Genomic DNA, 48,325 nt, shown 5'->3' on the forward strand with positions numbered 1-48,325 from the left:
GGGCGGACACCGGCGCGGGCCCAGGCCCGGACGACGGAGAGGACCATCGCGTCCATGTTCTTCATGTCGACGGCGCCGCGTCCCCACACGACACCGTCGCGCACCTCGCCGGAGAAGGGGTGGACCGACCAGTCGGCGGCCTCGGCGGGCACCACGTCGAGGTGTCCGTGCACGAGCAGGGCGTCGGCCGACGGGTCGGTACCCTCGATCCGGGCGACCACGTTCGTCCGGCCCGGTGTGCGCTCCAGGAGAGCGGGCTCCAGCCCCGCGTCGGCCAGCCGTTCGGCGACGTACTCGGCGGCCGGGCGCTCCCGGCAGGTGCCGTCCCCGCGGTTGGTGGTGTCGATCCGGATCAGCTCGGAGGTGAACCTCACCGATTCGTCGAGCGCCTGCTCGTCGACCGGTCCGTCCGGGGTGCCCGTCTCAGCCATACTGTTCCTCCACGGCGGCCGACACGATCGTCGTCACCGCCTTGAACGTGCGAATTCCTTCGTACATCGTCCCGCTGGTATAGGCGACGCGCCGCTCGCCGCTCGGCGCCACGCCGGGGACCACGGTCGCGGCCGCCGCCAGGTGCTCGGCGTCGAACTCCAGCTCCACCGTGCGGGGACCGCCGGTCACGGGTGCGTGGCGCACCGCGAGCGAGGTCGCACCCGCAGCCGCCGCCCGGATGTCGGCGGCGGTACGGGCCGGTGTGCGGCACACCGCCGCATACCGCGAGACATAGTCTTTCACGGCGACCTTGCGGGCCTCCGGGGCGTAGGTGTCCGCGTCCTCGCAGGTCAGGTCGTCGCCGGTGACGAGGATGACCGGGACACCGTACTCGGCGGCCACGTGCGCGTTGAGCAGTCCCTCGCTCGCGCGAACGCCGTCCAGCCAGACCCCGGTGATGGAGTTGGCGAGGTAGGTGTGGGCGAGCACGCCCTCCGTGCCGGCGCCCGTGTGGTAGCCGACGAAGGCGACCGCGTCGACGTCCCCGTGCTGGATGCCCTCGACCATCGAGAGGGACTTGTGTCTGCCGGTGATCATCTGGACGCGCTCGTCGAGCCGTTCCAGGAGCAGGTTGCGCATGGTCCAGTGGGCCTCGTTGACGAGCACCTCGTCGGCCCCGCCGTCGAAGAAGCCGAGGGCCGCCGCGTTCACGTCGGAGGTGAACATCGACCGGCACCGCTCCCACTGCGGTGTGCCGGGCAGCACGTCGGCCGGCCACGTCACTCCGGTGGCGCCCTCCATGTCGGCGCTGACGAGGATCTTCACGGTGCGCGGTCCTGTCGCTGGTCGGTCGGTCCTCCGCCCGTCTCCGGGAAGAGGATCTTCGTGCCGCATCACGGTACGCGCCGCAGCAGCACCGGACCAGAGCCTTCGTGATCTGTCACTGGTCCAGTCCGGTGACGGTCGTCCGGACGGCGGGCGCCGGACCGTGACAGCCGTCCGCCTCCGCTCGGTGCACGGCGGCGGACGGCTCCTGGATCAGGGGCGGGAGGTGCTCTTGAGGAGCTGCTCGATACGGGCGAGCTCGTCGTCGCCGAACTCCGGGTTGCGGAGGGCCTCGACGCTGTTCTCCAGCTGGGCGACGCTGCTGGCGCCGACGACGGCGGAGGTGACCCGGCCGCCGCGCAGCACCCAGGCCAGTGCCATCTGGGCCAGGGACTGGCCGCGCTCGCGCGCCACCTCGTTCAGCTCGCCGAGCCGGGCGACCAGGTCCGGGGTGACGGCCTCGGCCGAGAGGAAGGGGCTGGTGCCCGCCGCGCGCGAACCCTCGGGGATTCCGCGCAGGTAGCGGTCGGACAGGATGCCCTGCTCCAGGGGCGAGTAGGCGATGGAGCCGGTCCCCAGCTCGTCCAGGGCGTCCAGCAGTCCGTCCTCGACCCAGCGGTCCAGCATGGAGTAGCGCGGCTGGTGGATCAGGAGAGGGGTGCCGAGCTCGCCAAGGATGCGGGCGGCCTCGCAGGTCTGCTCGGCCGAGTAGTTGGAGATGCCGGCGTACAGCGCCTTGCCCTGGCGGACCGCGGTGTCGAGGGCGCCCATCGTCTCCTCGAGCGGCGTGTCGGGGTCGAAGCGGTGCGAGTAGTAGATGTCGACGTAGTCGAGGCCGAGCCGGGTGAGGCTCTGGTCGAGCGAGGCGCGCAGGTTCTTGCGGGATCCCCACTCCCCGTACGGCCCCTCCCACATGTGGTAGCCCGCCTTGGTCGAGACGACGATCTCGTCCCGCAGGCCCGCGAAGTCCGTCTTCAGGGCGCGGCCCATGGCGATCTCGGCCGAGCCGGGCGGGGGGCCGTAGTTGTTCGCCAGGTCGAAGTGGGTGATGCCCAGGTCGAAGGCCCTGCGCAGGATCGCGCCCTGGCCCTCGGGCGTCCGGTCGCCTCCGAAGTTGTGCCAGAGCCCGAGCGAGAGCGCCGGCAGCAGCAGGCCGCTGCGCCCGGTGCGCCGGTAGGGCATGGAGGAATAGCGGTCGGCGGACGGAAGGTACATGCGGGCACTCCACGGGACATGACGTCGGCGCGCCAGGTCTGGTGCGCGTGCTCCAGCCTTGCGCAGAATGATCCAGCGGTCCAACAGGAGATTCCGCTGGGATTCATCGATTACATTGCTCAATCATGGAACTGCGTCAGCTGGAGCACTTCGTCGCCGTCGCCGAGGAACAGCACTTCACCCGCGCGGCCGAGCGACTGGCCGTCTCCCAGTCCGGGCTGTCCGCGTCCGTCCGGGCTCTGGAACAGGAGCTGAGGGCGCCCCTGTTCAGCCGCACGACACGCTCGGTCCGGCTGACCGAGGCCGGGCAGGCACTCCTCGTCGAGGCTGAGCGCACGCTGGCGGGCGCACGGGCCGCGCGGGACGCCGTCGACGCCGTACGGGGGCTGCTGCGCGGCACGCTCACCCTCGGGGTTGAGCAGTGCGTGGCCGGGGTGAGTCCCGCACGGCTGCTGGCAGCGTTCCGCCGGGAGCATCCGCACATGGAGATCCGGCTCAGGCAGGAGGGCACGTCCAGCCTGCTGGAAGGGGTCGCGGGCGGCAGGCTGGACCTGGCGTTCGCCGCCACGGTCAGCCCGCCGGAGTGGCGGGGCGACCTCGTACCGCTGGCGCGGGAGCCGATGATCGTCCTGTGTGCTCCTGGGCACCGGCTGGCCGCGAAGGGGACACAGGCGGTCGCCTGGAGCGCCCTGGACGGCGAGTCGTTCATCGACTTCCACCCGGACTGGGGGCCGAGACGGGCGGCGGACGAGGCCTTCGCCACGGCGGGGGTGCGCCGCACGGTGGCACTGGAGGTAAGCGATGTGCACAGCCTGTTGGAGCTGGTGCACCAGGGGCTGGGAATCGCCGTCGTGCCACACCACTTCTCCCGGAAACCCGAGGCGCGGGGCCTGGTCACCGTGGAGGTCGACGGCGCGCAGCCTGCGGTGTACCGGAGCGTGGTCGTGCTGCCGCCCGCCGGGACGATGAGCCCGGGAGCCCGGGCGCTGATGGCGCTGGTCCGCGAGGCACCGGTGCGCTGACGGGAATCCGCCCCGCGCCCTTGGTCCCCGCCCGGCCGGCCGCGTGGTCCGCAGCGGCGGGTGTGCGCGCCTTCCGCACACCCGCCCCCGCGGGAGCCGGAGTTCAGTCCTCGTGCCCCAGCTGCAGATCGCGTTCCGTACGTCCGCCCCCCGGGAGTTGCAGCACGGTGGCCACCGGCGGGTATCCGGCGGCGATCACGGTGTACTCGCCCGTGGACAGGTCCACGAAGCGGAACGCCCCGTCCGCACCTGTGGTGAGCGTGCCGGCCACGTTGCCCGCCGCGTCCAGCAGTGTGACCCTCGCGTCCTCGACGGCCCGGCCGCCGGGGGCCCGCACGATCCCGCGCAACACGGCGCCACCCGCCAGTTCGATGTCCTGCCGGGTCTCCCTGGCCGCCTGGACGCTCACCGGGAGCGCCGCGGGCCGGAACGCCGGGGCGCTGGCGGCCAGGGTGTACTCACCCGCCACCAGCTCGCTGATGACGTAGGCGCCCTCCCGCCCGGTGCGGGTGGTCGCGACGACTTCGCCGCGTACGTCGGTGAGGGTGACCGCCGCGTCGCGGACCGGTGCGCCGTCCGGTGTGAGCACGGCTCCGGCGAGCCGTCCGGCGCCCCCGAGCACCAGGTCGAGGTCCACCGGCCGCTCGCCCACCGTGACGCTGACGGCCTGCGGCTGGTGCCCGCCCGCCGCGGCGATGAGCACGTACGAGCCGGCGCCCGGGGCGCCCAGCGCGTACCGTCCGTCGTCGCCGCTCGCGCCCCGGCCGACCTGCTGCCCCTGAACGTCGATGAGGGTGAGCGCCGCGCGCCCCACCTTGGTGCCGTCGGAGTGCTGGACGTTCCCGCGGACCGGGATGCCCGGCAGCTGGCCCGGGGGCGGCGGGCCGGGGTCCGAGCGGGCCGCCGGGATCTCGGAGTGCGTCGCCGAGAGGTCCGCGGCTTGGGGGGTGTGGTGGGACACCAGCGGTTTCTCCTTGAGGAAGAAGGCGAGGAACAGGCCGAGCAGGAGCACCGGCACGAGGTACAGGAAGATGCGGGGCATCGCGTCGGCGTAGGCCCGGATGTACGCGTCGCGCAGCGCGGGTTCCATGGCGTGGACCAGTTGCGGGGTGATGGACTCCGCGTCGGGGAGGCCGGACCCGGAGGGGAGCCGCACGGCCAGTGCGTCGGCGAGCCTCCCCACGAAGAGGGTCCCGAAGACGGCCGCCCCGACGCTGCCGCCGATCTGGCGGAAGTAGTTGTTGGCGCTGGTGGCGCTGCCGAGGTCCGCGGGGCGTACCGAGTTCTGCACGGCGAGCACGAGCACAGGCATGACCAGGCCGATGCCGACGCCGAGCACCGCCTGCCAGATCCCGTACACGAACGCGGACGTACCGGTCTCCAGCCGGGAGAGCAGCCACATGCCCACGGCCGAGACCGCGCTGCCGAGCAGGGGGAAGATCCGGTAGCGGCCGGTCCTGGAGATGAGCTGGCCGGAGACGATCGAGGCGCCCACGATGCCGCCCATCATGGGAAGCATCAGGAGACCGGACTCGGTGGCGCTGGCGCCCTCGACCATCTGCAGGTACGTCGGCAGGTAGCTGGCCGCACCGAAGAGTGCCACCCCGACGACCGCGCCCACCAGCGCCGTGACGTTGAAGACCGAGTCACGGAACAGCCGCAGCGGGATGACGGGTTCGGCCGCGCGGTGCTCGACGGCCACGAACAGCAGGGCCGATCCGACGGCCCCGGCGGCGAGCCCGAGGACGGTGCGCGAGCCCCAGGCGTACTCGGTTCCTCCCCAGCTGGTGAGGAGCACCAGACAGGTCGAGCCGGCGGCGAGCAGCAGCGCACCGAGGACGTCGAGCCGGGGGCGTACGGACGGCTTGGGGAGCTTCAGCACGAGGGCGATGACGGCGAGGGTGACCAGACCGAAAGGCACGTTGATGTAGAAGCACCAGCGCCAGGAGGTGTGGTCGGTGAAGAAGCCCCCGAGCAGAGGCCCCGCGACGGACGCGAGGCCGAAGACCGCCCCGATGAGCCCCATGTAGCGCCCGCGTTCGCGGGGCGGGACGATGTCGGCGATGATCGCCTGGACACCGATCATGAGCCCGCCGCCGCCGATGCCCTGGACCGCCCGGAAGGCGATGAGTTCGTCCATGGTGCGGGACCAGCCGGCAAGCGCGGAGCCGATGACGAAGACGACGATCGCGAACTGGAAGACCCCCTTGCGCCCGAAGAGGTCCCCGAGCTTCCCGTAGATCGGCAGACCGATCGTGGAGGCCAGCAGATAGGCGGTGACCGCCCAGGACATCTTGTCCAGCCCGTGCAGCTCGCCGACGATCTTCGGCAGTGCCGTGGCGACGATCATCTGGTCGAGCGCCGCGAGCAGCAGGGTGAGCATCAGCCCGAGGAAGACCATGCGGATCCGGCGGGGACTGATCCCACCGGCCGTCAGGGTGACGTCGGTGGCGGACGGCGGGGGAGGCAGGGCGTCGGTCCCGGCACCCTGCCCTGCGAACTCCGCCGCGATGCCGGCCGGTCCGCACTCGGTGCCTCCCGGCTCGTCCTTGACCAGCGTGATACCACCCACCACGTGACGCTCCCCTCGTCGCAGCTGCGCCGCCCATTTGTCGCATCAGGCGGCAAGGCGGGGCAAACGCGACCGGGCGCACTCACGGCGCACGCAGAGGGCTTATGCGCCGGTGGGAGGCACTACGGCGCACAACCGGCCTCCCCGGAAAACCACTCGTTCCGGTGAGGCCGGCGCGGCGCCAACAGCAGGAGGAGCAGGCCTACTTCTCGACCTCGGCGGCCAGGTTCTGCAGCACCTCGTCGTAGATCCGGCCGAGCCCCTTGGGCGCGAACGTCCGCTCGAAGAACCCGCCGATGCCACCGGCACCGTTCCACACGGTCGACACGACGGCCTTGGAACTGCCCTCACCGGCCGGGGTCACCGTCCAGGTGGTAACCATCGAGGAGTTGCGGTCCTTCTCCACCAACTGCCCGTCGGTGGGCTCGGTGACCTCGAGCAGGCAGTCGCGGACCCGCTTGCTCGTGGCCTGGAGCTTCCAGCGCACGAGCGTGCCCTCGCCGTCGCCGCCTTCACGCACCTCGTACTCGCTGAAGTGCCCGGTCAGCACCTTGCCCCGGACCTCCTTGTAGTCGGCGAGCGCATCGAACACCGTCTCTGCGTCCGCCGCGATGATCCGCTCTGTCGTGGCCTCGACCTGCGCCATGCCTGCTCCTCCAGCACTCGGGTGTTCGGGGTGCTGATGAGCCAATCACCTCGGGTACGAGCCCTCAAAATCGGGCCCCGGGCGGAACCGGGTGTGCATGGGTAGGGAAACCGGCGAAGTCCGGCCCGCGCAGGCCGGGTTCGCGAAGCCCGGGGCGTTATCGCCCGGTCTCGGGCGGGCGGCTGGAAGCGGGTGCGGCGCGGTGTGCGGCCACCACTCAGGGGCATCGTGCCGCGAGGACGCAGAACTCGTTCCCCTCCGGGTCGGCGAGCACGACCCAGCTCTCGTCACCCTGTCCCACGTCGGAGCGCCGGGCGCCCAGGCCGAGCAGGCGGTGCACCTCGTCACCCTGCTCCCTGTCGGCCGGGCTGACGTCGAGATGGAGCCGGTTCTTTACGGTCTTGCCCTCGGGCACGCGCGCGAAGGTGAGCGTCGGCGGCACCGGGCCGAGGCGCTCTTCGCCTCCGGGCGCCGCCGGCGGCCCGATGGTGACGAGTCCGTCACCCGTGTCGCGCACCTCGTAGGCAAGGACCGCGCACCAGAACCGGGCGAGGGCGCCGGGATCGGCGCAGTCGATGCCGAGCTCGGTGAACTTGCTGGTCATATCGGGACCTCCGGGTCGGGTGACGTGTTGGCCGGAGCGCACGCCGATCAGGGCGCCCGACGGAGGGCCGTGCCGCGCGGCGAGCCCGGTGTGCGACTGCCCACGTCCGGCCACACACGATCAAGGGAACACAGATTCTATTCTCGGCGCAGCACTACCGAGGAGGCGGCCATGCGCTGGGAAAATCTGGCAGAGAAAACCACGGGAACAGGGCAATGCCGCGCTCCTCGCCGCCGAGTTCGGGATCGGACCAGCCGACCGGGGAGGCGCCCGCCGGCCCGGCACCCCGGACGCGCCGGAGGCCCTCACGGACGGTCCCACCCGGCTGACCCTGCTCCGACCTCACCCGTCTCCCTGCCCGAACGGGTCAACTCATGGCGTCACGTGTCCTTCCTCGGCCGGATCCGGGAAGCATGCGGCCGGGGCTGTGCCACCCACAGCCGCATCGCACTGTGCCGGGAGGCCGTATGACGAAACGTGCAGGAATTCTGGTCGCGGTGGGTGCCACGGTCGCCGGCCTGGTGACCGCGGCCCCGTCGACCGCGTCGACGCCGTCCACCGGGGCGGGCGGGGCCGTCCCGCGCGCGGCCGCGCCCCTCAAGTGGAAGGGCTGCGGGACGAAGGCGTATCCGGCCCTGCAGTGCGCGACCGTCCACTCCCTGCTGGACCATGACAACCCGTCGGGCAGGCGGATCACGCTCGCCCTCTCGCGCATCCCGCACACCGCGAAGACCTCGCAAGGTCCGCTCCTGGTCAACCCGGGCGGTCCCGGCGGCAGCGGTCTCTCCATGGCGGGCTTCGTCGCGGCCTCGCTGCCCAAGGCCGTCGCCGCGCAGTACGACGTGATCGGGTTCGACCCGCGCGGGGTCGGGAAGAGCACCCCCGCCCTGGACTGCCTGCCGAAGTACTTCGCCCCGGTGCGCCCCGACAGCGTGCCGGACTCCGACGAGGCCGAGCAGACCGCACGCAACAGGGCCGCTTCCTTCGCCACCGCCTGCGGCGAGAAACACGGCGACCTGCTGCCGTACATGGACACCGTCAGCGCCGCCAAGGACCTCGACGTCATCCGCGGCGCTCTCGGCGCGAAGCGGATCAACTACTTCGGCTACTCGTACGGCACCTACCTCGGCGCGGTCTACGCCAAGCTCTTCCCGGAGCGCGTGCGCCGCCTGGTGCTGGACTCGGTCGTCGACCCGGACGGCGTCTGGTACGAGGACAACCTGGGCCAGGACCACGCGTTCGACGCCCGCCACAAGGCCTTCGCCGCCTGGGTCGCGAAGAACGACGCCGTCTACGGCCTCGGCAGCGACCCGGCCCAGGTCGAGAGCGCGTGGTACTGGATGCGCGACGCGGTCAAGGAGCACCCCGCGGCGGGCAAGGTCGGTCCGGGTGAGCTCGAGGACACCTTCATGCCCGGTGGCTACTACGACGGTTACTGGCCTCGTCTGGCCGAGGCGTTCGCCGCGTACGTGAACGACGGCGACCAGGACGCACTCGCCACCGCGTACGAGGACTTCGGCGCGGTGGACCGGAGCGGCGACAACGGCTACTCCGTCTACACGGCCGTGCAGTGCCGCGACGCGGGCTGGCCCCGGGCCTGGAGCGCGTGGCGCGACGACACCTGGGACGCCCACCGCAAGTCGCCGTTCATGTCGTGGAACAACACCTGGTACAACGCCCCGTGCGCCACCTGGCCGGTGGAACCGCTGGAGCCCCTGCGGGTCACCAACGACAGGATCCCGCCGGCCCTCCTCTTCCAGGCGACGGACGACGCGGCCACCCCGTACGAGGGCGGTGTCACGATGAGCCGCCGGCTCAAGGGCTCCCGCCTCGTCGTGGAACAGGGCGGCGGCAACCACGGCATCACGCTCAGCGGCAACGACTGCCTGGACAAGTACCTGACGGACTATCTGACCGACGGGACCCTCCCGAAGGGCGGCGGCAGCGGCGCGGACGCGGTCTGCGACGCCCTGCCGGAGCCGAAGGCGGTCGCGTCCACGAAGGCCCCGGCCGGCACGAAGGGCAGCACCTTGCACGGCCTGCTCGGCTTCCGCGGCTGAGAAACCACGATGCCCCGTGCCGGGGGTGTACGCCAGGATGGGCCGTGTGATCACACGGCCCGTCCACGCGCACGGCGTGCACATACGCGACGTGACTAACGACCTCTGCCGATCGCCACGTGCCACAGAGAGCCGGGGATCTCCAGCGTTGAGCGGCCAATCTCGACGGGAGAGCACAGCAACGCCCACGCCTTTCCCATGTGCGTACCCGAACCCGCAGGCTGAAGTACGTTGAGTTCCATCGGCGACCGAGAGGACTGTAGGGCATGCGGATCGTCATGTACCGCGAAGGCATCCACCGCACCGCATATCACGTCAACGGCGAGTGCCCGGCCTTGACGGGGAAGCGGGACACCGTCGACAAGTGGGCGGCTGCGCCAGAGGATGAGGCGCGGGAGAAGCTGGGGCTTGAACCCTGCTCGCGCTGCGGTGCCTGACCGCTCGGCGTACGCGGAGGCTCACGGCGATGTCGATGGGCACAGCCGACCTCTCCTGCACCACCGCCGCGGCACGTCGTGCTTTCCACAACTCCGCCCGCCAATGCGATCGGGCCGACAGACTGGAACGGGACGATAGCGGTCGCGGTACGAGGGGCATCTGGTGCTTCCGTCCCCGTTGTAAATCAGTCGTCCAGGGGCCTGGGGCCCGACACGATACGGTCATGACTAGCGATCTCTTGCTTGACCGGGCCCGGGAGCTGTGGACACAGCTGGCGGTGACGCCAGTGGAGTTCTCCTCCTCGGACGGGGCGAACGTTGTGGTATCGCCCAGCTCGCGACTGTGCCCGCCGTTGTGGACAGGGGTCGTCGTCCTCGGCGGAGCCGGCATTGTCACCGTGCCGAGCGTGCAGGTCGCCAAGCTGATGATGGCCGCTTCAAGCACGCTGTCCGACGAGGAACTCGTCGACGAGGACCGCTTGCGTGATGTGTTGCCCGTCCTCGACGTACTTGGTCCTGCGTCCCTCTTCTATCTCGACCGCTCCGACTTCCTGCCCACGGAAGGAGGCGCCGCTGTCGGCGCTGTCGTGGAGGCGGTGTGCGGCGACGACGAGATGTCCGCACTCCTGGCCCGTGCAGGTGAAGAGGACGCAGGGGAAGCCGGCTTGGATGACATCACCTCGCCCGCATTCGTCCTTCGCGGGGGTGACGGCGTGGTTGCCGCGGCCGGCTATCAGGTCTGGCCGAAGTCGGTGGCTCACCTGAGTGTGCTCGTAGCGCCGGGGCATCGAGGCCGAGGGCTGGCGCTGGCCGTGGCGTCTGCGGCGGTAGCGCATGCGCTTGATGCCAGGCTGCTTCCGCAGTGGAGAGCGCGGCCGCATCCGTCAAAGCGTGTGGCACGTGCGCTGGGCTTCCAGGAGCTAGGTTCCCAGCTCAGCGTTCGCCTCGGCGATGCGGTCTCACCGGCCAAGGACGGTGAGACCGCCCCCTGAACCCGGCGAGGTGATTCAGTGCACCGTAGAGTCGGCGATCTGGGCTTCGAGGTCGGCCATGCGACGGCCTGCGCACAAGGTCATTGACGAAGAACTGCACTGTCGCGTCCGTCGCGAAACCCGTCACCTATGTTGCCGCGCTCAACGTCCCGCGCCATAGATACAGCGCGTGCCGGACCGTCTCCCGGCTCCGGGTTGCGTTCCCGTACGGCCGCGACCCGACATCGCACATGGATGCCATGGACCCGTCGGAACCCTGCCGCGGGACAACCGCCCTGGGCCCCCAACAGCCTGCCCGCTCCCTCAGCCCGCCGGAAGCCGGTTGAGGGCTGCTGCCGCCGCCGTGCCGAGGCGCGGGTGCGGCAGCGCCGCCTCCAGTACCGGGCGGGCCCTTCCGTCCTCCAGGACCCCCAGGCCCTCGACGCAGGCGAGGGCGACGCGCCAGTGCGGCTCGTCGGGGGTGAGCAGCCGGCGCAGGGTGCTGACCAGGGCGGGCACCGACTCGGGCGCCCGCAGGGCGGTCAGCAGCCGGATCGGGTGCAGGGCATAGGCGGTCCGCATGTTGTTGGTCGCGAGTGCGGCCGCCGCCCTGGGTGTCCGGGGGTCGCCGAGGAGCCGCAGCGCGTGCGCGGCGGATACGCAGCGCTCGGGATCGCGGTGGTTGAGGAGGAGGACCAGCGCCTCGAAGGCCCGGCGGTCGCCGCCGCAGCCGAGCCGGAACGCCGCGATCTCGCGGGCCCACAGCGGGCGTTCACGCTCCACGAGGACCCGGGCCAGCTCCTCGTGGTCCTCGGTGGCGAGCAGCAGGCGCAAGGCCTCCGACTCCCCCGCCTCGCCCGCGATCCGGTCCGTCAGCGAGCGGAACTCCTCATCCATGACACTGAGTTTAGCTGTGCACACGCAACGTGTCCGTCGAACTGTGTGCCAGTGCGCAGCCGGTCAGGACTGGCGCGCTCGTTACTCGCAAGTTAGGCTCAGGTGAGCGGGACACACCCGCCGGCTCCGGTGGCCTGGTGACGCAGCCACCCGGAGTGCTTGTCGGTTCGGCAGTTCGTGAGACGTGGCTCCGGGACAGAGCCCGTCACCTTTCCCCCCGGTGCGCGCGAGCGCCCGGGACCGTGCACCACGACACGCGATTTCCGCACACCGAGCGCCGGTCGATCCCGACCACTCGCGCCGCCGTGCTCCTCACAGTCGTCACTCACCCTGGAGTCCCATGATGGACATCCCCCTCAGCACCATTGCCGTCGTCGGCCTCGGCACCATGGGAACCGGCATCGCCGAGGTCCTGGCCCGGGCGGGCCGCGAAGTCATCGGTATCGACATCAGCGAAGCCGCCGCGCGTCAGGCCGTCGCCTCCCTGGAGGCCTCCACCGCGCGCGCCGTGAGCCGCGGGCGGATCACGGAACAGGAGCGGCGCGACATCCTGTCCCGCTTCCGCACCTTCTCCGATCTGCAGGCGGCCGCGAACGCGGAGCTGGTGATCGAGGTCGTGCCGGAGACGTACGAGATCAAGCAGCAGGTCTTCCGGGATCTGGACGCGGTGGTCTCCCCCGCCGCGATTCTGGCGACGGGCACGAACGCGCTGTCGGTGACCCGGCTGGCGGCCGAGTCGCAGCACCCCGAGCGCGTCCTCGGTCTGCACTTCTTCAACCCCGCGCCCGCGATGAAGCTCGTCGAGGTGGTCTCCTCCGTGCTGACCGCCCCGCCCGCCGTGGAGAGCGTCACCCGGCTCGCGCGTGAACTGGGCAAGGAACCGGTCGCGGTCGGGGACCGCCCGGGATTCGTCGCGGACGGCCTGCTCTTCGGCTATCTGAACCAGGCCGCCGCGATGTACGAGGCGAACTACGCCTCCCGTGAGGACATCGACGCGGCCATGAAGTTGGGCTGCGGTCTGCCCATGGGCCCGCTGGCGCTGCTCGACCTCATCGGCATCGACACGGCCCGTACGGTCCTGGAGGCCATGTACGCGGCCTCTCACGACCGGCTGCACGCCCCGGCACCGGTGCTGGGCCAGCTGAGCGAGGCGGGACTGACCGGGCGCAAGGCGGGACGCGGCTTCTACACGTACGACGTACCCGGTGGCCAGACCGTGGTGCCGGACGCCTTGACTCCGGCGGGCAGCGCGGGCGCCGTCGCCGGGCGCGAGGTCGCCTCCGTGGGTGTGGCCGGTTCGGGCACGATGGCCTCGGGCATCGCGGAGGTCTTCGCCAAGGCGGGATACTCCGTGGTCATCGCCGCGCGGAGCCAGGAGAAGGCCGACACGGCCAAGGCGCGGATCGCCAAGTCCCTGGGGCGTTCGGTGGCCAAGGGGCGGCTGAGCAAAGGGGTCAGGGACGAGACGCTCGCCCGGATCACCGCGTCGGGCTCGCTGGACTCCTTCGCCGACGTCGACCTCGCGGTCGAGGCGGTCGCCGAGGACCTGGAGATCAAGCGTCAGCTCTTCCAGACCCTGGACAAGGTCTGCAAGCCGGGCGCGGTGCTGGCGACGACCACGTCGTCCCTGCCGGTCGTGGCGGTCGCGAGGGTGACCTCGCGGCCCGAGGACGTCATCGGGATGCACTTCTTCAACCCGGCGCCCGCGATGAAGCTCGTCGAAGTGGTCCGCACGGTGCTGACCGCGGACGACGTGCACGCCACGGTCCGCGAGGTCTGCCTGAAGGTGCGCAAGCACCCGGTGGACTGCGGCGACCGGGCCGGTTTCATCGTGAACGCGCTGCTGTTCCCCTATCTCAACAACGCGATCAAGATGGTCGAGGAGCACTACGCGACGCTCGACGACATCGACGCGGCGATGAAGCTGGGCGGCGGTTACCCCATGGGGCCGTTCGAACTGCTCGATGTGGTCGGTCTGGACGTCTCGCTCGCGATCGAGAAGGTTCTGCACAGCGAGTTCCGCGACCCGGGGCTCGCCCCGGCGCCGCTGCTGGAGCACCTGGTGGCCGCGGGCTGCCTCGGACGCAAGACGGGGCGCGGCTTCCGCGAATATGCCCGGCGCTGAGCCGGTGACCAGGTGGGGCGGGTTGCTCGGGCCCTCGGGCGACCCGCCCCCGCGGGCGCACTCCCCCGCGGCGATGGGTTACGTTCACACCATGTCCCAACCCGCCAAGTCCCCCCGTTCCTCCGCCGCGACGGACGCCCGGGAGAGCGCCGCCGGCACCCGGGCCGCGGCCCAGCGGCTGAAGATGCGCCGCGAACTGGCTGCCGCGGCCATGGAACTCTTCTCCACGAAGGGGTACGAGGCGACGACGGTCGACGAGATCGCGGGGGCCGCCGGGGTGGCCCGGCGTACGTTCTTCCGCCACTTCCGCTCCAAGGAAGAGGCCATCTTCCCGGACCACGACGACACCCTCGTCAGGGCCGAGGCCGTCCTGAACGCCGCACCGGCGCACGAGCACCCGCTCGACACGGTGTGCCGGGGCATCAAAGAGGTCATGAAGATGTACGCGGCGAAGCCGGCCGTCTCCGTGGCCCGCTACAAGCTGACCCGTGAGGTGCCGACCCTCCGGGAGGCCGAGATCGCCTCGGTGGCCCGCTACGAGCGACTGTTCACCCGTTATCTGCTGGGCCATTTCGATGAGCGCGACCACCACGTCGGCAACGACGACCCCCTGCTCGCCGAGGTGGCCGCCTCCGCAGTGGTGACCGCGCACAACCATGTGCTGCGGCGCTGGCTGCGGGCCGGCGGCCAGGGCGACGTGGAGGCCCAGCTCGACCACGCGTTCGCGATCGTGCGCGACACCTTCGGTAGCGGGATCGGAGCGGGTCGCACGGTGGGCGCCGACACCGGGAAGACCTCCGCGGCAACCCCCGCGGCCTCGGTCTCGACGGAGGGTGAGGTCCTGGTGGCCGTGGCCCGGGTCGACGCACCGCTCGACGAGGTCATGCGCACCATCCAGAAGGCACTGAAGGCGCGCTGAGCGGCCCTCGCCCCGCCTCCCGGGGGCGCCCCGCAGGAGCGCCCTCACCCCACGGTCTCCGCGGCCGTCGGCACGTGCCAGGGCGGCGGCGCACTCCCCTCGCTCCATGCGGCGAGCCCGTCGAAGTCCACGCAGAGGATGCCGCACTGCTCGGCGTACTCCAGGGCGGGTTCGGTGAAGTCGCCGGTGGTGACGACCACGGCCGCCTCGGCCCCGTGCACCGCGTAGCAGGTACCCCCGAAGCGCTGGAGATCCTGCGAACCGACCTTGTTGTCGGCCGTGTACCTCTTGCACTGGACGACCAGGCGACGGCCGTCCGGAGTGGTGGCGATCACGTCCGCCCCGAGGTCACCGGCGCCTCCGACCACCTCGGCGTCCAGGCAGCCGTCGCGTCGGCAGAGTCCGGCGACGGCCTCCTCGAACTCGTAGGGATCCATGGCCGCGTAGTCGACCGGCAGGGCGCGTGGCAGCGGCTCGGTGACCGCGACGGGCTCGGCCGCGGCCTCCTCCTCCAGAGCGGCGTCCACGACCTCGTACGCGGCCTCCAGGGCCGCCGCCGCCGCATCGGCGGCCGTTCTCCGGCTCCGGCGTCTGCGCAGGAGGGCGACGGTCCACACGATCAGCAGAGCGGCCGGGAGGACCGCGACGACCGGGTGCCGCTCGGCGGCACGCAGGGCGGTGCGGACCGCCAGCCCCAGCCCGCACAGCAGGACGGCCAGGAGCGCGAACCCGAACGCCGTCCGCCGGACGTCGAATTCGCGTCCGCGACCCTTGTGGACGTGCCCCCGCACCCGTATCGCCATGTGTACCCACCCCTGCCCTCCGCGCCGACCAAGATCACTTACCACTGCCCCGTGTCCGCGCTTTGACGCAGCCGAGCGGAAAACCTGGTGGTCCGGGCTGGTGGAGACGTGCTCGGATGCCCCCATGGAATCCGATGAGATGCTGGCCCTGTTCGACCGCGAGATGCGCGAGCACGCCCGTCCCGAAGGTCCCGGCACACGGGTCGAGCGGGTGGGTGACGTCGTGCGGCAGACCGGCGGCGCCGACGACTGGAACGGCGTCGTGTGGATGGCCCCGGACCTCTCTCCCGGCCGGGCGTCGGCGGAGATCGCGGCACAGGTGGAGCACTACACCGCCCTGGGGCTCCCCGAGTTCGAGTGGAAGCTGTACGCGCACGACGGGCCGCCCGGCCTCGGCGGGCTCCTGTCGGCCGCCGGCTTCACCGCGGAGCCGCCGGAGGCCCTGCTGGTCGCACCGGTGGCGGAGCTGACCGCGCCCGTGACGCTCCCCGCGGGCCTGCGACTGCGGACGGTGACCGACGCGGCCGGGGTGGAGCTGATGGTCCGGGCCCATGAGCTGGCCTTCGGCACCGACGGTTCTCGGCTGCGCCACCAGACCCTGACCCGGCTCGCAGAGGCTCCGGACACTCTCGTCGCGGCGGTGGTGACGGCCGGCGACGAGCCGGTGAGTTCCGCCCGGATGGAGATGTACCCGGGCACGGGCTTCGCCGGACTCTGGGGAGGGGGTACGGCGGCCCCCTGGCGGGGCCGCGGTGTCTACCGCGCACTGGTCGCCCACCGGGCCCGGATCGCCGCGGAGCGCGGGTACCGGTTCCTGCAGGTCGACGCGACCGACCAGTCCGCGCCGATCCTCCGGCGGCTCGGGTTCACCGCCCTGGGCACGACGACGCCGTACGTGTACCGCACCACGCCGTAGGGCCGTCACCCACGGGATCAACCAGGCATACCGGCCATGATGTTGCTCATGCGTGCCTACGAGATGACAACTGAGAGAAATTGTTGGCACTGGGTGCCTTGCCACCTGTCACGGAGTGCCATACGTTGAGGGAGTCCGGGCGGCCGGCGTGCAGAGATCTCATCTACGCCGGCTGTCCCCGCGGACCACGTGTCCGCGCGCCCGGACGCCTGCGTCACAGGCAAGCCCTTCTGCTCCACCGAGCAGGCCCAGCACCACCCGCCGAACCGACGGCACACCTCCACACCGCACAGCTCCCCTGTCCATAGGGGTCCCTCCGGCGTTCCCTCGGCGCCGGAGACCCGATCTGCCGGAGGCATCACCGTGAAGGAAATCCTGGACGCGATCCAATCGCAGGACAGCACGGCCGCGGACTTCGCGGCCCTGTCCATCCCCGAGTCGTACCGCGCGGTCACCGTGCACAAGGACGAGGCGGAGATGTTCGCCGGGGTCGCCAGCCGCGACAAGGACCCCCGGAAGTCCCTCCACGTGGAGGACGTGCCGGTGCCCGAGCTCGGCCCGGGCGAGGCGCTGGTCGCGGTCATGGCCAGCTCGGTGAACTACAACTCCGTCTGGACCTCGATCTTCGAGCCGGTCTCGACCTTCGGCTTCCTGGAGCGCTATGGCAAGCTCAGCGACCTCAGCAAGCGCCACGACCTGCCCTACCACGTCATCGGATCCGACCTGGCGGGTGTCGTCCTGCGCACCGGCCCCGGCGTCAACGCCTGGAACCCAGGCGACGAGGTCGTCGCACACTGCCTCTCGGTGGAGCTGGAGTCCTCCGACGGCCACAACGACACGATGCTCGACCCCGAGCAGCGCATCTGGGGCTTCGAGACCAACTTCGGCGGCCTCGCCGAGATCGCGCTCGTCAAGTCCAACCAGCTGATGCCGAAGCCGAAGCACCTCAGCTGGGAGGAGGCCGCGTCCCCGGGCCTGGTCAACTCCACCGCGTACCGCCAGCTCGTCTCGCGCAACGGCGCCGGCATGAAGCAGGGCGACAACGTGCTGATCTGGGGCGCCAGCGGCGGACTCGGCTCCTACGCCACGCAGTTCGCACTGGCCGGCGGGGCCAACCCGATCTGCGTCGTCTCCAGCGACAAGAAGGCGGAAATCTGCCGGAAGATGGGCGCGACCGCGATCATCGACCGCAACACCGAGGGCTTCAAGTTCTGGAAGGACGAGCACAACCAGGACCCCCGTGAGTGGAAGCGCTTCGGCAAGCGCATCCGCGAGCTGACCGGCGGCGAGGACGTGGACATCGTCTTCGAGCACCCGGGCCGCGAGACCTTCGGCGCGAGCGTCTACGTCACCCGCAAGGGCGGCACGATCGTCACCTGCGCATCGACCTCGGGCTACAACCACGAGTACGACAACCGCTACCTGTGGATGTCGCTGAAGCGGATCATCGGCTCGCACTTCGCCAACTACCGCGAGGCGTGGGAGGCCAACCGCCTGATCGCCAAGGGCAAGATCCACCCGACGCTCTCCAAGGTCTACTCCCTTCAGGACACCGGCCAGGCAGCCCACGACGTGCACCGCAACGTCCACCAGGGCAAGGTCGGCGTGCTCGCACTGGCCCCGGCCGAGGGCCTGGGCGTGCGCGACACGGAACTCCGCGAGCAGCACATCGACGCCATCAACCTGTTCCGTGACGCGTCAGCGGAGCGAGCCATTCCATCCAGCCGCAACGTCTGAGGTCCACCATGACCGAACGTCAGAAGGACCGCCCGTGGCTCATGCGGACCTACGCAGGTCACTCGACCGCCGAAGCGTCCAACGAGCTCTACCGGCGCAACCTCGCCAAGGGCCAGACGGGTCTCTCGGTCGCCTTCGATCTGCCCACGCAGACCGGCTACGACCCGGACCACTTGCTCGCCCGCGGCGAGGTGGGCCGGGTCGGCGTGCCCGTCTCGCACCTCGGTGACATGAGGCGGCTGTTCCAGGACATCCCCCTGGAGCAGATGAACACCTCGATGACGATCAACGCCACCGCCATGTGGCTGCTGGCGCTCTACCAGGTGGTCGCCGAGGAGCAGGGCGCCGATCCGGACAGGCTCCAGGGCACGACCCAGAACGACATCGTCAAGGAGTACCTGTCCAGGGGGACGCACGTCTTCCCCCCGGGGCCGTCCCTGCGGCTGACGACGGACATGATCACGTACACGGTCAACCGCATCCCGAAGTGGAACCCGATCAACATCTGCAGCTACCACCTGCAGGAGGCGGGGGCCACTCCGATCCAGGAGATCGCGTACGCCATGTCGACGGCCATCGCGGTCCTCGACGCGGTACGCGACTCCGGCCAGGTGCCCGAGGAGAGGTTCGGCGACGTCGTCGCCCGTATCTCGTTCTTCGTGAACGCGGGCGTCCGCTTCATCGAGGAGATGTGCAAGATGCGCGCCTTCGGCCGCATCTGGGACCGGGTGACGCGCGAGCGCTACGGCATCGCGAACCCCAAGCAGCGCCGCTTCCGCTACGGGGTGCAGGTCAACTCCCTTGGGCTGACCGAGGCGCAGCCGGAGAACAACGTCCAGCGCATCGTGCTGGAGATGCTGGCCGTCACCCTGTCCAAGGACGCCCGCGCCCGCGCTGTGCAGCTCCCTGCCTGGAACGAGGCCCTGGGGCTGCCGCGCCCGTGGGACCAGCAGTGGTCGCTCCGCATCCAGCAGGTGCTCGCGCACGAGAGCGATCTGCTGGAGTACGAGGACATCTTCGCCGGTTCCCACGTCATCGAGGCCAAGGTGGACGAGCTGGTCACCGAATCGCTGGCCGAGATCGACCGGATCGAGCAGATGGGCGGCGCGATGGCCGCCGTCGAGTCCGGGTACCTCAAGTCGGAGCTCGTCTCCTCGCACGCCGCCCGGCGTGCGCGGATCGAGGCCGGCGACGAGAAGATCGTCGGTGTCAACATCTACGAGACGACCGAGCCCAACCCCCTGACCGCCGATCTGGACGCCGCGATCATGACGGTGGACCCCGAGAACGAGGCCAGGGTCGTGGCCGCGCTGCACCGGTGGCGCGACAACCGCGACGAGGCACGCGCCACCGAGGCGCTGACGGCCCTGAAGAAGGCCGCGGCCGGCACCGAGAACATGATGGAGGCGACCGTCGAGTGCGCCCGGGCGGGCGTCACCACAGGCGAATGGGCCTGGGCCCTGCGCGACGTGTTCGGCGAGTTCCGGGCGCCCACGGGCGTCTCGTCCGCGCCTGTTGCGGTCACCGCGGAGCCCGGTACCCCGCTCGCCCTGGTGCGCGAGAAGGTGACCCGCACCGCCGACGACCTCGGCGTCGGCCGGCTGCGGCTGCTGGTGGGCAAGCCGGGCCTCGACGGGCACTCCAACGGCGCCGAACAGATCGCCGTACGCGCAAGGGACTCGGGCTTCGAGGTGGTCTACCAGGGCATCAGGCTGACGCCGGAACAGATCACGGACGCCGCACTGGCCGAGGACGTTCACTGCGTGGGGCTGTCCATCCTGTCCGGCTCCCACGCCGAACTCGTGCCCGACGTACTGAACCGGCTGCGCGAGGCGGGCGCCACGGACATCCCGGTGATCGCCGGCGGCATCATCCCGCAGGCCGACGCACGCGCTCTCATCGAGGCCGGCGTCGCAGCCGTCTTCACCCCGAAGGACTTCGGCATCACCGAGATCATCGGCCGTATCGTCGACGAGATCCGGAAAGCGAACAAGCTCGACCCTCTGGAGGTCCCCGCATGACCACGCCCAGCCCGTCGCCCGCCACCACCCCGGTCTCGGGCCACTCGGCCCCCGTGAACCGGCTCCGTCCGCGCCGCTCGTGCCTGGCGGTGCCCGGCTCCAACCCGCGGTTCCTGGAGAAGGCCCAGGGTCTGCCGGCCGACCAGGTGTTCCTGGACCTGGAGGACGCCTGCGCACCGCTCGCCAAGGAGGGCGCCCGGCACCACATCGTCGACGCGCTCAACAACGGCGACTGGACCGGCAAGACGCGGGTCGTCCGTGTGAACGACTGGACGACCCACTGGACGTACCGCGACGTCATCACGGTCGTCGAGGGCGCGGGCCCGAACCTCGACTGCATCATGCTGCCGAAGGTCCAGGACGCGCAGCAGGTCATCGCGCTGGACCTGCTGCTGACGCAGATCGAGAAGACGATGGGCTTCGAGGCCGGGAAGATCGGCATCGAGGCGCAGATCGAGAACGCCAAGGGCCTGGTGAACATCGACGACATCGCCGCCGCATCGCCGCGTCTGGAGACCCTGATCTTCGGCCCCGCCGACTTCATGGCCTCGATCAACATGAAGACGCTGGTGGTCGGTCAGCAGCCGCCCGGCTACCCGGCGGACGCGTACCACTACATCCTGATGCGCATCCTCATGGCGGCCCGCACGCACGACCTCCAGGCGATCGACGGTCCGTTCCTCCAGATCCGCGACGTGGACGCCTACCGCGAGGTCGCCGGCCGGGCCGCGGCGCTGGGCTTCGACGGCAAGTGGGTGCTGCACCCCGGCCAGGTGGACGCCGCGAACGAGGTGTTCTCGCCCGCGCAGGAGGACTACGACCACGCCGAGCTCATCCTGGACGCCTACGACTGGTGCACGTCCGAGGAGGGCGGCAGGAAGGGTTCCGCGATGCTCGGCGACGAGATGATCGACGAGGCCAGCCGCAAGATGGCGCTGGTCATCGCGGGCAAGGGCCGCGCGGCCGGCATGCAGCGCACATCCAAGTTCGAAGCCCCGGAGGCCTGATATGCAGTTCGGCCGCACCTTCGAGGAGTTCGAAGTCGGTGCTCTCTACAAGCACTGGCCCGGGAAAACGGTCACGGAATACGACGACCACCTCTTCTGCCTGCTGACCATGAATCACCATCCCCTGCACATGGACAGCAATTACGCCGAGAAGACGACCGATTTCGGCAAGAACGTCGTCGTGGGCAACTACATCTATTCGCTGCTGCTCGGTATGTCGGTGCCGGACGTCTCCGGCAAGGCGATCGCCAATCTCGAGGTGGAGTCGCTGAAGCACATCGCACCGACCTTCCACGGCGACACGATCTACGGCGAGACGACCGTGCTCGACAAGACTCCGTCGAGGTCCAGGAGCGACCGCGGCATCGTCCATGTCGAGACGAAGGGGTACAAGCAGGACGGCACGCTGGTCTGCGTGTTCCGCCGCAAGGTGATGGTCCCCACCGAGACGTACATCAAGGAGCGGGGCGGCGAGCAGCCCGGCCGCCCGGAGCCGATCCAGCCGCCGCAGAAGAACGTGGAGAAGTAGCCATGAGCCGACTCGCGCAGACCGCCGGCCTGACGGATGTCCAGCAGGAAATCCTCTCCACGGTCCGTGATTTCGTCGACAAGGAGATCATTCCTGTCGCGACCCAGCTGGAGCACCGCGACGAGTACCCGACGGAAATCGTCGAAGGGCTCAAGGAACTCGGTCTGTTCGGGCTGATGATTCCCGAGGAGTACGGCGGTCTGGGCGAGTCGCTCCTCACCTACGCGCTGTGCGTCGAGGAGATCGCCCGCGGCTGGATGAGCGTGTCGGGCATCATCAACACGCACTTCATCGTGGCGTACATGCTCAAGCAGCACGGCACGCGGGAGCAGAAGGACACGTTCCTCCCGCGCATGGCGCTGGGTGAGGTGCGGGGCGCGTTCTCGATGTCCGAGCCGGCGCTGGGTTCCGACGTCTCGGCGATCTCGTCGAAGGGCGTCCGCGACGGCGACGAGTACGTCCTCGACGGCCAGAAGATGTGGCTGACGAACGGCGGAACGTCCACGCTGGTCGCCGTCCTCTGCAGGAGTGACGAAGGACACTCCCCCGAGGAGGCAGCCGCTGCGCCGCACCGGTCGATGACGACCTTCCTGGTGGAGAAGGAGGCGGGCTTCGGCGAGGTCCGCCCCGGACTCACGATCCCGGGGAAGATCGACAAGATGGGTTACAAGGGCGTCGACACGACCGAGCTCATCATGGACGGACTGCGCATTCCGGCCAATCGCGTACTCGGCGGCACCACCGGCCGAGGTTTTTACCAAATGATGGACGGTGTCGAGGTAGGACGGGTGAATGTCGCCGCACGTGGCTGCGGTGTCGCACAACGTGCGTTCGAATTGGGCGTTTCGTACGCCCAACAGCGCCAGACCTTCGGAAAACCGATCGCCCAGCACCAGGCGATCCAGTTCAAACTGGCCGAAATGGCCACCAAGGTCGAAGCGGCCCATGCAATGATGGTCAACGCAGCACGCAAAAAGGACTCCGGGGAGCGGAACGACCTGGAGGCAGGAATGGCGAAGTATCTCGCCGCCGAGTACTGCAAGGAGGTCGTCGAGGACGCCTTCCGTATCCACGGCGGCTACGGCTTCTCCAAGGAGTACGAGATCGAGCGCCTCTACCGCGAGGCCCCGATGCTGCTGATCGGTGAAGGTACCGCTGAGATCCAGAAAATGATCATCGGTCGCCGGCTGCTCGAGGAGTACCGGCTCCAGGGCTGAATGTCCCTTTCGAGGCGATTTGGTGGCGAAGAACATCACACCCGGTCAACCTCGTCCGGAGCCTTTCAGCTGTCCGACTCGGCTGCTGGCTTGCCCAGTTGCCGCTCGCACCCGATAGCATCGCCGGAAAGCCGCCGTCCCCCCGTTGCCAGCGCGGCATCATCCGCTACGAAGGTCATCCATGCCCGACAGTCAGAACTCTGCATCCCGCGGCGGGGTCCGCCTCGCCCGCGGAGCATCGCCGTGGCTTCTCCCGACCGTCGCAACCGCGGCGCTCAGCCTCGTCCGGGCCCGCCGGTCCGGGCGCTGGGCCGCCGTGGCCGTGCCCACCACCGCGCTCGCGGCGGGCATGCTGTGGTTCTTCCGCGACCCCGAGCGCGAGATCACCCAGGGCCGCGTCATCTCGCCGGCCGACGGCGTGGTGCAGAGCATCATGCCGTGGAAGGACGGGCGCACCCGCGTCGCGATCTTCATGAGCCCGCTGAATGTTCACGTCAACCGGGCCCCTCTGGCCGGCACCGTGACCTCGGTCGAACACATCCCCGGCGGGTTCGTTCCGGCGTTCAACAAGGAGAGCGAGAACAACGAACGCGTTGTCTGGCACTTCGACACCGAGCTCGGCGACATCGAGATGGTGCAGATCGCGGGAGCGGTCGCCCGTCGCATCGTTCCCTACGTCCCGCAGGGTACGAAGGTGGAGCAGGGCGAACGCATCGGTCTGATCCGCTTCGGCTCGCGCGTCGACATCTACCTTCCGGAAGGTGTCGAGGTCGCGGTCGAGGTCGGCCAGGCCACGACCGCGGGGGTGACTCGAATTGACCGTAGTTGATCCTGAGACGCAGGCCGGCTGGGTGCCGGAGGCCGAGGAGGACGATGCCGAGGACATGCCGCTCTCGATGCGGCTGTCGATAGCGGACACCCTCACACTCGGTAACGCCACGTGCGGCTTCATGGCGGTGTACTTCACCACCACGGGGATCCTCATTCCGCACCTCACCGGCAGTGACGAGTCGGGCATGGCCCGGCACTCCGCCGCCACCGCCGTGATCCTCATGCTCATGGCGGCGGTGTTCGACCTCTTCGACGGGCTCGTGGCGCGCAAGCTGCGGTCCTCGCCGATGGGTGCGGAGCTGGACAACCTCTCCGACCTGATCAGCTTCGGCCTCGCACCGGCGTACTTCGTGCTGGTGTACGGCATGGTCGCCGACGACGCACACCAGCGGGTGTCGGCGCTCGCGGCGATCGTGGTGCTGCTGGCCGTGGTGCTCAGGCTCGCCAGATTCTCCTGTGTGACCTTGAAGGACGGCATGTTCCAGGGCATGCCGAGCCCATTCGGAGCGCTCACTGTCGTCTCGATCGTGCTCCTGGAGCTGCCTTTCGTGCCGACGCTGCTCGCGATCGTCGGAGTGGCGTGGCTGATGGTCAGCCGGGTCGAGTACCCGAAGCCGCGGGGTGTGCTCGCGGTGGCCATGCTGAGCTGGATCGTGTCCGCGATGGGGCTCCTCGCCGCCTGGGCGTTCGACGCGCCGGGTGGCCAGCTGCTCCTGCAGACCGGCTGTGCGCTCCAGGTCGTCCTGGGGGCGGTGATCCCGCTCTTCGCCACCGCGCGGCGGGTGAACACCTTCCGTGACAACAGGCGTGAGGCACGGGCGGCGCAGCTCCCGTAACCTCCTGTGACCCCTGAGAGGGCCCGGATGCTCCCCGGCATCCGGGCCCTTTCGCATGCCCGGGCCGCCTACCGGGCGCGTCGGCTCACAGTCCCCGCACGCCCTACGGGCAGCGGGTGCGGGGCCGCTTCTGCCGGGGGAGGCTGGTCAGGTGCAGGACCACGCGACCCCGGTCGCCGCCAACGGTTCGGTTACGGAGCTGCTGGACAGCGCCGTGGCCAGTCTCGTACGCGACACCGACGCCTCCGTGGCCATGCTGTACCTGCTGCCGAGGAACGGCACGACCCTGCACCTGACGGTGCTGGCCGGGGTACCTGCTCAGCTCGCCGCTCTGTGGACCAGGGTCCCGCTGACCGCGTCCACGCCGGTGGCCGACGCCGTGCGCCTGCGCTGTCTGATCTGGCTGGGCAGCCAGGAGGAGCTCGCGCGGCGCTACCCGCGTACCGCTCTCGTACTGCCCTACCGCTTCGCGCTGGGCGCGGCCCCCGTCCGGACCGGCGCCGTCGACCGGGGCGGGGTGGTCCTGCTGTGGCCGGGATCCCACTCGCAGGAGCTGTCGTCCGAGGAGCGCCAGGCCGTCCTCACTGGATGCAACTCCATCGGCAGGATCCTGCAGCGGGCCGAGAGAAGCGGCACCCCGGTCCTTCCCGGCGCCCTGCCGCGGGTGCTGCCCCCGCCGGAACCGGTCCCGCCCGGACCGGCCGAGGCGCTGGCGGCCGCGGAGTTCGTCCAGCGACTGCCCGGAGGGAGCTGCGCGCTGACCATGGACGGTTCGATCACCTTCCTCGACGACGCCGCCTCGGCCCTGCTGGGGGCCCGGGCCGAGGACGTGCTGGGGACCCTGCCCTGGGTGTCAATCCGCTGGCTGGACGATCCGGTCGTCGAGGACCACTACCGGGCTGCCGTCATCGGACGTCAGCCGACGTCCTTCACCGTGCTGCGGCCCCCGGACCAGTGGCTGACCTTCCAGCTCTTCCCGGGCAACACCGGCATCAGCGTCCGGATCATCCCCACCACGGAGCCTGAGCCCAAGGACGATCCGGAACCTCCGCCGCCCCCGGTCTCGGCCGCCCCCAGCCGGGCCGGCGCGCTGTACCACCTGATGCATCTGGCGGCGACCCTCACCGAGGCGGTCTCCACCAAGGACGTGATCGAGCTGGCCGGCGACCAGCTGATGCCCGCCTTCCGTATCCAGACCCTGGTCGTGATGACGTCGGCGGAGGGCCGGCTGCGAGTGGAGGGCAGCAGGGGCAGCCGGCCCGCGCTCATGGACCGCTTCGACGGTGCACCGCTCACCTCGGGGACACCGGCGGCGCACGTGCTGATGACGGGCAGCCCCGACTTCTACGCGAACTTCGACGAGCTTCGGCGCGCCTACCCCTCCGCGGATCTGCGCCACGCCGTCGCCGCCTGCGCCTTCCTTCCGCTGATCGTCTCCGGGCGGCCCATCGGCTCGCTGGTCCTCGCGTACGACCGGCCCCACCCCTTCGAGGACGAGGAACGTGCCTTGCTGACCTCGATCGCCGGGCTGCTGGCCCAGGCTCTCGACCGGGCGCGCCTCTACGACGCCAAGGACCGGCTGGCGTGCAGCCTGCAGGCCCACCTCCTGCCGCAGACCCTCCCCGACGTCCCCGGCCTGGACGTCGCGGCCCGCTACCTCCCGTCCACCCGCGGCATGGGGATCGGCGGGGACTTCTACGACCTGATCCGGCTCGACGAGGACACCGTCGCCGCGGCCATCGGCGACGTACAGGGGCACAACGAGAACGCCGCCGCGTTGATGGGGCAGGTCCGCACCGCCGTGCACGCCTCGGCGGGTGCGCCGCCCCACGAGGTACTGGCACGCACCAACCGGCTGCTCACGGACCTCGACCCCGGACTGTTCACCAGCTGCCTCTACGTCCATCTCGATCTGGCCGGGCGGCGCGCGGTGCTGGCCACCGCCGGTCATCCGCCACCGCTGCTGCGGCAGCCTGACGGCCGGACCGAAGCCCTGCACCTGCCGCCCGGCCTGCTGCTCGGCATCGACCCCGCGGCCCGCTATCCCACGGCGGAGGTGCCTCTGCCGCCGGGCGCGGCCCTCGCCCTGTTCACCGACGGGCTCGTGGAGGCCCCGGGTGTGGACCTCGACGACGCCACCGCTGACCTGGCCGAGCACTTCGCCCTCGCCCTGGACCAGGACATGGACTCCGTCGCCGACACGCTCGTGCATTACGCACGGGGGGCCACGCCGGGCACCGACGACATCGCCCTGCTGCTCATCAGTGCCCTGCGGCCCGAGGGCTGACGACGCCTCCCGTCGCATGCCCGGAACGACCGTCAATGCACATGACAACCTCCACTTCTCGAAGACGGATGCCCGCATCCTCCGCTCGGCATTCCCGCATACGAGTCGCTTATTTACACCGGTCCCGTACCTGCGCCTCACGTTCACCGCGAACACGGACGGGCCCGGCCGAGGAGGCCGGGCCCGTCGCTGTGCGGGGAGGTCAGGACGTGGGCGCGAAGGACCCGGCGGCCGCGGACACCACCGCCGGGCGGACCACCTTGAGGCCGCCGGGAGTCTTGGCGTCGGGCTTCATGACGACGGTCTCCCGGGTGGACGGCGCCGACGGGTCGGTGAAGTCGTGCGAGATGCCGAAGTCGGCGCCGAAGCCCTTGATGGTGAGCAGGGCCTTGTCGACACCCTCACGGGTCAGGTCCTTGGACTCGCAGGCCTTCTTCAGCGCCTCTCCGAAGACGGACGCGGCGTTGTAGCCGGCGATGACGCCGTTGTCGAGGCCGTCCTTCGGGTACGACGCCGCGTATGCCTTGGCGAGCTTGGCCGGTCCCGCGCCCGCGTCACCGATGGGCAGGGTGGAGGAGCCGATGTAGTAGTCCTTCTGCAGCGCGGCACCCGCCTGGGTCGCCAGGAGCTGCGGGGCGTACGCCGAGTTGTTGCCCACGACCGGTACGTCGAACCCGGTGGCCGCGGCGACCCCGACCAGCGAGGCGGCCTGGCGCGGTCCGGCGCTGATCACGATCGCCTTCACGCCGGCCTGCTTGAGCGCGGAGACCTGGGCGGTCATGTCGTTGTCCGTCGGTTTGATCTTCTGCTCGACGACGGTGAGGCCCGCCTCCTTCGCCGCGTGCCTGGAGCCGGCCAGGGCGTTCTCGCCGTAGTCGCCCTCGAAGTACACGTGGCCGATCTTGTCGCCCTTGGCGATGCGCTTCTCGGACAGCAGGAAGTCGATCAGGTTGATCGTCTCGACGTCGTACGTGGCGCCGATGACGCGGATGTACTTCGACCCGACCAGATTCGCCGACCATGCCTGCGGGAGCACGATGCCCTTGTCCTGGCCGTCGATCCGCGACTCGACGGCGGCGACGAACGGGGAGCCGATGAACTGGGTGAAGCCCAGCACGTTGGGTTCCAGCTCGGTGTAGGCGCCGATCGCCTTCTGCGGGTCGTACCCGTGGTCGCGCACGGTCAGCTCGATCTGCCGTTCACAGATGCCGCCGGCCTTGTTGGTCTCCTTCACCCAGAGCTGCTGGGCCTGGGTGACGCTCTTGCCCAGCGAGGCGTACACCCCGGTCATGTCGGTGAGGGCGCCGAGGGTGATCTTGGAGTCGGTGACCCCTTCCCCGGTCTTCACACCGCCCTTGTCCGCGGCTTCGTCGTCCGACGACTTCGCCTTCTCGCTGCATCCCGCGAGAGTGAGGGTGAGAGCCGCGACGACGGCTCCGACAACACGTAGCTTCATTTCTTCTTCTCCCCTGGATTCTTCAGACGCGCAATGCCGCCGGGCAGGAACAGGACGACCGCGACGACCGCGGCGCCGTACAGGTAGCGGGACGCCTCACCCGGTGCGATTCCGCCCGTACCTGGGGCGGACACCAGGGGCAGGGAGTCGCTGTAGTGGGTGAGCACTTGAGGGAGCAGCGACACGAACGCGGCGCCGATGACGGCTCCCGCGACGCTGCCGAGCCCGCCGATGACGATCATGGCGAGGTACTCGAGGGACAGGATCATGCCGAAGTACTCCGGCACGGTCCGCTGGAAGACCAGCGCGAGCAGGACGCCGGCGAGGCCCGCGTACATGGAGGACAGGACGAAGACACCGGCCCGGTAGCGCGCCACGGGGACGCCCATCACGCCGGCGGCGATCCGGTGGTCCCTGATGGCGTTGAGCGCCCGGCCGGGGCGCCCGCGGAGGACCCCGCGGGCGAAGAGCCCGCCGGCGAGCAGTGCGGCCAGGCCGAGGTACCAGAGCTTCTCCGAGGACTGGAAGGGCACCGCAGCGACGACCACCTCGGCGTCGTCGAAGGTGAACCCGAACAGGGACAGCGGTGGCACGGGGCGCCCGTTGAACCCGCCGGTGAGCAAGTCCGCGTTGAAGAGCACGTGTTGGCCGATGAAGATCAACGCGAGCGTGGCGATACCGAGGTAAGCCCCGCTCAGGCGCCCCGCGATGGGGCTGAAGAGTCCGCCGACGGCCCCCGCCAGGAGTACGGCGAGGATCGCCGCGAGCCAGGTGGGAAGCCCCAGGCCGGTGAGGACGTGCCCGTTCTCCGAGCTGCTCTCCCCCGCGAGGATGCAGTAGCCGTAGGCGCCCACCGCGAGGAAGAAGGCGTGCCCCATGGAGAGCTGACCGGTGGAGCCGGTGAGCAGGTTGAGGCCGATCGCCCCGATCGCGGCGGCCATGGCGAACAGTCCCGCCTGGAGCCAGAACCGGTCCAGGTAGAACGGCACCAGGAGGAGCACGACCGAGCCTGCGAGCCAGAGGTAGGGGGCGGGCCGGCGCAGCCGCCCCGCGATCGGGGCGCCCGCGGCAGGTGCCGCTGCACCTGCCGGGGCGGGCGCGGTGGCGTCCTTGGTGGCTTCAGACACGCGACAGCTCCTTCGTACCGAAGAGTCCCGCCGGCCGGACGAGCAGCACGACCACCATCACGAGGTACGGCGCGAGATCGCCGATGCCGCGGCCCAGGAAGGAGAGGTCGCTCTGGTAACCGGTGGCGAGTGATTCGGTGACTCCGACGACGAGCCCGCCGACCAGTGCCCCCGTCGTCGAGTCGAGGCCTCCGAGGATCGCGGCGGGGAACGCCTTGAGCGCGGCGAGCGAGGTGGCCCGTTCGAGACCGGGTGTCGGGAACACCGTGAGGAACAGCGCGGCGACGGCGGCGAGCGCCCCGGCCACCGCCCAGGCGAAGAGGGAGACCCGTCCGAGCCGGATGCCCATCAACGCCGCCGTCTGCGGGTTCTCGGCAGCGGCCCGCATCGAGACACCCCACGTCGTGAAGCGGAAGGCGAGCAGGAACACCGTGATGAGCAGCCCCGCGACGAGGAAGGCCGCGATCCGGGTCTCGGCCAGGGTGACACCGCCGATGGTGACGACGTCGTCACCCCAGGGGTCGCCCAGCGCCATGACGTCGGTCCCCATGCGCCGGGTGAGTTCCGTGGTGAGCAGGATGTCGACGCCGATCGTGACGATCGCCAGGACGCTCTGGTCGCTCCCCCGGTAGCGGCGCATCACGAAGAACTCGACGGCCGAACCGACGACCGCGGCGCCGGCGATCCCGACGCCGAGCGCGGGCCAGAATCCGATGTCGTCGTGGAGCACGGCGGTGACGTAGCCGCCCGCCAGCAGCAGGGAGGCGTGGGCGAAGTTGACGACCTCCGTCGCCTTGAAGATGACGACGAAGCCCAGGGCGATCAGCGCGTACACCGAGCCGATCGAGAGGCCGCCGAGGAGGAGTTCGATGAAGGTGGTCATTCCTGTGCCCCCAGGTAGGCCCGCACGACGGCCGGGTCGTTCTGCACCTCGGCGGGCGTGCCCCCCGCGATCCTGCGCCCGAAGTCGAGTACGGTCACCGCGTCCGCGAGCCGCATCACCACCCCCATGTCGTGTTCGACCATGACGATCGAGATGCCGAGGCTGTCGCGTACACCCGCGACGACGGCCGCGGTACGGCGCCGCTCGTCCGCGGTCATGCCGGCGATAGGCTCGTCCAGGAGCAGCACCTCGGGCTCCATACACAGGGCGCGGCCGAGCTCGACGAGCTTCTGCTTGCCGTAAGGGAGGACCCCGGCGGGGCGGTCGAGTTCCTTGTCCAGGCCGATGAACCCGGCGATCTCCCGCACCCGTTCGAGGTGCCGGTGCGCCTCGCGAGTCGCGGAGGGCAGTCGCAGGCCCGTCGCCAGGAATCCGGCCCTGGTCAGCCGGTGCCGGCCGAGCATGAGGCTGTCGGCGACGGTGGCGTGCGGCGGCAGGGCGATGTTCTGGAAGGTCCGGGCGACGCCGAGTCCGGCGATCGTGTGCGGCGCGAGGCCGGTGAGCTCGGTGGAGCCGAGGTGCACGCTGCCCGAGGTGGCGCGGTAGACGCCCGACAGCACGTTGAAGGTGGTGGACTTGCCCGCGCCGTTGGGTCCGATGACGGCGTGCACACTGCCCGGTTCGACGGTGAAGGACACCGCGTCGAGGGCGGTGAGCCCGGCGAAGCGCACGGTCACGTCGCGCACGGTGAGCGGGGCCGGCGCGCTCGTCACGCGGACCACCTGCTCAGGACGCGGGAGGTGTCCACCGCCTGTGCGGCGTCCTCGGCTGCCGTTTCGTCGACGACGCCGAGGTAGCGGCGGCGCACCTCGTCGGAGGCGGCGAGTTCCCCGGCCGGGCCGCTCAGCGCGACCTCGCCCACGTCCAGGACGTACGCGGTCGAGGCGAGCCGCAGCGCGATGGCCGCGTTCTGCTCGACGAGCATGACGGAGGTGCCGCCCGCGTTGATCTCCTGGACCGTCTCGGCGATCCTCGCCGCCATCAGCGGGGCGAGGCCGAGGGACGGCTCGTCGAGCAGCAGCAGGCGGGGCCCGGCCATCAGGGCGCGACCCATCGCCAGCATCTGCTGCTCACCGCCGGACAGCAGTCCGGCCCGCTGGTGCGCGCGCTCGGCAAGCACGGGGAACAGTTCGTGCACGCGCTTCAGTGCCGCGGCCGTCGTCCGGCGCCCGCCGCTCGCTCCGAGCGCGCCCGCCCGCAGGTTGTCGGCCACCGTCATCCGGGCGAACACCTGCCGGCCCTCCGGCACCTGGACCACTCCCGCCGCCACCACCTGGGCGGGCCGGAGCCCTTCCAGGGGGCGGTCGTCGAAGCGGATCGTGCCCGTGCCCGTCCCGCGGTGGAAGCCGAGGGTCCGCGACACGGCCCGCAGCAGCGTGGTCTTCCCGGCGCCGTTGCCACCGAGTACAGCGGTGATCGCACCGGCCGGCACGTCGACGGAGACGTCGCGCAGTGCCCGTACCGGGCCGTAGCCCACGGACAGTTCGCGGATCTCGAGCGTTGCCATGCGTCCTCCTCCTTCCGACTGGTCGTCGTGGTGCCACAGACCAGCAGCAGGGGCGCCACGCGTCCACGGTCCGGGGCGCACTCGCTGCGGCTGACCAGTGTGCGAACGGCCCCGTTGTGCACGCGCACAGAGGGAGGTGGAGGGGATGCCGCGCCCCGCGCGGCCGGTGGCATCCTCACCAGCCATGGGCGGCTGGGCTGCGGGACGGAGCGACGACATGGGGCGGCGCGGTGAGGAGCGGGTCTGGGCGCTGCTCGACGCCCTGCTGGAGAGCCGGTCGGAGCCGGGCCTCGCGGCGCGGGCGGCGACCGCTCTCGGCCTGCCGGAGCTGGGCCGTTACGCCGTGGCGGCACTGCCGGCGGGCGGAGGCGCGGCCCCGGGCGTGCGGACGGACACGGACGGCCTGCGGGTCCTGTGGCGGAGGCGGGAGGACCGTGAGATCGCCGTCGTCGCCCTCGGCGAACGGGAGGTGTCGTGGCTCGTCGCGCTGCTGGGGCGTTGGTGCCCCGGGCCCGGGGGGATCGGACCCGTGGCGGACGGCCTGGCCGGACTGGGGACCGCGCGCCGGCTGGCCGATGTCGCTCTTTCGACGTGCCCGCCGGGCACGACGGGGATCGTACGGCTCGAGGAGCGGCTGCCGGCGGCGCTGGTGGTGAGCCAGCCGGAGCTGTCGGACCGACTGCTCGCCGGTGTCTTCGGCCCGCTGCTGGCGCTGGACCCGGCGGACCGGGCGCTGCTTGTGCGGACCCTGGAGGCGTGGCTGGAGTGCGGGGGTTCCGCGGGCCGGGCGGCCGGGCTGCTGTACTGCCATCGCAACACCGTGCTCAACCGCCTGCGCAGGCTGGAGCGCCTGACCTCCCGGTCGCTGACCCGTCCGCGCGAACTGATCGAGATGACGCTCGCGCTCGACGCGTTCCGGCTGACGGTGCCGCAGCCGTGAGGGGAACCCCGGGGAGCGGATCCCCTCACGGCCTCGTGTCAGACGAGGAAGTCGCGGGCGATCGCCTCGGCCGCGCGTTCCAGCAGGGGTCCGGCCTGCGCCATGCAGACCGCCGGGTCGGGCTCCAGGTCGGTCAGGGGGTAGGCCCGCCGGATACCGGCTCCGTCGAGCGCTTCCTGCGCCAGGACGAGGCGTCCGCACACGGCGACCACCTCCACACCGGCCTCGCGCGCCGCCGCCGCGACGCCCGCCGGTGCCTTGCCGTGCAGGGTCTGCTCGTCGAGGGAGCCCTCCCCGGTGACGACGAGCGTGGCATTCGCCAGCGCCGGGGCGAAGCCGAGGACGTCGAGCATGACCTCGATGCCGGGCTGGAAGCGGGCGCCCAGCGCGACGAGCGCGCCGTAGCCGATGCCTCCCGCGGCGCCGGCGCCGGGCAGCCCGGCGTGCTCGGGTCCCAGTACGGACGCGTAGTGGGCCAGTGCCGCGTCGAGGACGGCGATGTCGTCCTCTGTGGCGCCCTTCTGCCGCCCGTAGATCTCGGGGGCGCCCTTCGGGCCGGTCAGCGGGTTGTCCACGTCGCTGGCCAGGATCAGGTCGATGCCGGCGAGCCGGGGGTCGAGCCCCGACAGGTCGGCCTCGGCGAGCTCCGCGAGTCCGCCGCCACCCGGGCCGACGGGCTTGCCGTCCCCGTCCAGGAAGCGCGCTCCGAGTGCGGCGAGCATGCCCGCGCCGCCGTCGGTCGTGGCGCTGCCGCCGACCCCGAACACGATCGTCCGGGCGCCCGCGTCGAGCGCGGCGGCCAGGAGTTCGCCCGAGCCGTACGTCGTCGCCGTGAGCGGGGCGAACTCCCCGTCGGGGAGGTGCTGGAGGCCCGAGGCCTCGGCCATCTCCACCACGGCGGTGGTGTCGCGCACCGCGTACGCCGCGGTGACCTGGGTCCCCAGCGGCCCGGTGACCCGCGCCTCGCGGCGCTCGAAACCGGCGGCCACGGCCGCCGCTACCGTCCCGTCGCCGCCGTCCGCGACGGGCAGGGTCTCCACCCGCACGCCGGGGACGACGCGCCGCAGTCCGGCCGTCACCCGCTCCGCGACCTGTACAGCTGTGAGCGAGCCCTTGAACTTGTCCGCCGCCACGAGCACGTGGGCGGTCTCCATCGCTGCTCCGTCCGTCACCTTGTATCCCTTTGCATTCGAACAGGCAGTCGCGCCGCTCCGAGCCTATCCGCACCACCCCTGATCTGCCCATGCCCGTCCAGAAGCACCTGCCGGCCCCTACGCTGCCTCTGTGACCACCTCTGACTACGCCACGTACATCGCAGGCCTCCCCCGCGTACTGGCCGCGGCCGCGGCCCTGTTCAGGGACGAGGAGGGACGGCTCCTGCTCGTCGAGCCGAACTACCGCGAAGGCTGGGCACTGCCTGGGGGCACGGTCGAGTCGGACGAGGGCGAGAGCCCCCGGCAGGCCGCCAGGCGGGAGACCGCGGAGGAGATCGGTCTCGACATCGCGCCAGGACGGCTGCTCGCGGTCGACTGGGCACGCGGCGCGGGCCGTCCCCCGATCGTCGCCTATCTGTACGACGGCGGCGTACTGGCCCGGGAGCGGTTCGACGCGATCGAGATCCAGGAGGACGAACTGCTCTCCTGGCGCCTCGTGGAGCGCGACGCGCTTCCCGACTTCCTGCCGGACCGGCTCCTGCACCGTGTCCTCGCCGCGCTGGAGGTACTCGACGGTGGCCCCGGGGCGGCCGAACTGGAGGACGGCGTACCGGTCCCGGGCTGAAGGCGGCCGGTGGACGTGTCGCACGGTCCATCGACTGAGCGGCTGGGCAGGATGGTTAGGGCTGTACCGGCACGCTGCGCCGCAGCTCCGGTGGGGTAGTGTTGACGGCTGCGAAGGGGAGTAGCCCCGCAAACCGGTCGTCGACACACTGGAACCTTCGGGTTCCCGGTGGCCGGGCTCGTAGATGCCTACGGGTGGGCGAGACCTTCGGTCAGGTATGACACGCCCGCGCCCCGCGGGCGCTGCGGTCATGCCGGGCCGAGTGGTCCTCCGAAAAGCCCGAACGGCACTTCGCGGAAGACCCGGGGCCCGGCTCTTACAGAAAGCCACCCGGAATGCATCTCGACCTCCTGGCGATCGTCACCGCCTTCGGGCTCATCTTCCTCGCGGAGCTTCCCGACAAGACGATGTTCGCGTCGCTGGCCATGGGCACGCGCATGCGTCCGCTCTACGTCTGGATCGGCACCTCGTCCGCCTTCATCGTGCACGTCGCCATCGCGGTCGGCGCGGGCGGGCTGATCGGCATGCTCCCCGACTGGATCGTCAGGCTCGTCTCGGCCGTGCTCTTCGCCTTCGGCGCCTTCATGCTGCTTCGCGGCAGCGGTGATGACGACGACGACGAGGAGATCAAGACGGTCACAGGCTTCTGGCCCGTCTACTCGACGGCGTTCATGGCGGTGTTCATCAGTGAGTGGGGCGACCTGACCCAGATCACGACGGCCAACCTGGCCGCGAGCAACGGGGCCTGGTCCACGGCCATCGGATCGGCCGCCGCCCTGATGTCCGTGTCGGCGCTGGCGCTGCTGGCCGGACGCTTCATCGCCAAGCGGGTCCCGCTGAAGACGGTGCAGCGCATCGGCGGTGTGTGCATGCTCGGACTGGCGATCTGGTCGGTCGTCGAGATCTTCACCGCCTGAGCGGGCCGAGCGGGACGACCGGCCCGGGCGGCGGCGCCGGTGGCCTTGCGTGCCTCGGCGCGCCCGGCCACCGGCGGGCTCAGAACAGCACCGGCGCCTCGACCTCCGTCCCCTTCTCGAAGGCCAGCAGCCGCTGCTTGCGCTCCAGCCCGCCGCCGTACCCCGTGAGGCTCCCCGAGGCGCCGATGACCCGGTGGCAGGGGACGATGATCCCGACCGGGTTCTTCCCGTTGGCCAGGCCCACCGCCCGTGAGGCCCCGGGCTTGCCCAGGAGCTCGGCCAGTTCGCCGTACGAGCGCGTCTCGCCGTACGGGATCCGTGCGAGCTCGGCCCACACGCTGCGCTGGAACGGCGTCCCCTCCAGTCGCAGAGGCAGGTCGAACTCCGTCAGTTCGCCCGCGAAGTAGGCCTCGAGCTGGCCTGCCGTCTCCCCGAACGGCCCGGGGTCCGGCGTTCCGAAGGTCTCCTCCGGCGGCCGGTGCCGCTGCCCGGTCATGTAGAGGCCGCAGAGCGTCCCGTCGGCGGCGACCAGGGTCAGTGGTCCGTAGGGGCTGTCGACGACCGTGTGCTGTCTGGCCGTCGTGGATGTGGCGGTCATGGGTTCGTCCTCACGCCCTCAGACGGGCAGATGGTTGATCGGATGGTCGTCGACGGTCCACAGGTACTGCACGGCGTACGCGCGCCAGGGACGCCACCCCGCGGCGCGGGCGGTGAGGGCGGCCGACGTCGAGGGAAGCCCGAGGCGGGCGGCGGACCTGCGGATCCCCAGGTCGGTGGGGAGGAAGGCGTCCGGGTCCCCGAGGGCACGCATGGCGATCACCTCGACCGTCCAGGGCCCGAACCCGGGGAGTGCGGTCAGCTCCGCCCGCGTCCGGTCCCAGTCGGTTCCCTCCCCCAGGTGCAGCGACCCGTCGGCAAGGGCCCCCACGAGAGTGGTGAGCGTGGTGCGGCGGCTGCGCGGCAGAGCGAGCGCCTCGGGATCGAGCCCGGCGAGCGCCTCAGGGGTCGGGAAGAGATGGGTCAGCCCGCCGTCGGGGTCGTCGACCGGCATCCCGTGGGCGCGGACCAGCCTGGCCGCGTGGGTCCGGGCGGCGGCCGTGGAGACCTGCTGGCCGAGTACCGCACGGACGGCGAACTCCGCCGCGTCGACCGTGCGCGGCACCCGGCGGCCGGGCGCCGCGTCCACCAGCGGTGCGAGCAGCGGATCGGAGCGCAGTTGGTCGTCCACGGCCACGGGATCGGCGTCCAGGTCGAGGAGGCGGCGGCAGCGGCTGATGGCCTGGGTGAGATCGCGGGGGTCGGTGAGCGAGAGCCTGCAGTCGATGTGCCCGGAGCGCGGGGTGAGTGCCACGATGCCGTGCCCGTGCGGGAGGGTGAGCGTGCGGCGGTAGGCACCGTCGCGCCATTCCTCGACGCCGGGTACGGCGGTCGCGGCCAGGTGCCCGAACAGGTTGCTGGGGTTGAGCGGGGCACGGTACGGCAGCCGGAGGGCGATGACGCCCGGTGTCGCGGGCTCCCTCGCCCCGCGTCCGGACCGGGCGCGCAGTTCGCCCGGGGCCAGCGCGAAGACCTCGCGCACGGTGTCGTTGAACGTACGGATGGACGAGAACCCGGCGGCGAAGGCGACCTGCGCCATCGGGAGCGCGGTCGTCTCGATGAGCACCCTGGCTGTCTGGGCACGCTGGGACCTGGCCAGGGCCAGGGGGCCGGCGCCGAGTTCGGCGAGCAGTTGGCGCTCGACCTGGCGGGAGGAGTAGCCGAGCCGTGAGGCGAGCCCGGTGACGCCCTCCCTGTCGACGACGCCGTCCTGGATGAGCCGCATCGCGCGGGCCACGGTGTCGGCTCGCGCGTTCCACTCCGGGGAGCCGGGGCTGGTGTCGGGCCGGCAGCGCTTGCAGGCCCGGAACCCGGCCTGCTGGCAGGCGGCGGCGCTCGGGTAGAAGGTCATGTTCCGGGCCTTGGGCGGCACGACCGGGCAGCTGGGCCGGCAGTAGATACGGGTGGTAAGAACCGCGGTGAAGAACCAGCCGTCGAACCGGGAGTCCTTCGACCGCACGGCTCGCACGCAGCGCTCGGTGTCGGTGTGCATGCTTCAAGGATCAGGCACCTGGGACGCCACGGCTGGCGGAATTCCGACATCAGCCTCGCGCGGGAATCCGGCATCGGCGCGCGTGGGACTCCGAAGCCGGCCTGCCCGGCTTTCCGGGACGCGGCGAGGAGCGCCTGCACGCCGCAGGTGACACGGGGCCGTACACCGTGAGGTCTTGGTCGCCCATTGCCGCAACGAAACACATCGGAAACGTGGCGGCGTCCTCGGTGAAGGCGCGCCGCGAACCTCTCCCGGCCGGACCCCACGCCGCCCCCCGGGGAGGGAACCCTCTTGACTGCCGTGCCCTGTCCTCGGCGGGCCTCGACACAGGCGACACCGCCTGGCTCCTCGCCGCCACCGCTCTCGTCCTGCTGATGTGTTCCACGGCGGCAAGGTCCGCACGAAGAGCGTTCTCAACATGCTGATGATGAGTCGTGCGGCCCTGGAAAAACCGGCGAGGCCGTGGTCATGTGTATGAACCCTGTGGTCAGGTGGCCAGGATCTTGCGCTTCTGCTCTTCGAACTCGGCCTCGGTGAGGACGCCTGATTCCCTCAGCTCACCGAGATCCTTCAGCTGGGCGATTTTGGAGGACGCGGCGTCCTCTACGTGGGTGGGCGGTGAAGACCCCTGCGGCGGTGCGGGTTGCGTGGATTGTGCCGGAGTCTCCTGGGCAGCCCAGCGTCCCTGCTGTCGTCTGCTGACACGGTTGGACACGGCGGTCGCGGTCCCGGCGACCACGGCGGTGCGAGCCACCCCGCGGACGAGTCCTGGCATGGTGATCCTCTTCTCTTCGCGGGCGGTCAAATGGGCGTGGAGGGAGCAATTGCCGGACGGGGGCGGCTACTGCGGTGCAGAGGTGTCCGTCCTGGACGGCTCGTCATCGGATTCCAGCGCGGCCATGAGTGCCGGTACGGGAATGCGTCCGCCGGCCACCAGTTGGGCGCCCCCGCGCCGGAGCGCAGCGGCGAACGGCGCCGCCCAGACGTTCTCGTACACCAGCACTCCTACAGCGTCCCCTGGCTCGATGACGGACGCGGCCTCCGCGAGGTCGTCGTCGTCAAGGAGTCCGGAGGCGGCCCCATGGAAGACTTTCAGCTCGGGGCTTCCGCCGGCCGCCGTGTCCGACAGGTCGATGGCCGTGAGCGTGCCGTCGGCCTCCTTCTTCACAAACGCCAGATCGAGTAGCCGGATGATGCCCCGGTCGACCAGATCCACGAGCAGTGGCAATCCCTCGCCGGTCATGCGGCTGCCCGGGAATTCAACGACAGCGTAATCCACGGGTCCCATCTCTTGTGCTGCGACGGTCACGGCATAACCTCCAGTGATTACAGGTCGGATCACACGTGCCGGGGAAAGCATAGCCAGGCGGCAAATTCCCCCCTTAGAAGTCGCCGCCCGACTGCGGCGGCCCCTCGGCTACTCAGTGCAGGATTTTATCCTTGGCCTGCTGGTACTCGGCTTCCGATATGTCTCCGTGTGCTTTGAGATCGGCCAGCCTGGCCAGTTCGTCCAGATCCCTCGTGGTGCTGTCGTGAACTTCGGTTCGCGGCGCGGACTGCCTGTTCATTTTCTGGAGGGCCTCATCCTGGGCGCTCATGCGATCCCTCATTCCGTCGCCACGGGCTATGAGATAGAGGAAAACGCCGAGGAACGGCAGGAATATCACGCACAGCAACCATGCTGTCTTCCCGAGCCCGCCTAGGCTGTGATCGCGGAAGATGTCCCCCACGACCCGGAGCAGCAGAATCAGCCACGTCACGGCTGCCACGAGGAACAAGACCGTCCAGAATACCCCGAGTACAGGGTAGTCAGCGGCCAGAATCACATTTCCATTCATTGACTCTCCTTCTGGTAGCACGGTTCACTCGTGCAACGCCAGGCGCCGCATATTATGGCAGCCGTTCCGGCGATCCTGCCGTAGCAAACTCGCAAGATCACCGCACAAACACAATCAGGTTCATTGTGGCACTGATGGACGTGAAGCGTCACTCGGAAAGGTTGAATCCTGAAGGGTGCGGCCGATGGTCGCCACCGAAGGGGTTTTCGAAACTGAGCGGGGCGCACCCCGGCGGGGCTTTGCGGCCGAGCGCGGCCCATCTCACAATCGAACCCGCGACATGTCCGGCGGGCGGGCGGAGTGAACCACGTTTATGAAATGAGTCCGGAGGTTGTCAGCGATCGGGGCATCGGCACCCCACTCGACGATCGCGGTCAGGGACTTCGCTCCGGCCGGGACCGAGCAGGCGGCCAGGGCCAGGACGTACGGCAGCGAGTGGCGCCGGCGCCGCGGGGGGCGCGGGTGGCGCGGGTCGGGCAGACGTCGCAACGGGTCAGGCAGTTCATCGGAGCGGGCCGGACCGGAACCAGCGAGTTGGCTCAGCCCGGCGGGGATGGGCAACGACGCAGCAGGCACGGCACGGTCTTCCGTTGTGGTGATCAGGGAACTCGACACTCCGTGATCACCGGGAGCCGTGGCCGCGCGTTTACCTGCCGGCCCATCACGGCCGAGGCGGGGCATCAGGCGCAGTGGCCCGCACGCAGGTCACCGAGCCCACGCTGGTGCTCCTCGACGAGCCGGTCAGCGCTCTAACCGGCCCGCTGAACCTCTCGCGCTCGGCGCAGAGGCAGCCGGTCACAGGGCGGGCGGCCGGGGCGGGCGTTCACGCTGCTCGCAGGCGCCGCCACACCGCCTTCGCCGCGTGGTGCCCCGACATGCCGTGCACACCCGGTCCGGGCGGCGTGGCCGACGAGCAGAGGAAGACCGCGGGGTGGGCGGTGGCGTAGGGCACCCGGGCGAGCCTGGGCCGGATCACCGTCTGCAGGCCCGCGAACGCCCCGGTGGCGATGTCACCGCCGACGTAGTTGGCGTTGCGTGCGGCGAGTTCCGGCGGCCCGGCCACGGCACGGGCCAGCACGAGGTCGCGGAACCCGGGCGCGAAGCGCTCCAGTTGACGTTCGATCATGTCCGTGGCGTCCCCCTCCCAGCCGGCCGGGACGTGCCCGTACACCCAGAAGACGTGACGGCCCGCCGGGGCGCGGCCCGGGTCGACGAGGCTGGGCTGCGCGGTGATCAGGAACGGGACGTCAGGGTCGCGTCCCGCACCGGCGGCTCGCAGGGAGGCGTCGATCTCGGCGGCCGTGGGACCGACGTGGACCGTGCCGGCGCGCCGGGCCTCCTCGGCCGTCCAGGGCACCGGACCCGACAGCGCGTAGTCGATCTTGAAGCAGGAGGGGCCGAAGCGGTAGTGGTCGTATGCGCCGCCGAGGCCCGCGATCCGCGCGAGCGCGGTCGGCGAGGTGTCGAAGACGTAGGCGCGGGCGGGCGGGAGTTCGTCCAGTCGCTTGACCTCCGTGCCCGTGCGGATCGTCCCGCCCAGCTCGCGCAGGTAGGAGGCCAGGGCGTCGGAGACGGCCTGCGAGCCGCCCCGCGGCATCGGCCAGCCGTTCTCGTGGGCGGCGAGCGCGAACATCAGGGCGATCCCGCCCGTCGCGAGGCCGCTCGCCGGGGCGATGGCGTGTGCGGCGAGCCCGGCGACGAGACCGCGTGCCTTCTCCCCCCGGAATCGGCGCGACAGCAGCGCGGCCGGCTGCAGGGCGTCCAGCCCGAACCGCGCCCAGCGGTACGGGTCACGGGGCAGCCCGTCCCAGGGGGTACGCAGCATGTCCGCCGCGAGCGTGTCCCAGTGCCCCGTGTAGGGAGCGACGAGCCTGCGGTACGCACCCGCGTCGGCAGGACCGAGCGACATCGCGCTCTCGCCGACCGACCCGGTCAGCACCGCGGCGGAGCCGTCCGGGAAGGGGTGGGCCAGCGCGAGCGGTGCGTGGAGCCATTCGAGGCCGTGGCGGGCCAGCGGCATCGCCCGGAACGCCGGTGAGCCGATGCCGAGGGGGTGTACGGCGGAACACGGGTCGTGGCGGAAACCCGGGAGGGTCAGCTCCTCGGTGCGGGCGCCACCGCCGACGGTGTCCCCCGCCTCGAAGACCTCCACGGCGAAGCCCCGGCGGGCCAGTTCGACCGCGGCCGTGAGGCCGTTGGGGCCCGCCCCGACGACGACGGCATCAAGCATCGATGGCACCTTCGGACTCCTTCGTCAGCCGATGGCCAGAGCACCAGGATATTCGGGCGCGCCTACAACGGGCGGTCTGGGTCCCTTCCGTCCCGAAGTGGCCACCGAGGCACGTGGCGCATGGCGCGGAAGCAGGAGCGGGTTGCTCGCGGCGGGCGACGGTCGCCGCTCTGCCGGGAAGCGCAGGGTCCGAGACGAAACAGCGCGGAACGGCCTCATCGCCCCGCTGGAGGTAATCTGCGGCTGAAAACGCCCTAAGACAAGCCAAGTTGACGTCGTATCAGCATCGGAGCGATCAGCCCCCGGTGGGATCTGATCCCTGCCGTCCGGTCCGCAGCGCGTCGAGGATGCGCTCCGCCGTCGCCTCGTCCCTGGCCGCAGTGAACGGCAGGACGTTGCCTCCGGTGAGGCGGTAGGGGGCGCCGGAGAGAGTGGACTGCGCACCGCCCGCCTCCGTGACCAGCAGCAGACCCGCCGCATGGTCCCACGCGAACTCCCAGTTGAAGGCCACGGCGTCCTGGGCGCCACAGGCGACGGCGAGGTATTCCAGGCCGGCCGATCCGCAAGCGCGAGCGTCGATGCCGTCGGTGCGCAGCCCGAGCAGGGCCCGCTTCTGGGCGTCGGAGGTGTAGTCCGGGTGTGACATGGCGACCTTGAGCACCGCACCGGGTGCGGGCGAACCGCTGTGGACCCGGGTGCCGTTGAGCGTGGCGCCGCGGCCCCTCAGGGCGACGGCCATCTCACCGAGGACGGGGGCGTACGTCCATGAGGCGTACACCTCTCCACGCAGGGCGAGGGCCACCAGGGTGCAGAAGCCGGGCTCGCCGCGGACGAACTGGCGGGTGCCGTCGACCGGGTCGACGATCCACACGGGTGCGTCGCCACCGAGCGCGTCGTAGACGGACGGGTCGGCGTGGACCGCTTCCTCGCCGACGACGACCGACCCCGGCAGCAGCTGTGTCAGGGACGCGGTGAGGTGCTCCTCGGCCAGGCGGTCGGCGGCGGTGACCAGGTCGTGCGGGCCGCTCTTCTCGACGATCTCGTGCGCGGCCAGCTGCTGGTAGCGAGGCAGGATCTCGGCGGCGACCGCTGCCCGCACCGCCGCTTCCACCTCGGTCAGCTGTCCGGCAGTCCCGGCGGTCCCGTACAGGAAGTCATCGATCATGTCTCCAGCTAAGCACGGTCCGCCGGGGGCACTCCGGGCAGGAGGTCAGCGGCCCACCGCGTAGCCCTGCATACCGCGCGGATTGGCGGCGGCGGACAGGATGCCGGTCTCCGGGTTCCTGGCGACGGCGCACATGCGGCCCTCGGACCACGGTTCGCCGACCGTCACGTCGTGGCCGAGGCGGCGCAGCTCCTCGACGACCCCGACGTCCATGCCCTCCTCGACCGTGACGCTGCCCGGACGCATGCCGCGCGGGAAGAAGGACCCGGGGAAGCTGTCGTTGTGCCAGTTGGGGGCGTCGATGGCTCCCTGGAGGTCAAGGCCCCCGCGCACCCTGCCGCGGAGCGCCACGGCGAGGAAGAAGTGCAGCTGCCACTGGTCCTGCTGGTCGCCGCCGGGGGTCCCGAACGCCATGATCGCGACCCCGTCGCGCAGGGCAAGGGAGGGGGTGAGGGTGGTACGCGGACGGCGGCCCGGGGTCAGCGAGTTCGGCAGGCCCTCGTCGAGCCAGGCCATCTGCAGGCGGGTCCCGAGGGGGAAGCCCAGCTCCGGCACGACCGGGTTGGACTGGAGCCAGCCGCCGCTGGGGGTCGCGGCGACCATGTTGCCCCAGCGGTCGACGATGTCGAGGTGGCAGGTGTCGCCGCGGGTCGCGCCGTCCCGGGCGACCGTCGGCTCCCCCGCTCCCGCGGCCGGTAGGCCCGTGGCGTCGAATCCCGCCTCGCCGGAGGCGGCGGCGCGGGCGTGCGCGCTGAGGACCGGGGTACGGCCGTCGGGGCTGCCGGGGCGCAGCTCCAGGGACGCGGTGCCGGTGATCAGCGTGCGGCGCTCGTCGTTGTACGCCTCGGAGAGCAGGGTCTCCAGCGGCACGTCGGCGGCATCGCCGTACCAGGCCTCGCGGTCTGCCATCGCGAGCTTGCAGCCCTCGACGAGCAGGTGGACGTACGCGGCGGAGCCGTACGCCGGGAGCTCGGCGGGGAGGAGGGCGAGCTGCTGGAGGAAGGCGGGGCCCTGGCTCCAGCCGGCGGCCTTGGCCAGCGTCCAGCCGTTCCACTCGTACGTGGCGGGGGCCTCGTACGACGCGGACCAGCCGGCCAGGTCCTCGGCCGTGAGCGTGCCGGTGTGACGGCTCCCGCTGGTGTCCAGGGTGGGTACACCGGCCTGGCGGACGAGCGCCTCGGCGATGAAGCCCGTGCGCCACACGGCGCGGGCGGCCTCGATCTGGGCGACGCGGTCGTCGCCGCCCGTCTCCTCGGCCTCGGCTATGAGACGGCGCCAGGTCGCGGCGAGCGCGGGGTTGCGGAACAACTCGCCCGGCGCGGGCGCCTTCCCGCCGGGCAGGTAGACGTCGGCGGAGCTCTGCCACTCGGCCTCGAAAAGCCCGCGCACGGTCTCCACCGTCAGGCCGACGCGCTCGACGGGCGCGTGGCCGTCCGCGGCGTACCCGATCGCGTAGCGCAGGACCTCCGCGACGGTCTTCGTCCCGTGGTCGCGCAGGAGGAGCATCCAGGCGTCGAAGGCCCCCGGGACGGCAGCGGCGAGCGGCCCGGTGCCGGGGACCAGGTCGAGGCCGAGCGAGCGGTAGTGCGCGGCGGACGCGCCGGCGGGCGCGGGGCCCTGCCCGCAGAGTACGCGCACCTCTCCGTCCTTCGGGGCGAGGATGATCGGCACCTCGCCCGCCGGCCCGTTGAGGTGCGGCTCGACGACGTGCAGGACGAATCCGGCTGCCACGGCCGCGTCGTAGGCGTTGCCGCCGTCCTCCAGGACGGCCATCGCGGACTGCGAGGCGAGCCAATGGGTGGAGGACACCATGCCGAAGGTGCCCTGAAGGGTGGGGCGGGTGGTGAACACGGGTGATGCTCCTTGCTGCGGCGGTTGGGCTTCGGGGTTCGGAGTTCGCGGAGCGCGCTCCTGCGGGCGCGTCCAGGGCTCAGGTTCTGAACTTCTCGGGCCGGGGTACGGCACCGAACCGGCCCCCCGCGGCGGGGCCGAGGCAACGGGCCACTCGCAACCGCCACCAGGGCAACCGCTCTTCGGCGCACCGGGATCCACCTCCAGCCAGGGTGATCAAGGAATATCGCAGACCGTATTTCGCATACAGTTTGCGTGCAAGGCCTCCCACCCCAATCGCGGGCTCCACGCTACGAGGGGAGGGTCAAAGCGATCCCACGCCCAGCCATGGCCTCTGAAAAGTGAGTGATGAAATACAGCTTGCGGCCGCGGGCCGTACCGCAGGGCGCGAGCACCAAATCCCTTTTCATACCTATGCCTTGTTCAACGTGAACCAGCGCGAGTATCTTCACCAGCGGTGTGCCGGGAAGTCTGGTCGGCGAATAGGGGCCCTGTGCCCACGGTGCCGACTCTGGAGGCCCGCATGGTCTCGCCCGCTCTCCGTACGGAATCCCTGACCAAGCGCTATGGCCGCGTCCTGGCGCTGGACGGGGTGAGTCTGAATGTCACGGCTGGTGAGGTGTTTGGCTTCCTCGGCCCCAATGGTGCTGGCAAGTCCACCACGATCCGGTTGCTGCTGGGACTGGCCCGCCCGACCGCCGGTAGGGCATCGATCTTCGGCAGCGATGCCGCTGACGTCGCTGTGACGCACCGGCGCCTGGCGTACGTGCCGGCCGATGTGGCGTTGTGGCCACAGCTGACCGGAGCCGAGATGCTGGAACTGCTGGCGCGCACGGGCCCCGGCACCGACAGGATCTACCGGGATGAGCTGGTTGCGCGGTTTGAACTCGACCTGTCCAAGCCGGGCCGGGCGTATTCGACGGGTAACCGGCAGAAGGTGGCGTTGGTGGCCGCGTTCGCCACCCGGGCACCCCTGCTCGTGATGGACGAGCCGACCAGTGGCCTGGATCCGCTGATGGAACGCGAGTTTCGCCGAGCGGTCCGCGAGGCCCAGGACAACGGCCAGACGGTGTTTCTCAGCTCCCACCAGCTCGCTGAAGTGGAGGCCGTCTGCGACAAGGTGGCGATCCTGCGTGCCGGGCGACTCGTCGATGTCGCCGCCGTGGCGGAGCTGCGACGGCTGCACCGCTCCGAGGTGACGGTGTGCTTCACTGACGCACCCCCGGATCTGTCCCGGGTGCCCGGCGTGGAGGCAGTCGAGGTGACTGGCGCGTCCTCTGTGCGTTTTACCCTCACTGGCCCCCCGGGGCCTGCCTTACAAGAACTGGCGGCGGCGGACGTGGTCAGCCTCGCGGTGCGAGAGCCCTCGCTCGAGGAAGTCTTCCTCGGCTACTACGGCGGGCAGGAGCGATGACGGCCGTCGACTCGCCGGGTGAGCGTGCCGCAGACCCCAAAGCAGTGGCTGGACGGACGGTGACAGCTCTGGCTCTGCGCCAGACCAGGCGTGGCGCGCTCGTCGTGACCGCACTCGCGGTCGGGATGTCGGTGGTGGCAGTGGCCGCCCACCGGAGCACAGTCAAGGGTTCGGCAGATGCGGTAGCCCTGGAGGCGCTAGCGAAGAACCCAGCCATTCGTACTCTGTTCGGCGAACCGATCGCCCTGGAAGATGCCGGGGGGTTCGCAGCATGGCGCACAGGGACGGCACTGGCGGTCGTGCTGGCCGTGTGGGGGCTGCTAGCCGCGACGCGGATTACCCGGGGCGAGGAGGATTCCGGCCGGTGGGATGTGCTATTGGCCGGGCGGGTACCGGTCACTGCCCTGGTCGCACGCCATGTGGCCGTCCTGGTGGCTGTGTCACTCATCGCGGGTTCAGCCGCGTTCGCCAGTCTGGTCGCGGCGGGTGCCACTGCGAGCGGCGCCGCGGTGCACAGTGCCGGGCTGGCCTTGTGCGGCGTGTTCTTCTCCGCGGTGGGCGCGATGACCGCTCAGGTGTTCGCGAACCGGGCCTCGGCCAGCGGCGCGGCGGTGGCGGTGCTCGGCATCGGCATGCTGCTGCGGATGGTCGGGGACGGTGTCGCCGCTCTGGGGTGGCTGCGCTGGCTGTCGCCGTTCGGCCTGATGGCGCTGGCTCGTCCGTATGACGGAAACCGGATCTGGCCCTTGGTGGTCCTGGCGGCCGGCTGCCTGTTACTTGTCGCCGGGGTCGCGGCCGCAGCCAGGGGACGTGACATCGGCGACGGCTATCTGCGCGCTCCTTCCGGTCGGGCCCCGCAGATGAGGCTGCTCGGGTCGGTCCAGGCGTTCGCGGTGCGGCGGCTCGTGCGGCCTCTGCTCGCCTGGTCAGCTGGTGTGGGCGCGTACTACCTGCTCATCGGGGTTCTTGCCGCGTCCATGACGGACTTCCTTGCCGACAACCCGCGGTTCGCCGAACTTGCCGCGCAGGCCGGCTTCGCCGGGCTCGGCACCGTCCGGGGATACGCTGCCGCGCTGTTCACGCTGCTGGCCGTCCCGGTAGGATCCTTCACCGCGTTCCGACTCGCCACGCTCGCCGCCGACGAAACCAGCCGGCGCCTGACCCTCCTGCATGCCCAGCCCCTCACCCGGACGAAAATGCTTACCGGAGAGATCTCCGCCGTCATCGGTGGCGTCATCGTCCTCACCACCGTCGCCGGCCTCGCCACATGGAGCGGGACAAAAGCCGTCCATGCCGAACTCGGCCTCCTCGCCGCGCTGTCCGGGGCCTGGAACGTGCTGCCCGTCGTGCTTCTCTGCCTCGGCGCCGGTGTACTCGCCCTGGGGTACTCGCCACGCGCGGTTGCTGCCATCGGATCGCTCCCAGCCGTAGGGGGGTTCCTGCTGCAGGTCATCGCCGACAGTTCCACATGGCCGACATGGGTGAGCCAGTTGTCCCCCTTCGCCCATATGGCCGCCGTACCCAACGCCCCCGTCAATTGGACCGCCGCCCTCCTGATGACGGCCCTCGCCACTCTCACCACGGCCGCGGGCACAGCCTGTTACCGGATAAGGGACCTGCAGATCTAACCGCTCAGCGCGGCAGGTTTCGTACGACGACGCACCACGCTCGACGCAGCAAGTCGCCCTGCCGAACGTTCACCTCGTCAGATTCGAGCGTGTGCACAAGATGCGGTTGATAAGGGGGCAAAATGCACGAGAACGAGAACAAGATCCTGATCGACGAACCCGGGTTCCGCAGCTCAGTGGGTGTCCGATGAGTCGAATTGGGCATCAGCGCAGGTCAGCGAGTTTCGGCTAGTGGCGGGAGCCGGTATCGCCTAGTGGCACGATTCATGGGACAAGTGGTCTGTCGGCTGGTCTAACGGGTGTAGCGTCTAGTGGCGTGTATGTGAAGACGACGTCCCGGCGGAACAAGAGCGGGCAGGTGGTGCGGTATCTCCAACTGGCTCACAACGAGTGGGACCCGGTCGCGGGGCGTTCGCGGACGAAGGTGCTGCACTCCTTCGGCCGCGAGGACGAGCTGGACCGGGAGGCGGTACGCCGTCTGGTCGCCGCTCTGTCCCGGCTGCTCGATCCCGGCGAGGCCCTGACCGCTGTC

General features: G+C 70.6%; 43 protein-coding genes and 2 pseudogenes (1 of these 45 running past the window's edge). 22 read left to right on the forward strand and 23 right to left on the reverse strand.

Annotation, left to right across the window (positions count from 1 at the left end; all coding sequences use genetic code 11):
• From ACFU5K_RS07430 to ACFU5K_RS07440, 3 genes are all read right to left on the reverse strand, one after another.
• Window positions 1-431, reverse strand: the 5' portion of a protein-coding gene (locus tag ACFU5K_RS07430) for a M20/M25/M40 family metallo-hydrolase (protein WP_384057898.1). The gene continues 913 nt to the left of window position 1, outside the view; the window shows 431 of its 1,344 coding nt (coding positions 1-431); its start codon is at window positions 429-431; the stop codon falls past the left edge of the window.
• Window positions 424-1,257, reverse strand: coding sequence for a M55 family metallopeptidase (locus ACFU5K_RS07435; protein ID WP_384057899.1), 834 nt, complete (start codon window positions 1,255-1,257; stop codon window positions 424-426). The genes ACFU5K_RS07430 and ACFU5K_RS07435 overlap by 8 nt, the downstream gene beginning before the upstream one ends.
• 213 nt (window positions 1,258-1,470) lie before the next feature.
• A complete protein-coding gene (locus tag ACFU5K_RS07440) occupies window positions 1,471-2,472 on the reverse strand; it encodes an aldo/keto reductase (protein WP_384057901.1) in 1,002 nt (333 codons plus the stop codon).
• A gap of 125 nt (window positions 2,473-2,597) precedes the next feature.
• On the opposite strand from ACFU5K_RS07440, the gene ACFU5K_RS07445 reads away from it, so the two are divergent.
• Window positions 2,598-3,494: a LysR family transcriptional regulator gene (locus tag ACFU5K_RS07445; RefSeq protein WP_384057903.1), complete on the forward strand. Its 897-nt coding sequence runs from the start codon at window positions 2,598-2,600 to the stop codon at window positions 3,492-3,494.
• A 103-nt stretch (window positions 3,495-3,597) separates the two neighbouring features.
• Here the strand turns inward: ACFU5K_RS07445 and ACFU5K_RS07450 are convergent, their stop codons facing one another.
• The 3 genes from ACFU5K_RS07450 to ACFU5K_RS07460 all read right to left on the reverse strand — a co-directional run bounded on the left by ACFU5K_RS07450 (window position 3,598) and on the right by ACFU5K_RS07460 (window position 7,316).
• Window positions 3,598-6,069, reverse strand: a complete 2,472-nt coding sequence (locus tag ACFU5K_RS07450) for an MFS transporter (RefSeq protein WP_384057905.1) — start codon at window positions 6,067-6,069, stop codon at window positions 3,598-3,600.
• Between the two features lie 199 nt (window positions 6,070-6,268).
• Window positions 6,269-6,712 (reverse strand): SRPBCC family protein, encoded by a 444-nt coding sequence (locus ACFU5K_RS07455; protein ID WP_384057907.1) that lies wholly within the window; start codon window positions 6,710-6,712, stop codon window positions 6,269-6,271.
• 217 nt (window positions 6,713-6,929) lie between these two features.
• Window positions 6,930-7,316: a VOC family protein gene (locus ACFU5K_RS07460; protein WP_384057909.1), complete on the reverse strand. Its 387-nt coding sequence runs from the start codon at window positions 7,314-7,316 to the stop codon at window positions 6,930-6,932.
• A gap of 467 nt (window positions 7,317-7,783) precedes the next feature.
• Between ACFU5K_RS07460 and ACFU5K_RS07465 the strand changes: the two genes are divergently transcribed.
• The 3 genes from ACFU5K_RS07465 to ACFU5K_RS07475 all read left to right on the forward strand — a co-directional run bounded on the left by ACFU5K_RS07465 (window position 7,784) and on the right by ACFU5K_RS07475 (window position 10,805).
• Window positions 7,784-9,376: an alpha/beta hydrolase gene (locus tag ACFU5K_RS07465; protein WP_384057911.1), complete on the forward strand. Its 1,593-nt coding sequence runs from the start codon at window positions 7,784-7,786 to the stop codon at window positions 9,374-9,376.
• Between the two features lie 266 nt (window positions 9,377-9,642).
• On the forward strand, window positions 9,643-9,813 hold the full coding sequence (locus ACFU5K_RS07470; RefSeq protein ID WP_384057913.1) for a hypothetical protein: 171 nt from the start codon (window positions 9,643-9,645) through the stop codon (window positions 9,811-9,813).
• A 407-nt stretch (window positions 9,814-10,220) separates the two neighbouring features.
• Complete coding sequence (locus ACFU5K_RS07475) at window positions 10,221-10,805, forward strand: GNAT family N-acetyltransferase (protein WP_384057914.1); 585 nt, start codon at window positions 10,221-10,223, stop codon at window positions 10,803-10,805.
• A 303-nt stretch (window positions 10,806-11,108) separates the two neighbouring features.
• On the opposite strand, the gene ACFU5K_RS07480 is transcribed toward ACFU5K_RS07475, so the two are convergent.
• The gene (locus tag ACFU5K_RS07480) at window positions 11,109-11,681 is read right to left on the reverse strand and encodes an adenylosuccinate lyase (protein WP_384057916.1); all 573 of its coding nucleotides are present in this window, start codon (window positions 11,679-11,681) and stop codon (window positions 11,109-11,111) included.
• A 343-nt stretch (window positions 11,682-12,024) separates the two neighbouring features.
• On the opposite strand from ACFU5K_RS07480, the gene ACFU5K_RS07485 reads away from it, so the two are divergent.
• The gene (locus ACFU5K_RS07485; protein ID WP_384057963.1) at window positions 12,025-13,806 is read left to right on the forward strand and encodes a 3-hydroxyacyl-CoA dehydrogenase family protein; all 1,782 of its coding nucleotides are present in this window, start codon (window positions 12,025-12,027) and stop codon (window positions 13,804-13,806) included.
• Window positions 13,807-13,897: 91 nt separating this feature from the next.
• Complete coding sequence (locus ACFU5K_RS07490) at window positions 13,898-14,725, forward strand: TetR family transcriptional regulator (protein ID WP_384057918.1); 828 nt, start codon at window positions 13,898-13,900, stop codon at window positions 14,723-14,725.
• Window positions 14,726-14,769: 44 nt separating this feature from the next.
• Here the strand turns inward: ACFU5K_RS07490 and ACFU5K_RS07495 are convergent, their stop codons facing one another.
• Window positions 14,770-15,528 (reverse strand): restriction endonuclease, encoded by a 759-nt coding sequence (locus ACFU5K_RS07495; RefSeq protein WP_384057919.1) that lies wholly within the window; start codon window positions 15,526-15,528, stop codon window positions 14,770-14,772.
• Window positions 15,529-15,652: 124 nt separating this feature from the next.
• On the opposite strand from ACFU5K_RS07495, the gene ACFU5K_RS07500 reads away from it, so the two are divergent.
• From ACFU5K_RS07500 to ACFU5K_RS07540, 9 genes are all read left to right on the forward strand, one after another.
• Window positions 15,653-16,444 (forward strand): GNAT family N-acetyltransferase, encoded by a 792-nt coding sequence (locus ACFU5K_RS07500; protein ID WP_384057920.1) that lies wholly within the window; start codon window positions 15,653-15,655, stop codon window positions 16,442-16,444.
• 363 nt (window positions 16,445-16,807) lie between these two features.
• Window positions 16,808-18,181, forward strand: a complete 1,374-nt coding sequence (ccrA, locus tag ACFU5K_RS07505) for a crotonyl-CoA carboxylase/reductase (RefSeq protein WP_384057921.1) — start codon at window positions 16,808-16,810, stop codon at window positions 18,179-18,181.
• An 8-nt stretch (window positions 18,182-18,189) separates the two neighbouring features.
• Entirely contained in the window at window positions 18,190-20,202 is a 2,013-nt protein-coding gene (locus ACFU5K_RS07510; protein ID WP_384057923.1) for a protein meaA, read from the forward strand.
• Window positions 20,199-21,209, forward strand: a complete 1,011-nt coding sequence (locus ACFU5K_RS07515; RefSeq protein ID WP_384057925.1) for an HpcH/HpaI aldolase/citrate lyase family protein — start codon at window positions 20,199-20,201, stop codon at window positions 21,207-21,209. The genes ACFU5K_RS07510 and ACFU5K_RS07515 overlap by 4 nt, the downstream gene beginning before the upstream one ends.
• A gap of 1 nt (window position 21,210) precedes the next feature.
• Window positions 21,211-21,738: a MaoC family dehydratase gene (locus tag ACFU5K_RS07520; RefSeq protein ID WP_384057927.1), complete on the forward strand. Its 528-nt coding sequence runs from the start codon at window positions 21,211-21,213 to the stop codon at window positions 21,736-21,738.
• 2 nt (window positions 21,739-21,740) lie between these two features.
• The gene (locus ACFU5K_RS07525; RefSeq protein ID WP_384057929.1) at window positions 21,741-22,955 is read left to right on the forward strand and encodes an acyl-CoA dehydrogenase family protein; all 1,215 of its coding nucleotides are present in this window, start codon (window positions 21,741-21,743) and stop codon (window positions 22,953-22,955) included.
• A 181-nt stretch (window positions 22,956-23,136) separates the two neighbouring features.
• Entirely contained in the window at window positions 23,137-23,784 is a 648-nt protein-coding gene (locus ACFU5K_RS07530; protein ID WP_384057931.1) for a phosphatidylserine decarboxylase, read from the forward strand.
• Window positions 23,771-24,622: a CDP-diacylglycerol--serine O-phosphatidyltransferase gene (gene pssA / locus ACFU5K_RS07535; protein WP_384057932.1), complete on the forward strand. Its 852-nt coding sequence runs from the start codon at window positions 23,771-23,773 to the stop codon at window positions 24,620-24,622. Before ACFU5K_RS07530 ends, pssA begins: the two co-directional genes overlap by 14 nt.
• 151 nt (window positions 24,623-24,773) lie before the next feature.
• Window positions 24,774-26,909: a SpoIIE family protein phosphatase gene (locus ACFU5K_RS07540; protein WP_384057933.1), complete on the forward strand. Its 2,136-nt coding sequence runs from the start codon at window positions 24,774-24,776 to the stop codon at window positions 26,907-26,909.
• A 202-nt stretch (window positions 26,910-27,111) separates the two neighbouring features.
• Here ACFU5K_RS07540 and ACFU5K_RS07545 read toward each other — a convergent pair whose 3' ends face one another.
• Genes ACFU5K_RS07545 through ACFU5K_RS07565 form a run of 5 tightly spaced genes read right to left on the reverse strand, consistent with a single transcriptional unit; the run spans window position 27,112 to window position 31,942 of the window.
• Window positions 27,112-28,365, reverse strand: coding sequence for an ABC transporter substrate-binding protein (locus ACFU5K_RS07545; protein ID WP_384057935.1), 1,254 nt, complete (start codon window positions 28,363-28,365; stop codon window positions 27,112-27,114).
• Window positions 28,362-29,492, reverse strand: a complete 1,131-nt coding sequence (locus ACFU5K_RS07550; RefSeq protein WP_384057936.1) for a branched-chain amino acid ABC transporter permease — start codon at window positions 29,490-29,492, stop codon at window positions 28,362-28,364. Before ACFU5K_RS07550 ends, ACFU5K_RS07545 begins: the two co-directional genes overlap by 4 nt.
• Complete coding sequence (locus ACFU5K_RS07555; RefSeq protein WP_384057938.1) at window positions 29,485-30,375, reverse strand: branched-chain amino acid ABC transporter permease; 891 nt, start codon at window positions 30,373-30,375, stop codon at window positions 29,485-29,487. Before ACFU5K_RS07555 ends, ACFU5K_RS07550 begins: the two co-directional genes overlap by 8 nt.
• Window positions 30,372-31,148, reverse strand: coding sequence for an ABC transporter ATP-binding protein (locus ACFU5K_RS07560; RefSeq protein WP_384057939.1), 777 nt, complete (start codon window positions 31,146-31,148; stop codon window positions 30,372-30,374). The genes ACFU5K_RS07555 and ACFU5K_RS07560 overlap by 4 nt, the downstream gene beginning before the upstream one ends.
• On the reverse strand, window positions 31,145-31,942 hold the full coding sequence (locus ACFU5K_RS07565; RefSeq protein ID WP_384057941.1) for an ABC transporter ATP-binding protein: 798 nt from the start codon (window positions 31,940-31,942) through the stop codon (window positions 31,145-31,147). The genes ACFU5K_RS07560 and ACFU5K_RS07565 overlap by 4 nt, the downstream gene beginning before the upstream one ends.
• 184 nt (window positions 31,943-32,126) lie before the next feature.
• Between ACFU5K_RS07565 and ACFU5K_RS07570 the strand changes: the two genes are divergently transcribed.
• A complete protein-coding gene (locus ACFU5K_RS07570) occupies window positions 32,127-32,882 on the forward strand; it encodes a helix-turn-helix domain-containing protein (RefSeq protein WP_384057942.1) in 756 nt (251 codons plus the stop codon).
• Between the two features lie 38 nt (window positions 32,883-32,920).
• Here ACFU5K_RS07570 and ACFU5K_RS07575 read toward each other — a convergent pair whose 3' ends face one another.
• A complete protein-coding gene (locus ACFU5K_RS07575) occupies window positions 32,921-34,036 on the reverse strand; it encodes a glycerate kinase (RefSeq protein WP_384057965.1) in 1,116 nt (371 codons plus the stop codon).
• A 130-nt stretch (window positions 34,037-34,166) separates the two neighbouring features.
• On the opposite strand from ACFU5K_RS07575, the gene ACFU5K_RS07580 reads away from it, so the two are divergent.
• Together ACFU5K_RS07580 and ACFU5K_RS07585 are read left to right on the forward strand one after the other, a co-directional pair.
• Complete coding sequence (locus ACFU5K_RS07580; RefSeq protein WP_384057943.1) at window positions 34,167-34,661, forward strand: NUDIX domain-containing protein; 495 nt, start codon at window positions 34,167-34,169, stop codon at window positions 34,659-34,661.
• Between the two features lie 335 nt (window positions 34,662-34,996).
• The gene (locus ACFU5K_RS07585) at window positions 34,997-35,578 is read left to right on the forward strand and encodes a TMEM165/GDT1 family protein (protein WP_384057945.1); all 582 of its coding nucleotides are present in this window, start codon (window positions 34,997-34,999) and stop codon (window positions 35,576-35,578) included.
• A 79-nt stretch (window positions 35,579-35,657) separates the two neighbouring features.
• On the opposite strand, the gene ACFU5K_RS07590 is transcribed toward ACFU5K_RS07585, so the two are convergent.
• A complete protein-coding gene (locus tag ACFU5K_RS07590) occupies window positions 35,658-36,176 on the reverse strand; it encodes a methylated-DNA--[protein]-cysteine S-methyltransferase (protein ID WP_384057947.1) in 519 nt (172 codons plus the stop codon).
• An 18-nt stretch (window positions 36,177-36,194) separates the two neighbouring features.
• A complete protein-coding gene (locus ACFU5K_RS07595; RefSeq protein ID WP_384057949.1) occupies window positions 36,195-37,667 on the reverse strand; it encodes a DNA-3-methyladenine glycosylase 2 family protein in 1,473 nt (490 codons plus the stop codon).
• 305 nt (window positions 37,668-37,972) lie between these two features.
• Between ACFU5K_RS07595 and ACFU5K_RS07600 the strand changes: the two are divergent.
• Window positions 37,973-38,133: pseudogene (locus tag ACFU5K_RS07600) on the forward strand (ammonia channel protein); the annotation flags it as partial.
• 21 nt (window positions 38,134-38,154) lie between these two features.
• On the opposite strand, the gene ACFU5K_RS07605 reads toward ACFU5K_RS07600, so the two are convergent.
• The 7 genes from ACFU5K_RS07605 to ACFU5K_RS07635 form a co-directional block, all read right to left on the reverse strand.
• Entirely contained in the window at window positions 38,155-38,442 is a 288-nt protein-coding gene (locus tag ACFU5K_RS07605) for an SHOCT domain-containing protein (RefSeq protein WP_384057951.1), read from the reverse strand.
• 66 nt (window positions 38,443-38,508) lie between these two features.
• Window positions 38,509-38,955, reverse strand: coding sequence for a DUF6325 family protein (locus ACFU5K_RS07610; RefSeq protein ID WP_384057966.1), 447 nt, complete (start codon window positions 38,953-38,955; stop codon window positions 38,509-38,511).
• Between the two features lie 133 nt (window positions 38,956-39,088).
• Window positions 39,089-39,505 (reverse strand): SHOCT domain-containing protein, encoded by a 417-nt coding sequence (locus ACFU5K_RS07615; RefSeq protein WP_384057952.1) that lies wholly within the window; start codon window positions 39,503-39,505, stop codon window positions 39,089-39,091.
• A 261-nt stretch (window positions 39,506-39,766) separates the two neighbouring features.
• The gene (locus ACFU5K_RS07620; RefSeq protein ID WP_384057953.1) at window positions 39,767-40,186 is read right to left on the reverse strand and encodes a transposase family protein; all 420 of its coding nucleotides are present in this window, start codon (window positions 40,184-40,186) and stop codon (window positions 39,767-39,769) included.
• Between the two features lie 142 nt (window positions 40,187-40,328).
• Window positions 40,329-41,744 (reverse strand): phytoene desaturase family protein, encoded by a 1,416-nt coding sequence (locus tag ACFU5K_RS07625; protein ID WP_384057955.1) that lies wholly within the window; start codon window positions 41,742-41,744, stop codon window positions 40,329-40,331.
• Between the two features lie 286 nt (window positions 41,745-42,030).
• Window positions 42,031-42,900: an inositol monophosphatase family protein gene (locus ACFU5K_RS07630; RefSeq protein WP_384057957.1), complete on the reverse strand. Its 870-nt coding sequence runs from the start codon at window positions 42,898-42,900 to the stop codon at window positions 42,031-42,033.
• 45 nt (window positions 42,901-42,945) lie between these two features.
• Window positions 42,946-44,751, reverse strand: coding sequence for a gamma-glutamyltransferase family protein (locus ACFU5K_RS07635; RefSeq protein ID WP_384057958.1), 1,806 nt, complete (start codon window positions 44,749-44,751; stop codon window positions 42,946-42,948).
• 523 nt (window positions 44,752-45,274) lie between these two features.
• Between ACFU5K_RS07635 and ACFU5K_RS07640 the strand changes: the two genes are divergently transcribed.
• The 3 genes and pseudogenes from ACFU5K_RS07640 to ACFU5K_RS07650 form a co-directional block, all read left to right on the forward strand.
• The gene (locus tag ACFU5K_RS07640) at window positions 45,275-46,165 is read left to right on the forward strand and encodes an ATP-binding cassette domain-containing protein (protein ID WP_384057960.1); all 891 of its coding nucleotides are present in this window, start codon (window positions 45,275-45,277) and stop codon (window positions 46,163-46,165) included.
• Window positions 46,162-47,793: an ABC transporter permease gene (locus ACFU5K_RS07645; protein ID WP_384057962.1), complete on the forward strand. Its 1,632-nt coding sequence runs from the start codon at window positions 46,162-46,164 to the stop codon at window positions 47,791-47,793. The genes ACFU5K_RS07640 and ACFU5K_RS07645 overlap by 4 nt, the downstream gene beginning before the upstream one ends.
• 316 nt (window positions 47,794-48,109) lie before the next feature.
• Window positions 48,110-48,325: pseudogene (locus ACFU5K_RS07650) on the forward strand (transposase); the annotation flags it as partial.

The sequence above is a fragment of the Streptomyces sp. NPDC057428 genome, assembly GCF_042803195.1.
In the GTDB taxonomy this organism is placed as follows: domain Bacteria; phylum Actinomycetota; class Actinomycetes; order Streptomycetales; family Streptomycetaceae; genus Streptomyces.

Coding starts and splice junctions, on each gene's coding strand:
- ACFU5K_RS07440 (WP_384057901.1), bottom strand. CDS start 2,472: ATGTACCTTCCGTCCGCCGACCGCTATTCCTCCATGCCCTACCGGCGC.
- ACFU5K_RS07445 (WP_384057903.1), top strand. CDS start 2,598: ATGGAACTGCGTCAGCTGGAGCACTTCGTCGCCGTCGCCGAGGAACAG.
- ACFU5K_RS07455 (WP_384057907.1), bottom strand. CDS start 6,712: ATGGCGCAGGTCGAGGCCACGACAGAGCGGATCATCGCGGCGGACGCA.
- ACFU5K_RS07460 (WP_384057909.1), bottom strand. CDS start 7,316: ATGACCAGCAAGTTCACCGAGCTCGGCATCGACTGCGCCGATCCCGGC.
- ACFU5K_RS07465 (WP_384057911.1), top strand. CDS start 7,784: ATGACGAAACGTGCAGGAATTCTGGTCGCGGTGGGTGCCACGGTCGCC.
- ACFU5K_RS07470 (WP_384057913.1), top strand. CDS start 9,643: ATGCGGATCGTCATGTACCGCGAAGGCATCCACCGCACCGCATATCAC.
- ACFU5K_RS07480 (WP_384057916.1), bottom strand. CDS start 11,681: ATGGATGAGGAGTTCCGCTCGCTGACGGACCGGATCGCGGGCGAGGCG.
- ACFU5K_RS07485 (WP_384057963.1), top strand. CDS start 12,025: ATGGACATCCCCCTCAGCACCATTGCCGTCGTCGGCCTCGGCACCATG.
- ACFU5K_RS07490 (WP_384057918.1), top strand. CDS start 13,898: ATGTCCCAACCCGCCAAGTCCCCCCGTTCCTCCGCCGCGACGGACGCC.
- ACFU5K_RS07495 (WP_384057919.1), bottom strand. CDS start 15,528: ATGGCGATACGGGTGCGGGGGCACGTCCACAAGGGTCGCGGACGCGAA.
- ACFU5K_RS07500 (WP_384057920.1), top strand. CDS start 15,653: ATGGAATCCGATGAGATGCTGGCCCTGTTCGACCGCGAGATGCGCGAG.
- ACFU5K_RS07510 (WP_384057923.1), top strand. CDS start 18,190: ATGACCGAACGTCAGAAGGACCGCCCGTGGCTCATGCGGACCTACGCA.
- ACFU5K_RS07515 (WP_384057925.1), top strand. CDS start 20,199: ATGACCACGCCCAGCCCGTCGCCCGCCACCACCCCGGTCTCGGGCCAC.
- ACFU5K_RS07520 (WP_384057927.1), top strand. CDS start 21,211: ATGCAGTTCGGCCGCACCTTCGAGGAGTTCGAAGTCGGTGCTCTCTAC.
- ACFU5K_RS07525 (WP_384057929.1), top strand. CDS start 21,741: ATGAGCCGACTCGCGCAGACCGCCGGCCTGACGGATGTCCAGCAGGAA.
- ACFU5K_RS07530 (WP_384057931.1), top strand. CDS start 23,137: ATGCCCGACAGTCAGAACTCTGCATCCCGCGGCGGGGTCCGCCTCGCC.
- ACFU5K_RS07545 (WP_384057935.1), bottom strand. CDS start 28,365: ATGAAGCTACGTGTTGTCGGAGCCGTCGTCGCGGCTCTCACCCTCACT.
- ACFU5K_RS07555 (WP_384057938.1), bottom strand. CDS start 30,375: ATGACCACCTTCATCGAACTCCTCCTCGGCGGCCTCTCGATCGGCTCG.
- ACFU5K_RS07565 (WP_384057941.1), bottom strand. CDS start 31,942: ATGGCAACGCTCGAGATCCGCGAACTGTCCGTGGGCTACGGCCCGGTA.
- ACFU5K_RS07570 (WP_384057942.1), top strand. CDS start 32,127: ATGGGCGGCTGGGCTGCGGGACGGAGCGACGACATGGGGCGGCGCGGT.
- ACFU5K_RS07575 (WP_384057965.1), bottom strand. CDS start 34,036: ATGGAGACCGCCCACGTGCTCGTGGCGGCGGACAAGTTCAAGGGCTCG.
- ACFU5K_RS07585 (WP_384057945.1), top strand. CDS start 34,997: ATGCATCTCGACCTCCTGGCGATCGTCACCGCCTTCGGGCTCATCTTC.
- ACFU5K_RS07590 (WP_384057947.1), bottom strand. CDS start 36,176: ATGACCGCCACATCCACGACGGCCAGACAGCACACGGTCGTCGACAGC.
- ACFU5K_RS07595 (WP_384057949.1), bottom strand. CDS start 37,667: ATGCACACCGACACCGAGCGCTGCGTGCGAGCCGTGCGGTCGAAGGAC.
- ACFU5K_RS07605 (WP_384057951.1), bottom strand. CDS start 38,442: ATGCCAGGACTCGTCCGCGGGGTGGCTCGCACCGCCGTGGTCGCCGGG.
- ACFU5K_RS07610 (WP_384057966.1), bottom strand. CDS start 38,955: ATGGGACCCGTGGATTACGCTGTCGTTGAATTCCCGGGCAGCCGCATG.
- ACFU5K_RS07615 (WP_384057952.1), bottom strand. CDS start 39,505: ATGAATGGAAATGTGATTCTGGCCGCTGACTACCCTGTACTCGGGGTA.
- ACFU5K_RS07620 (WP_384057953.1), bottom strand. CDS start 40,186: ATGCCCCGCCTCGGCCGTGATGGGCCGGCAGGTAAACGCGCGGCCACG.
- ACFU5K_RS07630 (WP_384057957.1), bottom strand. CDS start 42,900: ATGATCGATGACTTCCTGTACGGGACCGCCGGGACTGCCGGACAGCTG.
- ACFU5K_RS07640 (WP_384057960.1), top strand. CDS start 45,275: ATGGTCTCGCCCGCTCTCCGTACGGAATCCCTGACCAAGCGCTATGGC.
- ACFU5K_RS07645 (WP_384057962.1), top strand. CDS start 46,162: ATGACGGCCGTCGACTCGCCGGGTGAGCGTGCCGCAGACCCCAAAGCA.